This is a genomic window from Ruegeria sp. BHSB172 (assembly GCF_059613165.1).
In genome coordinates this window covers 1-57073 of sequence record NZ_JBXWRZ010000002.1, presented here as the reverse complement: position 1 = coordinate 57073, position 57073 = coordinate 1, and the positions used below count along the sequence as shown (strand labels likewise).

The 57073-nt window shown below is 61.0% G+C and carries 50 protein-coding genes and 1 tRNA gene (1 of these 51 cut by a window edge); 27 read left to right on the top strand and 24 right to left on the bottom strand.

Annotation, left to right across the window (positions count from 1 at the left end; translation table 11 throughout):
* Both AC2FM3_RS01285 and AC2FM3_RS01280 read right to left on the bottom strand, forming a co-directional pair.
* On the bottom strand, window positions 1–677 hold the 5' portion of the coding sequence (locus AC2FM3_RS01285; protein ID WP_496678441.1) for a M24 family metallopeptidase. 469 nt of this gene lie to the left of the window's left edge; only the first 677 of its 1146 coding nucleotides appear in the window; the start codon lies at window positions 675–677; its stop codon lies beyond the left edge, outside the window.
* Window positions 674–1717, bottom strand: a complete 1044-nt coding sequence (locus AC2FM3_RS01280; protein ID WP_496678439.1) for a pyridoxal-phosphate dependent enzyme — start codon at window positions 1715–1717, stop codon at window positions 674–676. Before AC2FM3_RS01280 ends, AC2FM3_RS01285 begins: the two co-directional genes overlap by 4 nt.
* A 241-nt stretch (window positions 1718–1958) precedes the next feature.
* Between AC2FM3_RS01280 and AC2FM3_RS01275 the strand changes: the two genes are divergently transcribed.
* Window positions 1959–2044: transfer RNA gene (locus tag AC2FM3_RS01275), tRNA-Leu, on the top strand.
* A gap of 301 nt (window positions 2045–2345) precedes the next feature.
* On the opposite strand, the gene AC2FM3_RS01270 is transcribed toward AC2FM3_RS01275, so the two are convergent.
* Window positions 2346–2735, bottom strand: coding sequence for a helix-turn-helix domain-containing protein (locus AC2FM3_RS01270; protein WP_496678437.1), 390 nt, complete (start codon window positions 2733–2735; stop codon window positions 2346–2348).
* A 622-nt stretch (window positions 2736–3357) separates the two neighbouring features.
* On the opposite strand from AC2FM3_RS01270, the gene AC2FM3_RS01265 reads away from it, so the two are divergent.
* The 3 genes from AC2FM3_RS01265 to AC2FM3_RS01255 all read left to right on the top strand — a co-directional run bounded on the left by AC2FM3_RS01265 (window position 3358) and on the right by AC2FM3_RS01255 (window position 6270).
* On the top strand, window positions 3358–3744 hold the full coding sequence (locus tag AC2FM3_RS01265) for a terminase small subunit (protein ID WP_496678436.1): 387 nt from the start codon (window positions 3358–3360) through the stop codon (window positions 3742–3744).
* Window positions 3745–4189: 445 nt separating this feature from the next.
* Complete coding sequence (locus AC2FM3_RS01260) at window positions 4190–5128, top strand: heparin lyase I family protein (protein WP_496678666.1); 939 nt, start codon at window positions 4190–4192, stop codon at window positions 5126–5128.
* A complete protein-coding gene (locus AC2FM3_RS01255; protein WP_496678664.1) occupies window positions 5125–6270 on the top strand; it encodes an adenylate/guanylate cyclase domain-containing protein in 1146 nt (381 codons plus the stop codon). Before AC2FM3_RS01260 ends, AC2FM3_RS01255 begins: the two co-directional genes overlap by 4 nt.
* Before the next feature lie 343 nt (window positions 6271–6613).
* Here the strand turns inward: AC2FM3_RS01255 and AC2FM3_RS01250 are convergent, their stop codons facing one another.
* The gene (locus AC2FM3_RS01250) at window positions 6614–7516 is read right to left on the bottom strand and encodes a LysR family transcriptional regulator (protein WP_496678435.1); all 903 of its coding nucleotides are present in this window, start codon (window positions 7514–7516) and stop codon (window positions 6614–6616) included.
* Between the two features lie 120 nt (window positions 7517–7636).
* On the opposite strand from AC2FM3_RS01250, the gene AC2FM3_RS01245 reads away from it, so the two are divergent.
* Both AC2FM3_RS01245 and AC2FM3_RS01240 read left to right on the top strand, forming a co-directional pair.
* Window positions 7637–8617, top strand: coding sequence for a sterol desaturase family protein (locus AC2FM3_RS01245; RefSeq protein ID WP_496678433.1), 981 nt, complete (start codon window positions 7637–7639; stop codon window positions 8615–8617).
* A 107-nt stretch (window positions 8618–8724) separates the two neighbouring features.
* Window positions 8725–9408, top strand: coding sequence for a 3-methyl-2-oxobutanoate hydroxymethyltransferase (locus tag AC2FM3_RS01240; protein WP_496678431.1), 684 nt, complete (start codon window positions 8725–8727; stop codon window positions 9406–9408).
* A gap of 172 nt (window positions 9409–9580) precedes the next feature.
* On the opposite strand, the gene AC2FM3_RS01235 is transcribed toward AC2FM3_RS01240, so the two are convergent.
* Window positions 9581–10930, bottom strand: coding sequence for an arylsulfatase (locus tag AC2FM3_RS01235; RefSeq protein ID WP_496678429.1), 1350 nt, complete (start codon window positions 10928–10930; stop codon window positions 9581–9583).
* Between the two features lie 268 nt (window positions 10931–11198).
* On the opposite strand from AC2FM3_RS01235, the gene AC2FM3_RS01230 reads away from it, so the two are divergent.
* Entirely contained in the window at window positions 11199–11900 is a 702-nt protein-coding gene (locus tag AC2FM3_RS01230; RefSeq protein ID WP_496678427.1) for a TetR/AcrR family transcriptional regulator, read from the top strand.
* A gap of 173 nt (window positions 11901–12073) precedes the next feature.
* On the top strand, window positions 12074–12487 hold the full coding sequence (locus tag AC2FM3_RS01225) for a universal stress protein (protein WP_496678425.1): 414 nt from the start codon (window positions 12074–12076) through the stop codon (window positions 12485–12487).
* A gap of 75 nt (window positions 12488–12562) precedes the next feature.
* On the opposite strand, the gene AC2FM3_RS01220 is transcribed toward AC2FM3_RS01225, so the two are convergent.
* A complete protein-coding gene (locus AC2FM3_RS01220) occupies window positions 12563–14170 on the bottom strand; it encodes a BCCT family transporter (protein ID WP_170770029.1) in 1608 nt (535 codons plus the stop codon).
* 596 nt (window positions 14171–14766) lie between these two features.
* Here AC2FM3_RS01220 and AC2FM3_RS01215 point away from each other — a divergent pair.
* Window positions 14767–15399, top strand: a complete 633-nt coding sequence (locus AC2FM3_RS01215; RefSeq protein WP_496678424.1) for a tyrosine-type recombinase/integrase — start codon at window positions 14767–14769, stop codon at window positions 15397–15399.
* Window positions 15400–15532: 133 nt separating this feature from the next.
* Here AC2FM3_RS01215 and AC2FM3_RS01210 read toward each other — a convergent pair whose 3' ends face one another.
* The 4 genes from AC2FM3_RS01210 to AC2FM3_RS01195 all read right to left on the bottom strand — a co-directional run bounded on the left by AC2FM3_RS01210 (window position 15533) and on the right by AC2FM3_RS01195 (window position 19590).
* Window positions 15533–16606, bottom strand: a complete 1074-nt coding sequence (locus tag AC2FM3_RS01210; protein WP_496678422.1) for a protein kinase family protein — start codon at window positions 16604–16606, stop codon at window positions 15533–15535.
* Window positions 16607–16983: 377 nt separating this feature from the next.
* Window positions 16984–18204, bottom strand: a complete 1221-nt coding sequence (locus tag AC2FM3_RS01205; protein WP_496678420.1) for a tyrosine-type recombinase/integrase — start codon at window positions 18202–18204, stop codon at window positions 16984–16986.
* Between the two features lie 182 nt (window positions 18205–18386).
* Window positions 18387–18884 (bottom strand): hypothetical protein, encoded by a 498-nt coding sequence (locus AC2FM3_RS01200; protein WP_496678418.1) that lies wholly within the window; start codon window positions 18882–18884, stop codon window positions 18387–18389.
* Complete coding sequence (locus AC2FM3_RS01195) at window positions 18877–19590, bottom strand: response regulator transcription factor (RefSeq protein WP_496678417.1); 714 nt, start codon at window positions 19588–19590, stop codon at window positions 18877–18879. Before AC2FM3_RS01195 ends, AC2FM3_RS01200 begins: the two co-directional genes overlap by 8 nt.
* Before the next feature lie 644 nt (window positions 19591–20234).
* Here AC2FM3_RS01195 and AC2FM3_RS01190 point away from each other — a divergent pair.
* The 5 genes from AC2FM3_RS01190 to AC2FM3_RS01170 all read left to right on the top strand — a co-directional run bounded on the left by AC2FM3_RS01190 (window position 20235) and on the right by AC2FM3_RS01170 (window position 28565).
* Complete coding sequence (locus tag AC2FM3_RS01190) at window positions 20235–22526, top strand: hypothetical protein (RefSeq protein ID WP_496678415.1); 2292 nt, start codon at window positions 20235–20237, stop codon at window positions 22524–22526.
* 132 nt (window positions 22527–22658) lie between these two features.
* A complete protein-coding gene (locus AC2FM3_RS01185; protein ID WP_496678413.1) occupies window positions 22659–24620 on the top strand; it encodes a type I secretion protein in 1962 nt (653 codons plus the stop codon).
* Window positions 24621–25102: 482 nt separating this feature from the next.
* Window positions 25103–26941 (top strand): type I secretion system permease/ATPase, encoded by a 1839-nt coding sequence (locus AC2FM3_RS01180; RefSeq protein WP_496678412.1) that lies wholly within the window; start codon window positions 25103–25105, stop codon window positions 26939–26941.
* A gap of 13 nt (window positions 26942–26954) precedes the next feature.
* Window positions 26955–28295: an HlyD family type I secretion periplasmic adaptor subunit gene (locus tag AC2FM3_RS01175; protein WP_496678410.1), complete on the top strand. Its 1341-nt coding sequence runs from the start codon at window positions 26955–26957 to the stop codon at window positions 28293–28295.
* Between the two features lie 93 nt (window positions 28296–28388).
* Window positions 28389–28565 carry a hypothetical protein gene (locus AC2FM3_RS01170; protein WP_496678409.1) on the top strand — a complete coding sequence of 59 codons (177 nt, stop codon included), beginning with the start codon at window positions 28389–28391 and terminating at the stop codon, window positions 28563–28565.
* 12 nt (window positions 28566–28577) lie between these two features.
* Here AC2FM3_RS01170 and AC2FM3_RS01165 read toward each other — a convergent pair whose 3' ends face one another.
* Window positions 28578–29336 (bottom strand): alpha/beta fold hydrolase, encoded by a 759-nt coding sequence (locus tag AC2FM3_RS01165; protein ID WP_496678408.1) that lies wholly within the window; start codon window positions 29334–29336, stop codon window positions 28578–28580.
* An 89-nt stretch (window positions 29337–29425) separates the two neighbouring features.
* Here AC2FM3_RS01165 and AC2FM3_RS01160 point away from each other — a divergent pair, with 89 nt between their 5' ends.
* Entirely contained in the window at window positions 29426–29800 is a 375-nt protein-coding gene (locus tag AC2FM3_RS01160) for a hypothetical protein (RefSeq protein ID WP_496678406.1), read from the top strand.
* Between the two features lie 66 nt (window positions 29801–29866).
* On the opposite strand, the gene glyA is transcribed toward AC2FM3_RS01160, so the two are convergent.
* Window positions 29867–31162 (bottom strand): serine hydroxymethyltransferase, encoded by a 1296-nt coding sequence (gene glyA, locus AC2FM3_RS01155; protein WP_496678404.1) that lies wholly within the window; start codon window positions 31160–31162, stop codon window positions 29867–29869.
* Window positions 31163–31331: 169 nt separating this feature from the next.
* On the opposite strand from glyA, the gene AC2FM3_RS01150 reads away from it, so the two are divergent.
* Window positions 31332–32093, top strand: a complete 762-nt coding sequence (locus AC2FM3_RS01150) for an NAD kinase (protein ID WP_496678402.1) — start codon at window positions 31332–31334, stop codon at window positions 32091–32093.
* 255 nt (window positions 32094–32348) lie between these two features.
* Here AC2FM3_RS01150 and AC2FM3_RS01145 read toward each other — a convergent pair whose 3' ends face one another.
* The 4 genes from AC2FM3_RS01145 to AC2FM3_RS01130 form a co-directional block, all read right to left on the bottom strand.
* Entirely contained in the window at window positions 32349–33797 is a 1449-nt protein-coding gene (locus tag AC2FM3_RS01145; RefSeq protein WP_496678400.1) for an amidase family protein, read from the bottom strand.
* A 90-nt stretch (window positions 33798–33887) separates the two neighbouring features.
* Window positions 33888–35777, bottom strand: a complete 1890-nt coding sequence (prpE, locus tag AC2FM3_RS01140; protein WP_496678398.1) for a propionate-CoA ligase PrpE — start codon at window positions 35775–35777, stop codon at window positions 33888–33890.
* 227 nt (window positions 35778–36004) lie between these two features.
* A complete protein-coding gene (locus tag AC2FM3_RS01135) occupies window positions 36005–36394 on the bottom strand; it encodes a GFA family protein (RefSeq protein ID WP_496678397.1) in 390 nt (129 codons plus the stop codon).
* Between the two features lie 46 nt (window positions 36395–36440).
* Window positions 36441–38714: an NADP-dependent malic enzyme gene (locus AC2FM3_RS01130; RefSeq protein WP_496678395.1), complete on the bottom strand. Its 2274-nt coding sequence runs from the start codon at window positions 38712–38714 to the stop codon at window positions 36441–36443.
* Between the two features lie 144 nt (window positions 38715–38858).
* Here AC2FM3_RS01130 and AC2FM3_RS01125 point away from each other — a divergent pair, with 144 nt between their 5' ends.
* The 6 genes from AC2FM3_RS01125 (at window position 38859) to upp (ending at window position 44573) form a co-directional block, all read left to right on the top strand.
* Window positions 38859–39944, top strand: a complete 1086-nt coding sequence (locus AC2FM3_RS01125) for a cupin domain-containing protein (RefSeq protein WP_496678394.1) — start codon at window positions 38859–38861, stop codon at window positions 39942–39944.
* Between the two features lie 106 nt (window positions 39945–40050).
* Window positions 40051–40434 carry a cytidine deaminase gene (locus AC2FM3_RS01120; protein ID WP_496678392.1) on the top strand — a complete coding sequence of 128 codons (384 nt, stop codon included), beginning with the start codon at window positions 40051–40053 and terminating at the stop codon, window positions 40432–40434.
* A gap of 11 nt (window positions 40435–40445) precedes the next feature.
* Window positions 40446–41753 carry a thymidine phosphorylase gene (locus tag AC2FM3_RS01115; protein WP_496678390.1) on the top strand — a complete coding sequence of 436 codons (1308 nt, stop codon included), beginning with the start codon at window positions 40446–40448 and terminating at the stop codon, window positions 41751–41753.
* Window positions 41750–42961 carry a phosphopentomutase gene (locus AC2FM3_RS01110; protein WP_496678388.1) on the top strand — a complete coding sequence of 404 codons (1212 nt, stop codon included), beginning with the start codon at window positions 41750–41752 and terminating at the stop codon, window positions 42959–42961. Before AC2FM3_RS01115 ends, AC2FM3_RS01110 begins: the two co-directional genes overlap by 4 nt.
* Window positions 42958–43944 carry an adenosine deaminase gene (locus tag AC2FM3_RS01105; RefSeq protein WP_496678386.1) on the top strand — a complete coding sequence of 329 codons (987 nt, stop codon included), beginning with the start codon at window positions 42958–42960 and terminating at the stop codon, window positions 43942–43944. The genes AC2FM3_RS01110 and AC2FM3_RS01105 overlap by 4 nt, the downstream gene beginning before the upstream one ends.
* Window positions 43941–44573 carry a uracil phosphoribosyltransferase gene (gene upp, locus AC2FM3_RS01100; RefSeq protein WP_490361960.1) on the top strand — a complete coding sequence of 211 codons (633 nt, stop codon included), beginning with the start codon at window positions 43941–43943 and terminating at the stop codon, window positions 44571–44573. The genes AC2FM3_RS01105 and upp overlap by 4 nt, the downstream gene beginning before the upstream one ends.
* 4 nt (window positions 44574–44577) lie before the next feature.
* Here the strand turns inward: upp and AC2FM3_RS01095 are convergent, their stop codons facing one another.
* A complete protein-coding gene (locus tag AC2FM3_RS01095; protein ID WP_496678385.1) occupies window positions 44578–45594 on the bottom strand; it encodes a hypothetical protein in 1017 nt (338 codons plus the stop codon).
* A 131-nt stretch (window positions 45595–45725) separates the two neighbouring features.
* On the opposite strand from AC2FM3_RS01095, the gene AC2FM3_RS01090 reads away from it, so the two are divergent.
* A complete protein-coding gene (locus AC2FM3_RS01090) occupies window positions 45726–46373 on the top strand; it encodes a sulfotransferase family 2 domain-containing protein (RefSeq protein WP_496678384.1) in 648 nt (215 codons plus the stop codon).
* Window positions 46374–46562: 189 nt separating this feature from the next.
* Entirely contained in the window at window positions 46563–47327 is a 765-nt protein-coding gene (locus AC2FM3_RS01085) for a Hint domain-containing protein (RefSeq protein WP_496678382.1), read from the top strand.
* Between the two features lie 55 nt (window positions 47328–47382).
* Here the strand turns inward: AC2FM3_RS01085 and AC2FM3_RS01080 are convergent, their stop codons facing one another.
* The 7 genes from AC2FM3_RS01080 to AC2FM3_RS01050 form a co-directional block, all read right to left on the bottom strand.
* Window positions 47383–49584, bottom strand: coding sequence for a 3-hydroxyacyl-CoA dehydrogenase NAD-binding domain-containing protein (locus tag AC2FM3_RS01080; RefSeq protein ID WP_496678380.1), 2202 nt, complete (start codon window positions 49582–49584; stop codon window positions 47383–47385).
* Between the two features lie 23 nt (window positions 49585–49607).
* Window positions 49608–50819: an acetyl-CoA C-acetyltransferase gene (locus AC2FM3_RS01075; RefSeq protein ID WP_496678378.1), complete on the bottom strand. Its 1212-nt coding sequence runs from the start codon at window positions 50817–50819 to the stop codon at window positions 49608–49610.
* Window positions 50820–50829: 10 nt separating this feature from the next.
* Window positions 50830–51468, bottom strand: coding sequence for a glutathione S-transferase family protein (locus tag AC2FM3_RS01070; RefSeq protein ID WP_496678376.1), 639 nt, complete (start codon window positions 51466–51468; stop codon window positions 50830–50832).
* A 136-nt stretch (window positions 51469–51604) separates the two neighbouring features.
* Window positions 51605–51817 (bottom strand): hypothetical protein, encoded by a 213-nt coding sequence (locus AC2FM3_RS01065; RefSeq protein ID WP_005981899.1) that lies wholly within the window; start codon window positions 51815–51817, stop codon window positions 51605–51607.
* A gap of 56 nt (window positions 51818–51873) precedes the next feature.
* On the bottom strand, window positions 51874–53655 hold the full coding sequence (locus tag AC2FM3_RS01060) for an acyl-CoA dehydrogenase C-terminal domain-containing protein (RefSeq protein ID WP_496678374.1): 1782 nt from the start codon (window positions 53653–53655) through the stop codon (window positions 51874–51876).
* Between the two features lie 49 nt (window positions 53656–53704).
* Window positions 53705–54106 (bottom strand): MerR family transcriptional regulator, encoded by a 402-nt coding sequence (locus AC2FM3_RS01055; protein WP_005981908.1) that lies wholly within the window; start codon window positions 54104–54106, stop codon window positions 53705–53707.
* 251 nt (window positions 54107–54357) lie between these two features.
* The gene (locus AC2FM3_RS01050; RefSeq protein WP_496678371.1) at window positions 54358–54726 is read right to left on the bottom strand and encodes a MerR family transcriptional regulator; all 369 of its coding nucleotides are present in this window, start codon (window positions 54724–54726) and stop codon (window positions 54358–54360) included.
* A 115-nt stretch (window positions 54727–54841) separates the two neighbouring features.
* Between AC2FM3_RS01050 and AC2FM3_RS01045 the strand changes: the two genes are divergently transcribed.
* The 3 genes from AC2FM3_RS01045 to AC2FM3_RS01035 form a co-directional block, all read left to right on the top strand.
* The gene (locus AC2FM3_RS01045; protein WP_170358398.1) at window positions 54842–55261 is read left to right on the top strand and encodes a PaaI family thioesterase; all 420 of its coding nucleotides are present in this window, start codon (window positions 54842–54844) and stop codon (window positions 55259–55261) included.
* 1 nt (window position 55262) lies between these two features.
* A complete protein-coding gene (locus AC2FM3_RS01040; RefSeq protein ID WP_496678369.1) occupies window positions 55263–55781 on the top strand; it encodes a PaaI family thioesterase in 519 nt (172 codons plus the stop codon).
* A 5-nt stretch (window positions 55782–55786) separates the two neighbouring features.
* The coding region (locus AC2FM3_RS01035; RefSeq protein ID WP_496678367.1) for an MATE family efflux transporter at window positions 55787–57073 on the top strand (1287 nt) is incomplete at its 3' end.

Here is a 57073-nt window from a genome sequence, read left to right as displayed (position 1 = left end):
GGCGAGATCACGTCGCCATAGCCGCCATGGCCAGCCCCACCGGCAAGGTACGGCACCCAATCGGCCCCCTCCTCGAGGCACAGCATCTGGAAGGCGCGGAAAACCTGCGCCAGCGGCACACCTGCGGATGCAATTTCGGGCACCCGGTCGAAGGCGCGTCCGGCTATAGCGCAGGCGGTCTGGATCTTGGCGATTTCGGTGGCGGATTTAACCATCCGCAGGTCGCGCAGAATACCGTGATCGCCGGTGATCCGACGTTGGCCGATTTGGTCCTGCAACCGACGGAAATCGGACAGAGGCATGCGCAGATGGGTTTCGTGCCCGTCGGGGCAGCCGATCCGGCCCTTGTCGGCCACGACTTCGCGCAGCAAGTCGGCCAACAGCGATACGCCGTCGTCGGACAGGTCGGGTGCGCTCCAGGTGCGGATGTCTTTGATCCAGGTTCGCCCCATCAGCGCGGCCCCGATCGACGGGATCACGGCGACAGGGTCGCCCTGGGCGGGGATGACCAGAAACCATGGACGCGTGGGGCTTTCCCAGAACCGGGTAATAAACCCCGAGAAATACCGGACTTCGGGCTCCGTGGTCAGAAGCAGAGCATCGACCTCGAGTTCTGCCATCCGACGTTGTGCGCGCTGGGTGCGGGCCTGGTATTCTGTTCGGTCGAACCCCCTCATGCGGGTCGCTCGGTCAGGATGCATAGTACGCGGTCATCGGTGCCGATTTCCAGGGCCGAGCGCATTGTGTCGTCCATGACCGCAGCAAGCCCCGCGCCGCCCGAAGCCGTGGTTGCAAGCCCGGCCCGCGCCATCGCTGGAAGCTGCGCGACGACGTCCTCGTCCGTCACAGTCAGGAACACATCAGCATCCCGCGCGAGACCGTTCAGTGCGATCAACGAAGGTTCCTTGCAGTCCAGCCGCCCCATGATGCTGTCCGGGCCGTCGGCAAACACGCATTGCCCGGCGGCGATACTTGCCTGAAGGGCAGGCGCGGCGTCAGGTTCCACCACGACGATCCTGGGGACATCACCCCAAACCTTGCGGAAATAGGCCGCCGCCGCGGCAGCCATGCCGCCGACCCCGGCCTGCAACAGGATCACCGTCGGCACCTCGGGGCATTGCCCGACCGTTTCGACCGCCATCTGCAGATAGCCCTCCATCAGCAGATGAGGCAGGTCGGTGTATCCCTCCCAGGAACTGTCCGACAGCAGGGTCCAGCCATTCCGCGACGCGGCAGCGCTGGCGGCGGACATGCTGGCGGCATAGTCATTCCCCGCCCGGACGACACTGGCCCCTTGATCACGCAGGCGCTCGGCAAAGCTTTCGGGTACCGTGTCCGCGATGAAGACGACGGCCCGGGCGCCGAAGACGCGCGCACCGGCCGCCATGCTGAGCCCGTGATTGCCGGCGCTGGCGGTGACATAGGTACGCCCATTCAGGGTGGTGCCGTCGGGTTGCCCGGACACAGCATTCGCGTGACTTGCGATCACGTAGGCTGCGCCCAAGGCCTTGAACGACCCAAGATTCATCCGCGCACGCTCGTCCTTGATCCAAAGGCTGGCCACGGGCGCCAGCGCGCTGCCGTCCACCAGAGGAGTGCGGGACGCGACCGGACACCGGGCGATCAGATCCGACACCTTTTCAGGATCGGTCGATGGGTATGGGGCCGATGGTATCAGCTTGGATCCGCCCCTATGTTCGTTCTTGGCGACTTGCATCTCGGTTTTCCAGCGTGTTCCGGATGACGAGATGCGACGCAGTTCGTTCTGTCAAGGCGACTTCAGCCTGCATATGCGGAAATCCTCGATCTGGCTGGGTTCGGGTGGGGGCCAAGGTTGATGCACCCACTACGCCGAGAACCCGCCGACGGCGCCCCTTCCCTCACGGGCTTTGCAATCCCGCAAGTTAGCTGTAAGTGTTCCGCAGTTCGGCCCTGGTGCTTCGCGCCTCTGGCCGTCTGCGGGCGTGATGGAATGGTAGACATATCGGACTTAAAATCCGAAGGCCTTTGTGCCGTGTGGGTTCGAGTCCCACCGCCCGCACCACGAAAATCAGCCAAATACCTGTAAAACAAAGACAAAAAAGAGGGGCCGCTTTCGCAGCCCCCCCATTGGCCCCCCCATCTTGAAGTATTAGGCCGCTCTTCCTTCGATCAGGTTTTCCAGATCCTCGACCTTCACCAGACTGGCCCTAGAGTCCTTCAGAATCTGTCGCTGACTATTGGTCGGTCGCCGCGAGCCCCGTATCGCAAAGGGGGAGTCGAGAATAGAAGGGGTGTTTCCATGGCAGCAGCGAGTTTTGGCTTGGTTAGCAGGGGGGCAGAGCGAGGCTTCCGGCTGCTAACCTTCACTTAGCGTCTTCCTTGGATCCTATCGCTACCCGCGCCCACTCAAGCCAAGCTTTTCTTTGTTCTGGGGACAGCGAGCGGAAGGCTTCAATAAGAAGGGCCTCGTCATCCTTGTCGGGAGCGCTGAAGTCGACAAGATCGGTTGGATCTACGCCGAGAACTTCCGCGATAGCGACCTGTTTTCGCGGTGTAAGCTGTCGAGTTCCGCTTTCCAATTGCGCGAAATACGAGCGAGACAAGCCGATCCGTTCCGCGACTTCCTCTTGCTTCAGGCCTTTCGCGAGGCGAGCTTCCTTGATGCGTAGTCTCATATTTTGCTCCGTACGTCCTTCGCCGTTAAAATTCGCCAGCGTTCGTTCGGTATTTCTTCCCTTTGCTTTCTGCAGCATTGCAGTGTGTTGGATGTGGCTCAGTGTTCATTGCGACTGATTTTTGAGGGGAAGGGTGAGTGTTCTAGGGCTGACGATACCAAGCGGGTGCGCAACGGTTCGGTCGAGCGTTTGGGTTTGTTACTACAGTGCCAAAGCGACCAATTCGGTTCGATGATCTTTTCCATTTTCTGCCTCTTGTGTTTCACTCTTGGAAAGACATGTTGCAATTTGCAACAAAAAAGATAAGGACCGCAGGTGAAAAAATCGGGCGCAAGCCGGGGTCAGGGTTGGGGTCAAGATCGGGGTCAAATAAATACCTGTTATAAAATAGTATTTTGCGCTTCCGGGGTCGCTCCGGGGTCGCTCCGGGGTCAAGATCGGGGTCAGGATCGGGGTCAAGCCGGGGTCAAGGTCGGGGTCAGATAAGTATCGGAATTTGTTAGGTAAAACGTAACTCCAGGGTCAAGCCGGGGTCAGGAACGGGGTCACGCCGGGGTCACGCCGGGGTCACTAAAGAAAGAAATAAACAAACTAGATTGATGATGATGATAGAGGCCGGGTCGCATGAAGATTGTTGCCCGATTGCGATTTGTCGCTTACTTTGACACCAATATTGAGGCGCAAGAGGCCCGCCCCTGGAATGAGCAGCACGACCGACAATCTCGCACTCGCAGACACCACATGGCTAGATCAGTTCGATCTGACCGTGCGGCAGCGTGATTTCGTGCTGGCATACCTGGCCGACCCCAACGCCATCGGAGCGGCCCGTACAGCGGGCTACAAGCAGCCCCACGTCCAAGGGCCGCGCCTGTTGGACAATGTTAGAGTTGCCGAGGCCATCACGGAGGGTCGCAGGCAGATCGAGAGCAAGGCCATGCTGGACGCGGAGGGCGTCTTGGAGCTTTGGACCCAGATAGCCACAGCGGACCCACGCGAGCTGACGCAGCACGTCTATGCGCCCTTCCGTTACTTTAGATTGGATTCGAGTAGGACCAGTGTCATTGGCGACAGCAGATTTCATTCATGAAGATATTTGTTGCCGTACTTCGAGATGCAGCTCCACTGCGGTCCGATCTCGGATAATCTAGGTCAAAGCTGGTGTCATTTATTTGTGGTGTGAAATAATGAGGCATCGCCTAGGGTCAGGACCTATAAACGAACGACCGCTTCTCTAAACAGCGGACGTTGGCCGAAAACGGGGCAAGGACCACAGTGCGGACAGAGCCGACTCCAAAGTCTACTGCCACGAGTACCCTTTTCGGCACAATCATACTAGCGCGCGGGCAAGGAAACTGATGCGTAGGAAATGTCAGAGCCATTTGCGCTTCGTGGACGACGCCACAGTGAGGCACACAAGGTTTGACAAAGGCCGCGGAGCCGTCATGCTTGACCAACAAACACCCTGAGACACTGAAAGCATGTCATACCTCCGATTTTCCACATTCTCGAGACTGATTGCATACTTGTCGCTTGTGCTTGTTTGCTTGTCATCTCAAGCGACCGCCGAAACCAACCTTCTGAAGAGCCAGAACATTAAGCAGATTCTGATTGGCCAAACGCCAGGATTTCGTTTCGGGGGGCGAAATGTCCCGAAGCAAAAGGCCCTTCGTATGGTTATGCACGAAGGTCGCCCGGCCGCCGAGATAACTATGTCAGTGTCGATGAAAGGTCATAAGGACGACTGGTACAGTAGAGGCCAAGAAGGCTACGCGCAGAGGTTTGAGTTTGGACAACACTCAAAGTCAGGGCAGCGTATTGGGCGGGAAACCTGGACGCACATGCTGTTGTGGCTGCCAAACGGAACCGTTTCCCGCGAACCTACTTGGCTTTTTGATTTCAAGGACAACAGGCGCGGACAAACATTCGGACAACTGGTCGGATTTGGTCTCAGCGATGACGGGGGCGGCACTGCTCTCAAGCTGATTCACCGTTTCGAAGACTACGATTGCATCGTTGGTTCCGAGCGAAACGGTACCAGCAACTCGTACTGCGATTGGACTGATACGAACATTTTGCTCGGTCCGGTACGTCGGTTCACCGGCCGATGGGTCCAGGTGGTCGTTCGGGCTGTTTGGGATGACGGTCAGAGGGGGGCTTTCGACTTTTGGATAGATGGGAAAAAGGTAGTGGGGTATCGCGGCGATACGTCGAAGAAAGCCAGCAACATTCCGTTCAAATTTGGCGTCTATCGGATCAAACTCAATCGATACCGCAACCCAAAGGACGTACGGGCCTATTTCTCTGCTGTCGGCACTGCTCCAACATGCAAAAAACTCGGCCTTAGTAACTGCGAAGTTTACGAGTCGACGATAGGAAAGCTGGGCTACTTCAACGCGCAACGAGTTTTCAGGCACCGTTCAAACGAGAAAAGCGACTTCATCTCTCGTGGTGGTAGGGTGCTCAAGCAATAGGACTATCCGTCGCGAGTTGCGAGCAAGAGGCAAAACTTATCAATGAAACAATCGTAGGGATTAGGGCGCTGGAAAGACGGCTTGCTGCAATTCTTGCCGCCGACATGGTTGGCTTCAGCCGCCTCATCGAACTTGATGAGGTTGGCACTCTCGGTCGCCAGAAACAACTTCGCCTCGATGTCATTGATCCCACGATTGGCCGTCACAACGGCAAGATAATCAAGTCAACTGGTGATGGGCTAATCGTCGAGTTTGGTTCGGTCGTTCAAGCCGTACAGTGCGCTGTCGAAGTTCAGCAGGAGCTTGTCGAACGTGAAAGCGAACGATCACAGGACGAACGTATTCAATACAGAATTGCGATCCATTTGGGTGATGTCGTCTCAGATGATGATGACTTGTATGGTGACGGAGTAAACATCGCAGCCCGCCTTGAAGCCTTGGCGGAGCCAGGCGGAATCGTGGTATCTGGTACTGCATATGACATGCTGAAGACACAAGTCGATGTGGGCTATCGCTCACTGGGAGAAAAGCATTTAAAAAATATGGCGAAGCCAGTTCGCGTTTATAAAGTGACCAGTGCTGACTACGGGCCGCCAAAGCTATCAAAATCAAGACGACAACTAGCCATCCTGACCACGGTGCTCTTTGCGGCGGGTATTGTTGGGGCTGCGTGGTGGTGGAACCTACAAGATCGGGCTCCAGATCACTTCGGGCCGCCACCAATGCACAAACTTATTGATATTGATAGCAGCGAACTGACTTCTGATTTTGATGGCATTTATACCGGCGCACTCCATTGCTCCAGAGCTGGCGATGGACCTCTTGCTGATTTCGAGACGCAGGAAGGAAGGCCAATGCTCGTGCATGTGAGAAATGGCGCTGCCACGTATCGCCTAGGTCGTTCTGAACCCATCGAAGCATATGATGGTGGCGAGCCGTTCTACGAGATCATGGAATTTGCGATTACTGAGGCAGGCATCGTAAGGGTCCTAGGCCAGTTTCAATGGACCGAAACCCAAATCATCGGTGAAGTCGTACCATTTCAGCCGATCGCCTTCAGAGGAAGTGTTGACGATCAGCGGATATTCGTACGAGGTACCCGCGGCCCTAGAAGGTGCAGTCTCGAACTTTCTCGTTTTTGAGCTCCGAGAGCATTTGCGCGGTTCAGTTGCTACCAATGATTTTGGTCGGTTGTAGAACGCCCGCTTTGGGCTCTTCTGAGACATCTGACCGCTTCTGTCAGATGTCCGCAAAGCAGCGCTAGGTAGCCATTCGACGCGACGGGACCGCGCGGCGACGTCCGCTTTAGGGCCTGAACGACTGCTCCTACCAGCAGCGGCCCTTCGCCACCGCTGCCTCCGACGTCTCATAAGCGGACGGAGCGGGCTTTTGGCGTCGTCGCTTACTTGACCGCTTTGTGCGCATCGCGGCTGAGCATCTGCCCCTGCAATAGTCGCTTCCACCTTTGGAGGGCACCAAAGCGACCTACGAGGTGATAATGTGGCGATGCCCTGCGCCCTCGCCGAAATAGGACAAGCACCGGGTCACAAAGTGCCGGACCATCCGGCGAGGGTTTGCCTTGTCATAGCCGAGTGCCAATGTCAGAGGCGGCAACATATCCCGGATCGGCATCGCGACGAGGCGGTCGCCCGCATAGCTGACATCCGTCGTGGGCAGCATATTCAGAACCGCGCAGCCGTGACCTGCGCCAACCAAGCTGCGCACCATTTCGGTGGAATTCGCATAGGCAATCCTGGCAGAATCATGCCCCGCCGCGCGGAACATCTGCTGGTAGTAATCAACCGCGATGGGACGGTTCAGCACGATCATCGTTTCTTCTGCGAGGTCTTTCAGGTGCACGGAAGCCTGCCTTGCCAGCGGATGATCCGGCGCGGTCAGGCAATAGGCAGGGGCCTCGATCAACACGTCAAAGGTGATCTGGGGCAGGGCCGCGTCAGAGACAAAAAGGATGGCGTCGAAATCGCCGGCCAGGAACCCCTCTTGCGCGCGGTCATTGTCGCATTCCTCAAGGTGCAGTGTCACTTGTCCGTCCGCGCCAGCAAGATCTGTCAGAATGTCGGGTAGGAAGGCCGGGGCAACCGGGGCATAGTAGCCGATCCGCAATTCGCCTGTCAGGGCTCCTTGAAGATCTGAGCCTGCTGTCATTACCGCTTCAAACTCTTCGATGAGATGGGTGAATTTGCGTTCAAGCACCCGACCGCTGGTCGTGGCGGTTATCCCCCGCGACCGGAACCGGTTGACCAATGTGAGCTGGAAGTGCGCCTCAATCCGGTCGATTGCCGCCGATACGGCCGACGCGGCAACGTTCAGTTCCTCCGCGGCCCCTGAAATGCTGCCATGGGCCAATGCAGTGGTGAAGTAACGCATGGATTGGATCGAAACGGTCACGATTCCTCGACAAATCAGATGAAAATCATCATTTAGTTCTATTTTTCATGGGAATGGCCTTGTGTCAAACTGCGTGACAAATTGCGAGCGAGGGAATGCATGTCCGATACTCAACTGAAGGGCTGGAACCATGTGCCCGATGTTCCGCTGAAGGTTTCGCCGGTGTTCCGCTGGCCACCACAACCGGTCGAGGTCGCGCGATGGTTCTGGAACTCGTGGTTCCTGATCACGGAAAAGCTGATCATCGTCGGGATCGCCTTCGCCAGTTTCTACTGGTTCCAACCGCCGCTGGAAGAGTCCAGGACCTTCGCATTCAGCTGGGTCGCACAGATGTATGCGCGCAACCTGCTGCTGGCCCTGATCATCGGAGGCGCACTTCACCTGTGGTTCTACACCTTCTCGGCACAAGGGTTGAAACTGAAGTACGATCCGCGCCCGCTGATGGTGAATGGCCGGCAGTTCACCCTTGGCGGCCAGGTGCGCGACAACATGTTCTGGACACTAGGTACCGGGGTCCTGATCTGGACCGGCTACGAGGTGGTGCTGATCTGGGCCTTGTCCAATGGATACATGCCGCTGATCACATGGGCCGCACATCCTGTCTGGTTTGTCGCGATCTTCTTCCTGATCCCGATCTGGGAGAGCTTCTATTTCTACGTCATCCACCGGGCGATCCACATTCCGTTTCTCTACAAACACGTCCACTACCTGCATCACCGCAACATCAATGTCGGCCCGTGGTCTGGCATGTCCCAGCACCCGATCGAGCAGATGATTTTTCTCGGATCGGTCTTCGTGCACCTGCTGATCGGCGCGCACCCGGTGCATATCCTGTTCCACCTTCAGTATTACTTCCTGACCGCGATGACGACGCATACGGGGTTTCAGGGGTTGCTGATCAAGGACAAGAATCGCCTGGCCTTGGGGACGTTCCACCACCAGATGCATCACCGCTATTTCGAGTGTAATTACGGCAGCCTGGAAATCCCCTTGGACAAGTGGTTCGGCACGTTCCACGACGGCACGGTCGAGGCCAATGAAAAGATGCAGGAGCGGCGCAAAAGGATCATGGGGAAATGAGCAAGGCACTGACTGTCATGGATCTGCGCGCCCTCAAGGGGGTTCGCCAGATTGCCTTTGTTCAGGTGGCCCGCGAGGAAGAGGCCATCGCCGCCTCGGAGGCCGGCATGGACATGATCGGAACGGCCTTCATCCCCGAACGCGCTCAGTTCGCCCGGGCCGTGCCGCAGACGCATTTCCAGTATGGATTGCCATGGGGTAAACATGCCGATGCAACCGAGGCGTTGCGCGATGCCATGGCGGCGATGAATGCAGGTGCCCAGTCAATCTATTGCGGTATGAGCCCGGCCATAGTTGAGGTGCTGGCGCGCGAAGGCGTACCGGTGATCTGCCATGTCGGCCTCGTGCCGCCCAAGGCAACCTGGACCGGCGGCTTCAAGGCGGTGGGCAAGTCGGCCGACCAGGCCCTGCATCTCTTGCAAGAGGTCAAGGATTTCGAAAATGTCGGTGGCTTTGCCGTCGAGATGGAAGTCATCCCCGCTCGAGTGGCCGCCGAAATTTCCAAAAGGACTTCCATGCTGACGATCTCACTCGGCTCAGGAGGGGATTGCGACGCGCAATACCTGTTCTCTGCCGATCTTCTCGGCGAAAACCGCGGCCACTTCCCGCGTCACGCCAAAGCCTACCGAAATTTCGCAGGTGAACGCGATCGCCTACAGGCCGAACGCGTGGCGGCCTATCGTGAGTATATCTCCGACGTGAACGCCGGAACCTTTCCCGAAGCGTCTCATGTTGTTGAGATAGATGAAACCGCGTTGAAAGATTTTCTGAAACAGGCGGAGCGGGCCTGACCGGTTTCTTGACAGCGATGTCTGTTTTGCGTGTTTCACGAACGCTCGTGCGCGCCGCAGCATCAGTCGATTTGGGCTCGATGCAGACGTTCGCTGCGCAGTGCATCAGTGACCGCTATGCGGACAATGCAGCCAGTTGCGTGAGTACAGAAACTGACGGACGCCCTTAGGGTTAATTGGGCGGTTCGTATGGTTCTAGCACCCCAAACGGCACCGGCGGTTCCTCAATAAGGGTCTTCTCGAACTCCACGATCTTCTCGAAGATTACGGGTAGAATCCATGTGGCTTCGGACTGTATCTCGTATTCCTCTTTAGGGTCGGTGATAAGGTTGAAGACGCGAGGCACATTGAGCGGGCGCGGCTCGCTGTTCATGTTATCCAACTCGATCAGATGGAGCTTCCAATTGCGCCACTTATAACCGTATACGTCATCGTTGTTGTAGATGATGAAACCTTCCCGGTTCGAGGTATCCTGCTCCCCCAAAAAGAAATCGAGCTGGTCTACACCGTCGATGATCCGATCGTCCGGAACGTCGTAGCCAGCGACACGGCCCAGAGTTGGCAGCATGTCCACTAGATGCACGATTTCGTTGCTGGTAGAACCCGCTTCGATGCGACCTGGCCAGCGCATCAGGAATGGAACGCGCAGCGATCCTTCCCAAGCGGTGAAATAGTTGCCGCGCCATGGTCCGGCAGTACCATGCCAAGGATGGAAGTACTCAGGCCCGTTGTCGCTCAGCCAGATGACGATGGTATTGTCTTCAACGCCAAGGTCGCTGATCGCGTCGAGGATTTGCCCAGAGCGGAAGTCAATCTCTGCCAGCACGTCGGCATAATGGCCATTGCCCGTGATCCCGTCGAAGTCGGGATGTGGCAGCGTGGGCAGGTGCGGCTGCGTAAAGGGCACAAACGCGAAGAATGGCTCATCTCTGGCGACGGATCGCTCCATGAAATCGATGGCGCGGGTCGTCAGTTCGCTGTCGATTTCACGTCTCGTTTCAATCGTGTAGGGTTTGACGTCTTTAGGCGATTCTCCGCGTGTCGCCTCCTGAATCATTGGCTGACCACCAACCGATGCATCGAACTGGAACTGCGACGAATACTCGGATTCATCCGTTGTGTTCGCGACACCATACCACTCGTCAAACCCCTGATCGGTGGGGAAACGGCCTGGCATGTCGCCGAGATGCCACTTGCCGAACATGCCGGTCGCGTAGCCAGCATCCGAGAACAACTCGGCCATTGTCACTTCCCATCCCACCATGCCGTAAGGCACGCCCCAAACCACTCTCGTGGTGGCAGAGCGGATCGGCCGGCGACCTGTCATCAAGGCCGAACGGCTCGGAGTGCATTGCGGCTCGACATTGAAGTTCAAAAGTCTCATCCCCTCTTCCGCAAGCGCATCAAGACGAGGGGTCGCAGCGCCTCGTAATTCTCCACCGCCGTAGACGCCCAACTCGCCCCAGCCGAGGTTGTCGACCATCATCAATACGACATTGGGTTGCTGTGTGGTCTGAGCCAAGGATGAGCCGCTCCATAGGACACAAGCTGCAACCGACATCAGGATTGGCTTGAGTGGATTTCTCATTTGGGCGCCCCCGTGTTGGTCCGAGTATTCGTGATGCAACCGATCCGGTAGGCCATCGACTCACGCACACGATATTAGGACTATCGTCCTAATCTTGGCGAGCAGAGCGATCTGTGTCAACGTTGCGTTACGACCACTGTCAGAATTGGAACTTGCCTATAGTGATGTTCCTCACCCTTTAGATGAGAAGCAAACTGGATCGATGGACAAGAAGATCGAAAGCTACGTTCCCGAAAGAGTGACGCTCCTGCTGCAGGATTTGGTCGTCCAGCGCCCGGTAGCAAAAGAAACCTACGGACTTTCCAGCGGTGACAGCACCAAGCGGCGGATACTTGATGCGGCCTTTTCGCTTTTCATCGGCACCCGAGCGGAAGACTACACGATGCGCAATCTGGCGAACGCCTTGGACATGCGCGTCGGCAATCTGACGTATCACTACAAGACCAAGTCAGAACTCCTCGACAGCCTCGTTCGGGATCAACTTGCGAACTACGCGGACGACATCCTGACGTGTCTGCAAATGAGTGAAGCCACACCGCAGGCTGCGCTCGAAAGGGTGGTGACGCTCCTTGTTCAAGACTTGCGCCGACCGGAGATTGCGTTCTTTCCGCAACTCTGGGCGCGTTCATTGCATGACGACGCTGCGGCAGAACTGATGGACAAAATCCACGAGCTTGAGCGGCAGGTGATTGCGGGGTTGATCGGAGCCAGCCGTCCAGACTGGCCACCAGAAGACTGCGAGTCACTAGCTCTTCACGTCACTGCAGCAATTGAAGGACTTACTTTGTTCATCGGGCGAAACAAGAAATCACATGGCATCTATGCAGCGCCCGAACAGGAGATTGCCCGCGTACTGAGAGTTGTGCTGGGAACAAAAGGCCGTGCGAGCCAGCGCGAAATTTGAGAGCTAACTTGAGTGGTCAGTTTGGGTTCGATGCGGCCATTCACGGATTTCACCTGAATGCCTGCTATGCGGAAAATGCAGCTGCTGTTTATGGAACGCGGTCGCTCTTGACTGTCCGCTTTGCAAAGTCATTCAATGCTTATTTGCCAAATGCGTGAAACGGGACGGTGAAAATGCCACGTGATACGAAATTAATCCTATGCCCGATAAACCTTCGCCACGTCAGGTTGGACTACAGCGCCTACGAAGAAGCAATCGCAATGGCCAGGCGCAGAGAGGCGCGACTTCTCGTAGTGACAGTTGCGCCAGAAATGGAGCGAAACTTGAATATTCGCGACTCTGTTGGCTATTGGAGCGAGCAATTGGAGAAGTTTGTGAAAGATCACCCAGCGGAAGGCGTCGAACTAGAAACTGTTGTTCGAACCGGTGCAGTGCATCGCCAAATCGTAAAGCTCGCCGATGAACGCAACGTGGATATGATCGTGATGGAGGCGGCCAACCCAAAGATTCAGGATTACCTGCTGGGAACGACCGCCAGCCACGTAGTGACACATGCCAGTTGCTCGGTTTTTGTTGTTCGGCACTAGTCGATTCAAAAACCTCGGCAACCCGATGTGATGGCTTCCTTATTTTAGGAAGCCATCATTGATTTTGTCCGCTTGCTACAGCTTTTTGTACTCGGATCGCAGAGCCAGCCACAGACAGTAGCACATAATGAGGATCACCAGTGTAAATGGAATCCCCATTGACACGGCAGCACCTTGGAGGGCGTTCAATCCACCGCCTAGAAGAAGCGCAATGGCAACCAAACCTTCCAAAGTGCACCACCAAACACGCTGAACAACGGGCGCATCCAGTTTACCACCTGCGGTGATAGTATCGATAACCAACGACCCTGAATCAGATGACGTGACAAAGAAGATCACAATCAAAATCAGCGAGATCGGGGCGACGATATTGTACAGAGGCAACTCCTTGAGGAAGCCAAACAGGGCGCCCTCTGGCGCATAACTGTCGATGACGGTTGCTTTGACGCCTTCAGCGCTACCTGCATTCAGCATGTCAATCGCGGCCCCTCCAAAAGTGGACATCCACAATGCGCAGACCGCCGTAGGAGCAATAAGGGCGCAAAGAACAAACTCACGCACCGTTCGACCCCGAGAGATCCGGGCAATGAACATTCCCACGAAAGGAGACCATGCAATCCACCATGCCCAGTAGAAGGTAGTCCACCCATGGAAAAAGCTGGTATCCTCTCTGCCAAAGGGATTGGAGAGCGCAGGTAGCAGCGTGACATAGTCAACCATGACTGAAACGTAACGAGCAATTGCGGCCGCCACCCCGGTCATTGCGATCACAAAAATAAACAGCCCCACAGCCATGATCATGTTGATCTCAGATAGCCGTTTCACACCGGCATCCATTCCCAACAAAACAGAACCAAGCGCAATAAGCGTGATCGCGACAATGATGATGACGGTCAATGTGGGCGAAGGCGTGATGCCAAACACTTCATTCAAACCTGCGGCAACCTGTTGTGCACCAAGACCCAATGAAGTGGTCAGTCCGAAGAGGGTCGCAAACACGGCCAGCGTGTCGATGACATGCCCCCAGAAGCCCCAGACGCGTTCACCAAGCAGCGGAAAGAACGCCGACCTAAGCGTCAGCGGCAGGTTTAAGTTGTATGCAAAAATAGCCAGTGCCAGACCCACTGCAGCGTACACAGCCCAACCTTCGAGACCCCAGTGATGGATCGTACCAACAACACCGATATACTCATTGCCGGGCTCGGTGATGTCGATGTTTAAGGGGCGTGCATTCCCATCTTCCGAGAAGTTGTAGTACACAGGCTCCAAGACACCGAAGAACAGCAGACCGATCCCGATTCCTGCGGCAAACATCATTGCGATCCAACCCGCATACGAGTAGTCGGGTTTAGCATCTTTCCCGCCAATTCTGACCTTTCCGACCGGCAAGACAATGAGCGCCAGGCAGAACAAGGTGATCGCATTCACCGACAACACAAGAAACCAATCAAAGGTGCTAGTCAGCCACGGCCGAAGCCAGCCAAAAAATGCAGCGGCCGCTTCCTGATTGGCCAATGCCACGATCACAAAGCCCAGGATCAGCAAACCAGAAACGATGAAGACAGGGTTATGGATATCCAATCCGAGGGGTCTGATATTGTCCTGTCCGAGTTCATATTCAGTCTCGAAATCCCAGACGCGAGGGTCTGGGTCGAGCATCTTTTTTTGACTTGTATCTGACATTTTACCTCCCTAAGCGCTGTGTCACGCACCTTAGCGTTGCACAACCTGCGGCAATCTGTCCAACATTCAGTCGAACGCATCTGCCACAATAGACGGCGTTCCAAATACCAGCGCAGCAAAGATTATGAACGGAACCAGCCAAATCGGCTTTCAAAAGCGAAAAATTTCAACAGGATCAAATTGCCGCGTACCAACCCAGACATTCGCGTGAAAACGCCGAGACCTGAAAGACTATGTGACACTGTTTTCTGTGGCCTGTGTAGCCAGCTCAACTGCAACGCAGACCCCCCACTTAGGTTAAGGCCACTCCTGGCTGAAATCCCCAACATCTTCGCGGCTGGCTCGTTTGCCTCGGGCAGCCCAACTGTCGGTTGGGCAGATTGGGCGAATTAAAATAGCTTGCTTTTGGCGTTGCCACGACAACTCCAATTCTGCTTCCCTAAGATGTCTGCTTTGGGCTCTGAGCCGCCTTGCGGCGGCGTGGCATCGGATGCCCATAGCCCGACCCTGAGACCGGTCGTTGACGCTTGGCCTTACAATCAATAGTCAACGCGGTGTTGATGTGTGGGCCGGGAGGGACGGATGGAGGCTCAGTTATGCCCAGAATCCAACTTCCCGCCGTCAAACCAAAACGCAAGGCTTGGAACAAAGGCCGCCTGATCGGCCAGAAACGCCCGCTCTTGCCGAAGCAGGTTTGGGCCATACGCGCGAGGCTTGAGCTCGCTGGCAATTCCCGTGACCTGGCGCTCTTCAATCTCGCCATCGACAGCAAGCTTCGTGGATGCGACCTCGTCAGGCTCAGGGTCGACGACCTCGTCGTCGGTGACCGCGTCCACGAGCGGGTCACGATTGTTCAGAGCAAAACTAATCGGCCCGTCCAGTTCGAAGTGTCTGAGAACACCCGCGAAACCGTCGCTGCCTGGCTCGACCAACCCGAGATGCTGGGATGCCGGTATTTGTTCCCCAGCCGATTTCATGCGTCACCACACATCTCGACCCGGCAATATGCGAGACTTGTTCGAGAATGGGTGTCAGCCATTGGTCTCGAACCGAGCGGGTATGGTACGCACTCGCTTCGCCGGACGAAGGCCTCGGAGATCTACCGCAAGACAGGCAATCTCCGGGCGGTCCAGCTTCTGCTTGGTCACACAAAGGTCGACAGCACGGTCCGATACCTGGGCGTCGAGCTTGAAGACGCGCTGAGTATTGCCGAGCGAATCGACATCTGAACCAACGCGGCGGACGGTGCCTGCCGTTCGCCGCCCAAGACCGGATCTTCGCCGATGCCTCGGCCAAAGGTGAGATTGAGCTCAAAACAGACGTTAAGGCACGGCAAATGCGTTGGGCGTTACATTTCGGTCGTTAGGTGCCAGACAATAAGTCCGCGTAGCGTGTCATGTCCTGTGGTCCTATCTGATCTAAGACTTCAAGCACCGCCTTGCCTTGCTGACTGTCCGGATCGACTGTCGCCAGTATCCCCGCCATGCCGACGAAACGTCTGATCACGCCACGCCAGTAGTCGAGGAAGCATTCATCGAGAGAGTAATCCTGTATGCCTCCGTCCCTGAGGCACGCATAGTAAAGCCGAACCAGGCCTTCTTCTTTGACTTGCCTATCCGGGAGTGTCGCCAAGAATGATCCAAGGCTTGTAGGGCCCCGGCCCACCCGCAAAAACTGGAAGTCGATGAAGATCGTTTCCACACCCTCTGCGGTATCGGTAAAGAACAGATTTTCTGCGCGCACGTCCGTAAGTAGCAAGGTCTGAGGGTCAGCGCCCAGCAGGTCATGATTGCACAAAAAGCACTCGGCGATTTCTGCACCTAACCGTTTGTCATCGAACCCCTCTGGGACAAGCTGCTTCGATATTTTCGACCAAGCCCGAAGGAAGTTCTCGTGATAAGTTTTCGTATCGGTCTGCACGTTGCGCAGCCAATCGAAAGTACTAAGTGACGCCTTTCGCCAACAGGCTGCGCTTGCTGCAGCAAGGCCGCGCACAGTTGCTTCAATCTCCGCGGCAGAAAGAGCAGAGCCCACAACCTGCCTGAAACACGATAGGTCTTCCAGAAGCAGGATGAACGCGTCGCCGGTCTCATTTATCAGAGAGACGTAACAAACCGGGGTCCGGAGACCGGCTTCAGATGCAATCAAGCGGTAAAATTGCGTTTCCTGTCGATAGCCGCCGATCCTCTGCATTATTGCCACGGATTCCTGGTTCGGCGATGGCCCTTTCGCAATCATCGTTGATGGCAATCGGCCTCGGTCTCCATCGTACGAGAGATGCAGGCGATAAAGTGCGCCAAAAACTGCCTTTGCGTCTTGCAAGGGCTCAAGTCTAAGACTGGCAACAGCGCCGTTTACGGAAAGATGGCCTGCGTCACGCAAAGCTGCAGTTAACCACTCGGGCGTAATCTCGCTGCCATTGGATGGAATGTTCATCCGGACCTCAATCGAATTTCCAGAAAAGGGTCATGCGTGAAGAGCCATCGTTCCGTTGATGACAGTGACATCCCTCACTTAAGCAATCAAGCATGGGTGCTGCAGACAGTGTTCCCCGCACCCGCGGGGATGACCCGGACAGGCTTTCCCGGGATCAAGCCTGCGAAATGTGTTCCCCGCACCCGCGGGGATGAACCGTTATTCGGAGTGGGGAACGTTCGGCCTGCGGCGTGTTCCCCGCACCCGCGGGGATGAACCGCGGACACAGTTCGCCGGCCGATGGGGCGCAAAGTGTTTCCCGCACCCGCGGGGATGAACCAGAGTACCGAGATAATGCAGATTTTCTTATCTGTACTACCATCACACTTTGAGGTTTCTCACGCGAACGTTTTGTCCGTTGGCTTGCATCCCCGGAGCCGCACCACATTGCTTTCCGCCTGGGTGACGAAGTCCGCCCATTTCTGCATGAGGATGCGCCGCTTTTCGAGTAGGTCTGACCGAGCATAAGCGCGCTCGACCTTGTTCCCGACGATGTGGGCGAGGGCGGTTTCCGCAACCTCGTAGCTGGCCGCCTCGTTGTCTTGAATCCACATGCGGAAGGACGACCGGAACCCGTGTATTCGGCCCTCTTCGCCCAGATGTTTCAGAACCTTTGCCATGGCCACGTCGCTGACGCCCTTGTTGGCGCGCGGGCTGGGGAACAGGAAGTCATTGCGGCGCAGGGACCGGCACAGATCCACGACGCGCATGGCCTCGTCCGAGAGCGGGATGCGGAAGTCCTGCACCTTGCCGCGCTGCCCCTTCATGCGTTCTTTCGGCACCGTCCAAACATCGCCGTCGATTTCATCGAACCGGGCGCCGCGCACTGGCATCCCGCGCGCCGCGGTCAAGATCGTGAAGCGCAGGGCGAGATATGAAGGGTGCAGATGTTCGGACAGGCGCGCGTACAGGTCAGGTATTGCCGGCCAAGGGGTTGCGGCAATGGGCTTTTGGTCCCGATCAACATAGCCGAGCATGTGGCGGGCCGCATCGCAGATGAACGGTTCAGCCTCGAATCCCATCAACTTCGCCTGCCGCAGCACCATGCGCGTCCGGTACATGGCCTTGTCGGCAGTCTCGTGCTTTGTGCGCCAGATCGGCTTGAGCGCGTCGTGAATGTCCCGCTGGGTCAAGGTGCTGATCCGCCTGTTGCCGATTTTGGGGATGATGTGCAGTCGAAGCGGCGAGAACCAGCGCCCCCTATATCCATCGCCGCGCAACCGTTCCTTGCGCCCCTCGAACACGACCTGCGCCATTTCCGAGAACGTCGGATCTTCTTGACCGGCCTCGGCCTCACGCCGCAGGCGGTCGCGCTCTAAGATCGGGTCGATTCCCTGTTGCTTGACGCCTTCCCATTTCAGCCGTTCTTTCCGGGCCTCGGCCAAGGAGATTGCCGGGAACGAGCCAAGGCCCATTTCCCTGCGCTTGCCCTGGAACCGATAGCGGTAGATCCATTTCCCGCCCGAGTCCGATTTGATGAAGAATAGCCCGTCGCCATCCAAGAGCTTGTCACCCGGTTTGGCGTTTTTGATTTTGACTGCTGATAGACCGCCTGCCATTCAGCCCCCCCTCTAGCCCCCCCACTTGGGGTGCGTTGATAGCGACACTCTGCAACACCGTGCTACAGTCGGCGGTCGCGTTTTGCAACCTGCATTGGGTGGTTCGGACAATTTGCGACATGTTGCAACAGCGACATGGTGCCCACCGCCCGCACCACCAACCGGTTTCTCTGTCTTATCCCCTAGACAGGAAACCCTAGCCTGGAAATCAGGCTCCAGATGTCCCTGTTGGCGGCAGACAGTTGGGCCAGAACATCTTCGATGTCGGCCAACGCCTGATCGTCGACGGTGTCTTCCCGACCCAGCTTGATGTCGGTCTTGCGGTCGGCGATGCGCATCAGAATTGTTTTGGGGTTCCCGCTTTCCTGATCGAAAGAATAGATGCAGTGGTTGAACCGGTTGCGTATCGCCGACAACCGACCGAGGCGTCGGGTATGCAAAAGGATGGGGTCGCGCACGTCGGCCGGACGGCCGTCCATCTTGGCCAGACGTTCGACCAGGTCGATGCGCGCGCGGGTCGTGTTCAGAGTCAGAAAGATGATGACAGCCACATCCTTCGAAGTGCCCGACAGCCCCGCGATCAGGTGTATCAGCAGGCTTTCGGTGTTCGTCCACATGTAGTTCAACCGCCCGACCAGCAGGATCAGGCGATCGAATTTTTCTTCGAACCTGTCAGTCACGGCTGGCCTTTCCGTTCGCTTGTGGCGCGGCCTCGAAATAGAAATGCGCGGCGGCGGTCCGGTTGCTGACTCCGATCTTGCCCGAAACGTTGTGGACATGCAGTTTCACCGTGTGTTCGGTGATGCCGAGTTGCGCCGCGATTGCCTTGTTGCTCTTGCCTTGCGAGACGAGCTCCAAGACCTGCAATTCCCGAGGAGTCAGGGTGGAAAGCAGGTCACCGGGCGCATGTCCGGTCGAGCGCGCCGAGACCTGAGGCTTCTGCTTGTCGTCGGGATCGGAGCGGGCGGCAGGTTGGCTCATGCAGGTCGCGACAAAGCCGGGAAGGTACAGTTCCTCGTGCATCAGCAGCCTCAGGATTGCCCGCCAGGCATCTGGAGCGATGTTCATGGGAAGATAGCCGATCGGGCCATGTGTGTCGCGTAGCCAGTTGTTGAACAGGGTCAGAGCCATCTCCTCTTTGCGGTAGGCGAAAGCCAGGCACCCGGACCGCGCTGCTTCGGCATAGGCTTCGGGGCGGGTCAGCAGGTCATCAATAAGGATCTGGTCGACCACAAGAATCTTGCCGGACCCAGAGGTCGCCTTTTCTGCTTCCGACAGGTAAGCGTCCAGGGTTTCGAAGCGATGGGCCGCGACGCCGAATTCGTTCTGGACGTTTCTGAGCGTTTGGTTGGAAAAAAACAGTTCTTTTCCAAGAAAGACAATCATGAAGTCTTCATTTTCAGAAATTGTGTCTGAAATCAGATTCCCGGAAGGCATTCGAAATTACCTCCTCAAACCAAGTGACCAGGCGGTTTCACAATATTTTGCGATCGGGCGCGTACGTAATTCGATTAGTCAAATTCAATGAATATCTTATACCAGAAGGTAGTGGTTTTTTCAACATTTTATGTCTGGTCAATTTAGGGTTTATAGAACTTTTGCATAGGATCTTTGGTAGGGCTTGTGGCATAAGTCGCGGGAAATAATGGGATAACTATTTACGCCTCGTTTCGGTCCTTCGTTCGTCTCGGGATCACGAGAAAACCGGGTCTGTCTTGAAAAACATCATGAAAACAGAAGCTTGATCGAAACTGTGCTTTCGGCCAGCTAGTCAGGCGCGCTCTTGGATGTAGGCTATTCGACGCCTCAATTACCGAGGCTCTGATACAGACGTGACTGCGCTGCGCAGTATTTCGCGCATCAAGGCAGTCCCGGATTCGGCTTGGCCGAGAAAGGGGGGCACGACATCCAAACACCACAGACGCGTATCCGCGCAGATTTGGCGGGACTACGCGAATATTTGACTCAATCGCGCCGAATGCCGTTTTGTAGATGAATTGCGGTCTGGCGCTCCGAAAAAGGATATTGAAATGCGACGCAATGTTAACAATACCAACGTCACGACCGTCGACGAAATAAATGTTGAAAATCTGGACGCTCCGATCAACGCGGAAATTCCCGTCGAGGAAGCTTTCATCGAGGCCGACCTGACCGCGCAGCAACAGCAGCAGGGTCAGGATGTCTCGAATGCCGCGAACAATGCGGACAATCAGGACCAGTCTCAGACCTCTGACAATGACAATTCGCAGGGTCAGGACCAGGGTCAGGGCCAGGATCAGGGCCAGGATCAGGCCCAGCAGCAACAGAACACCAACGGCGGTGACGACAGCAACTCGAACTCCAACAACAATGCGATCAACATCGACTTCGGCGGTGGCGAATGGATCCCGCGCGATGATGACCAGGTTGATCTGGATGTCGGGGACTCGGCCTCGATCGGTGATGTGATCACCGGCGGCCGCGATGTGAACTATGATCCAGGCGACGATCTGAACCTGGACATCTCGCTGAACGGTCCGGGCAATGACATGTCGTCGATCAACAACCAGCTTGCCAACCTCAGCGACGACGACACGCTGGATTCGGTTTCGCTGTCCAATGACGGCGAGTTCTATCAGAACGGCAGCGCGACCGGCGGCAACGCCCATGCCGAAGAGGGCATCGGCTCGTCCGTGGCCGGTGGCGATTCCGGCGCAGGCGGCACCAACAACGGTGGCTCGGCGGATGGCGATACCAGCGGCAGCCACGCGTTTTCGATGGGTGGTCATACCGGCAGTGCCGACAGTGATGCGGCTGGCGGAACCGGTGGCGCAACCGGTGATGCAAGCAACGGCAGCATGGGTCTTGGAATGTCCGGTGCGCATGCCGACGGTGACAGTGCCGGTGGCGATGGCGGTGCTGCCGACAGTGCATCCAGCTCGGACAACGCAGGCACATCCAGCACCGATGGCGACTCGACCGGCGGTGACGGTGGAAGCGCCGATTCGACCTCGCACGCGGCAGGCATGGGCATGTCGGGCGCGAGCGCGTCGGGCGATGCCGATGGCGGTGACAGCGATTCGGATTCGACAGGAACCGGCGATGGCAATGCCGACAACTCGACCGATGCTTCCGGCGCCGATGGCGGTGACGGCGATGCCGCCGCCGACGGTTCGGCGTCGAACAGCAGTGATGCTGACACCGAAGCCAACGACGCGACCGCCGGCAGCAATGCCGCGGAAGGCGCGGCTGACAGCAGTTCCGACAGCTCGGCCGACGGCGATGGCGGTGATGGCACCGGCGGCGACGGCGATGGTGGAGATGGCACCGGCGGCGACGGCGACGGTGGAGATGGCACCGGCGGCGATGGTGAAGGTGGCTTCTCGGCCTTGGTCGAAGCCGCGATCATGGCGCTGCAGGAAGAGATCCTGGGTGTTGATGCCGAAGCTGGCGAAGGTGGCGACGGAACCGGCGGTGACGGCACCGGTGGTGACGGCGACGGCGGTGACGGAACCGGCGGCGCGGGCTCGGGTGGTCCGGGTACCGGCGGCAGTTCCGCGGCGGATGCCGACTCCCAAGGTGTTGGCGATCAGAGTGCCAGCGGGCCGGATATCGACCAGAGCCCGGGCGACGTGAATGGCGCGGCCAGCAACTCGCAAAACGCCAATGCCAATGGTGGTGCCGGTGGTACGAACGACGCTGACGGGTCCTCGACCGGAACCGGTACCGGGACTTCGGCTGCGGATGGCGACGGCGGAGCCGGTGGCACGACGACGCCCACGGCAAGCTCGTCCGGCAGCGGCGCAGGATCGGCGGATGCTGCGAACACCGCAGGAGCAGGCGGGGCGTCGGACGTCTTCGGCGACTCGGATGTGAACGGCGCGGCCGACAGCTTGGCCGAAGCCATCGCGGGTTACGGTGGCGCAGCCGACTCGGACAACGACGCCGACTCGGCCGGTTCCGGCAGCGCCGATGGCGCGGCCGGCTCGGGCGCGGGCGGGGCCGGTGGCGCATCGGCCGCCAATGGCGGCACCAGCGGCTATGCCATGGGCCAGTCCACGGCGGGCGACACCATGGGCGGCACCGTCAACGGTGGCAGCGCAGCCGGCGCCTATTCGGGTGATGGCGGCGCGGCTGGCAACGGCGGCACCTGGGGTTCCAACAACGGCGGCGATGGCATCGTCACCGGTGAATCCTACGCATCGGCGGCTGCGGTGGTCGATACCTCGGCCTTCAACCAGTCGATCGTCATGGGTGCCAACGTGCTTGGCAACTCGGTGGACACGACGATGGTCGGCGGCTCGATGACCTCGAGCTACGCCAGCGACGACACCGAGGCATAAAGCCAACTTTGCCGAGGGCCGCTTTACCGGCCCTTGGGTTTTGACGACATTGCCGGGGCCGTTCAGGCGGCCCCGGCCCAGCACAGCCGAAACCGGAAATTTCCGCCGGTGAACGCGACAGGGAACATTCAGATGTCACTAGACAGCATTACTGAAACAATTGCCCATTTCATCGGAACCTTTGAACTGACCATTGAACAGGCCCGCCTGCGCGACCAATACGACGAATTTACCGCGCTGCGGCGGAAGGTGGACCTTGATGAACTGGAAGACCCGACGCGGATCCAGATCAAGGCCGAACTCGAACTGGCGCCCAGGGATTACGATGCGCTGCCGTTCCGCTTTCCCGCTCCTCCGGCCGACCCGCAGCTGCCGCCGGCGCCGGATGGCCCCTCGATCAAGACCGAGATCACCATCGGTACCCCGCCCGCGCCCGGTCGCATTCTGCCAGATTCGGAACTGGCAGGCAGTGGCCCCGAATACATCGTGCTGCGGCCCGAGCTGACAAGCGAAGTGATTGGCTCGGCGGTGACCTACACGTTCCAAACCATCGTCCTGAGCGACAACGACACCGTTGGTGTCGGTGATTTTCGCGATGTGGGGCTGATGACTGCTCAGGCCAAGGCCGCGCTCGACACCGCGCTGTCGCTGCATGCGATGGCCGCGCCGTCTTTTGCGATTTCCGACTATGCGTCGGCTGAATATGTTCAGGACATGGCCGCCCAGATGCAAGCGCCGCCCGGCACACATGTCGAAGGCGCCACGGTTCATCAGTTCCACGGAGACGACGCGCTGGGCGTCATCGTAAATGGGCAACACGTGGCCGAGGCACCCGTCTGGAGCGATCTTTTGCCGGCCTATCACCAGCCCGACGAGACGTCAGATGAATTGCCGCTCTCTGTGGCCGTTCCCGCCGAGTGGGACCAGTCGAAAGATCCCGAGTTCGACGACGGCCACACTGTCGTCGCCGGTGGAAACCTGGCCATCAACGAGGTCGCATTGACCGTGGGATGGGTGGATGCGCCCTTCATCGCAGTCGGAGGTCAGGCGGTCAGCCTGACGGCAATCAGCCAGGTCGCGCTTGTGTCCGACATGGATGTCGGCACGCCGGGCGGGGGCTCGGGCACGATGGTTGTCCAGTCGTCACAGATCGACACGCAGTCCAACCCGGCGCCCTGGCTGGCCGGAACCACCTCGGCCGCGGGCACCGGTAGCCAGCCGGCACAGATGACGGTCGACTGGATTCACGGCGACCTGGTGGTTGCGAACTTCTTTAAACAGGTCATCGACGCCACCGACATCGACCACATCCAGGCCGACATTTCAGCGTCTTCGACGATGTACGCCCTGGGGGCCAACCAGATGGTCAACGTGGCCGATGTGGTGCAACTGGGCAGCTTCTATGACCTGATCATGATCGGTGGCGACATGGTCTCGGTCGACATGCTGTTCCAGACGCTGGCGCTGGTGGATGACGACATCGTCTCGGGCGGGCTGGCGGAAGGCGCGTCCGCAGGCGCGGATGGTAACCTGTTGATGAACCAGGCCTCGGTCACGGGGCAGGGGCAGGACACCCAGCAGGCGCTGGACGCGGGCCTGGCCAATGCGCTGGCCATGGACAAGATGGACATGACCGCGCTCGAGGACGCATTGCTGAACGATCCGATGTTCGCCGGCATGGAACAGATGCGCGTGCTGAAGATCGACGGCGACCTGATGCAATTGAATATCGTCCAGCAGGTCACGATGCTGGCCGATCAAGACGATGTTTTCCTGTCCGGGCCGCATGCGGCCAGCACCGAAGTCATTGCCGGGTCGAATGCCATGCTGAACGCGGCCAATATCAACAAGCTGGGCGTCGACTCGACCGTCATGGCCGCTGGCGGCGCCTATTCCGATCTGTTGCTGCATCAGGCCAGCCTGATCGACACGCCCGACGACCAGATCAGCCCGGCCTTGGCCAACGAGGCGATCGCCATTCTGATGGATGACGCGATGACGGCGGCAGCGGGCGCTGGTGCCGTGACCGGGCCGGACCTGACGCCGACGGAGGTACTGAATTCTCATGATGGCCTGCAGACGATGCTGGCCTGATTTGCCTTTTTTGTAGCGAGTGACCGGAAGTTCAGTTCATGTCGATTGTATTTTCATCGTGCCGTCCCCGATATGCCAGCCCGCTCGACAGGTCAGGAGGTGGTCGGCCCCTGACCCTCAAACCGGCTGACAGAGTGCCCGACAAAAGCCGCAAGGAACCCGCTCCGATGTCCTGTCTGAGATTGGGAAAAGAAATGCGTGTCACAGGCGACCTGGCACCTGGGAGCGGCGGCGTCTCCGAAGGTGACGCGGCCGCGAAAAAAGAGCCCCGAGCGGCCAGCAAGTCCGGTGGGGAAACCACCCGGAAAACCGATCAGGCGACCCGGACCGATGCCGGCAGGGTTGCGCAAGACAAACACCGCGCCGGTTCTTCCCCTCGGCGCAACCTGTCGTCTCCTGCGGCTGAAACCGCCGGAGATGACGCTGGGGTGGCCGATGCCGACGGCCCCGATCCGCACCGTGTCCAGGCACCGACTGCGCGAATGACCCCCTCGACCCAGTCTGGTGAAACGGAGCGCATGGGCACCACGATCGAAGGCGAAGCCAACAAGCCGCTGCTGCGCACCGGAACCGGCGGCGGCGACGGCAAAGGGCCACCCCAGACCTTCCACAAACGGACACCGCCGCAGGATTTTCAGCGCACGCTGCAGACGTCGATGCGCGCCATCTGGCGCAACCTTGCCTTCGTGTTGGTCCTGACCTGCGCGACAAACATCCTGATCCTGGCGATCCCGATCTATCTGTTCCAGATCAGCGACCGGGTCCTGACCAGCCGGTCGCTGGACACGTTGATCATGCTGACGGCGATCGTTGCCGGCGCGGTCATCTTCCAATCGGCCTTCGACGCCGTGCGCCGGTTCATGCTGATGCGCACGGGGGTCGAGGTCGCGGCCCGTCTGGGGGCACCGATTCTGAGTGCGGCGGCTCATGCTTCGCTGCACGGGACCGGGCGCGAATACCAGACCCTTGGTGATCTTCAGCAGTTGCGGGGCTTTCTGGTATCGGGAACCTTGATCTCGTTTCTGGACGTGCCGTTCGCGCCGCTGTTCATTCTGATGATCTTTCTTGTCCACCCCGAACTGGGAATGATCGTGGTGGTCACGGCGCTGATCCTGATGACGATCGCGCTGATTAACCAGAGAATGACGGCAAAACCCTTCGCCGAAGCCAATAAGGCGCAGTCCATGGCAAACCAGCACCTGGACTCGATGGCCCGGAACAGCCAGATCATCAACGCCTTGGCCATGATCCCCGAAGCGGTGCGCATCTGGGGCCGCGACACGGCGTCGTCGCTGACATGGCAGGTGCGCGCGCAGGATCGTAACGTGATCTTTGCCGCCATTTCGCGCACCGTACGCCTGTTGACCCAGATCGGCATACTGGGCTGGGGTGCCTTTCTGGCGCTGCAGGGCGAAATCACCGGGGGCATGGTCATCGCGGCCTCGATCATCGCGGGGCGGGCATTTGCCCCGATCGAAGGCTCAATCGAGGGCTGGAACACCTTCCTGTTGACCCGAGGCGCCTATGGCCGGATCCGAAACCTGTTGGCCAATTCGGCACTGCAGTTCGAAAAACTGCGCCTGCCGCGCCCCGAGGGCCGCCTGGATGTGGAAAGGCTTTTGTATGTGCCCGGCGGAACCAAGCGGGTGGTACTGAACGGGATCAACTTTTCGCTCAACCCCGGCGAGACGCTGGCGATCATCGGCAATTCGGGCGCGGGCAAGACGACGCTGGGCAAGACGCTGGTGGGGTCGATTCTTCCGACCTCGGGCAGCGTGCGCCTGGACCTGATGGACATCCGAAACTGGGATCCGCGCCAGTTCGGCGAAAGCATCGGGTACCTGCCTCAGGACGTTCAGCTGTTTCCGGGAACGATCAAGGACAATATCGGCCGCATGCGTGCGGATGCCACCGATGAACAGATCCACGACGCCGCGGTTCTGGCCGATGTGCACAACATGATCGCAACGCTGCCGCAGGGCTATGAGACTGTGGTCGCGGCCGATGGCTCGCCGCTGTCGGGCGGGCAGAAACAACGCATCGCCCTGGCGCGTGCGTTCTTCGGCAACCCCAGGCTGGTGGTTCTGGACGAGCCGAACTCGAACCTGGACGTGGCGGGCGACAAGGCGCTGGCGCGGGCCATCGAACAGGCTCGGTCCAACAAGATCACCGTTGTCGTGATCACGCAAAAACCTGCGCTGTTGAACGTGGTGGACAAGATCATGCTGCTGACCGACGGGCGCGTGGCGCTGTTCGGGCAGCGCGAACAGGTGTTGCAGCAATTGGCCGGGTCGCGAAAGCAGCCCGAGTTGAAAGGCTGACAGGGGGGCAACGATGAACGAAATCGCGAAGATCGATGATCCGACACTTTGGTATGCCGAGGTTCCCAGATCCATCAGCCGACTGATCGTATTGGGAATGATCCTTCTGGTCACCTGTTTCGGCGGATTTGGCGTCTGGGCGTTCAGTGCGCCACTGGCGGCGGCGGTCATCGCCCAGGGCAGTTTTGTGGCGACCGGGCGCAACAAGATCGTTCAGCACCTGGAAGGAGGAATTATCGAGGACATACTTGTGTCCGAAGGTCAGACAGTGAAGGCCGGTCAGGTGTTGATGACCCTTGACCAGACCTCGGCCGAGGCAAATCAGCGCGAGCTCTATGTGCGCAAGATGCGCCTGCAGGCGATGGTCGACCGTCTGCTGGCCGAATATGGAGAGCGCGAGAAGCTGGTATTCTCGCACGAGCTGATCGAAGCGTCGGACGATGTCGAGGTGATGACGATCCTGGACAACCAGCGCCTCAGCTTCGAGGTGTCGCGCAAGACCTTACTGAACGACATCGCACTGCTTGAACGCAACATCGAGGCGCTGAAGATCCGGGTCAGCGGGTTCCGTGCGCAACTTGAAAGCATGGAACGCCGCCGCGACATCCTGCAGGAAGAATACGAGACCAAGAAGTCGTTGTATGAAAAGGGCCTGGTCCGAAAAGGTGAACTGAACACGATCCGGCGCGTTCAAGCCGAGGCGGACGGCCAGTTGGCCCGGCTGCAGTCCGAGGCGTCGGAAATCGACCAGATGCTGCTGAAATACACCGAACAGATCGCCCGGACCCGGTCGGCCTATCGCGAGGCTGCCCTGGACGAGCTCAGCGTTGTCGAGGCCGACCTTGAAAGCGTGCGCGAAAAATCCCGGCAGGCCAGCAGCGTCCTTGCGCGCGCGGTTGTACGGGCGCCGGTGGACGGTACGGTCGTGCGTCTGCACTATCACACGCCGGGCGGCGTGATCGAAACCGGTGAGCCGATCGCCGAAATCCTGCCCGCGGATGCGCCCCTGATCATCGAGGCCCAGATTCCCCGCACCGACATCGACAGCGTTTCGACGGGCCAAACCGCGACCGTGCGGCTTGTCGCGTTGAACCAGCGCACCACGCCTGTTCTGACCGGCGAGGTCTTCTATGTTTCGGCGGATGCGGTTCTGGAAGAGGCCGGCGGCATTCCCAAGGAAGTCTATCTGGCGCGGGTCTCGTTGCCGCCCGAGGAGTTGGATCGGATCCGTGGGTTTGTCCCGACACCGGGCATGCCGGCCGAGATCATGATCCAGACCGAGGAACGCACCTTTGCCTCCTACATTGCCAAGCCGGTGGTCGACAGCATGTCACGCGCCTTCCGCGAACAATGATGGGCCGCGCTTGTGGGATCTTGTTCCAGATCACGGTTTCCGTTTTCTGAATGTGTCATGATCGGCCTGATCGTTCACAAAGGGTGGTGACACATGTTGAGGCTTGCGTTCCTGCTGTATTCGCTGATTGCCACCGCGCTGGCGGGGTTGGCTGTCATTGCGGTTCTGGTGGCCGGTTTCGTCTCGGTTCAGACGATTTTTGCCGGTGCCGCCATCGGCGCGGTGGCGGCTGCGCCTGCGTCGTGGCTCGTGGCCTGGAAACTGTATTGACCTACGCGGTTGTCAGGCGTTGAGAAACGTCCTGACGGCGGCTTGGAACTCTCTGGGTTTCTCGGCGTGCAACCAGTGTCCCGCACCGGGGATCTTGGCGAAACGGGTGTTGGGGAACAGCGACCTGATCGTGTTGCGGTGTTCCGGCCGGACATAGTCCGACTCGGCGCCCGACAGGAACAGCGCCGGGCCATCCCAAACTGCGTCAATATCCGGAAAGCCCATGATTCTGGGCATTTCTTTTGCCAGCACGTCCAAGTTCAGCCGCCAGCGTTTCCCGGCTACGTCCAGTGACTGCGTGAAAAAACTTTGCAGGGCCTTTTCGACGCCCTGTTCGGCCAACAGCCGTTCGGCATCGGCCCGCCGATGAACCTGCGCCATGTCCACGGCGCGCATCGCTTCGATATAGGGCATCTGGCTGTGGCCGTAGGTCACCGGCGCGATGTCGGCCACCACCAGCTTGTTGACCCGTGCGCCATGGGTCAGGGCCAAGGTCATGGCCGCCTTGCCCCCCATCGAGTGCCCCAGCACGTCTGCCCGCCCGCCCAGGTTGTCGATGACCTCGGCCAGATCGTCGGCCAGGGCCTGATAGTCGTGCCGGTCATCCCATTTGCTGTAGGCGTGGTTGCGCATGTCCACGGCCACGACCTGCCGTTCGTCGGCCAGTCTTCGGGCAATAACCCCCCAGTTCCGGGCCGATCCGTACAGGCCGTGGGCAATCAGCAGGGGCGGGAGCGATGTCGGGTCGCCATGTATGATCGTGTTCAACATGGCGTACTGATACCGCCAGCCAAACCCGACAGCCAGCCCCATTGTCGCGCCGCATCGGCAAGGCTAGATTGTCGGCTCAGGAGGCGCGGATGTCGCAGGAAACCGAAATTCAAACCCTGATCGCCCAGACCATCGCCCTGCTGCGGAAAAAGCTGGGCACCCGGGGCAAGACGCTGGCCGAGTCGGTGCGGCGCGCAAAACGGCGACTGCCGCGTCGCGTCTACAAACAGGCGATGGAACTGGCCCGCGCCGAACCGATGGCCGCGCACCCCCGGTTGCGCCTGATCCTGGACACGCCTCGGCTGGAAAAAGCCGCGCACGAAGTCCAGGCACATCTGCGCTCGATCAGCCTGGCCGATCGCCGCTGGGGCTGGTTTCTGGACACCCTTGGGGCGTTGTCGTTCAACCTTTTGGCACTTGCCGTTCTGGTGCTGGTCTTTCTGCTGTGGCGCGGCCTGATCTAACGCGGACATCGCCACGAAAAATGGCGCCCAGCGGGGCGCCATTTCAGGTCAGGGTCGCTGACGAACTCAGAGGTTGGGATAGATCGGGAACCGGGCGCACAGCTCGGCCACCTGGGCCTTGACCCTCGCTTCGACCGCATCGTTGCCATCCTCGCCGTTGGCGGCTAGCCCGTCGACCACCTCGATGATCCAGTCGGCGATCTGACGAAACTCCGGCTCGCCAAAACCGCGTGTTGTGCCGGCAGGTGAACCCAGTCGGATCCCGCTGGTCACGGTCGGTTTTTCGGGGTCGAACGGCACGCCGTTCTTGTTGCAGGTGATGTGCGCGCGGCCCAATGCCTTTTCGGTCGCGTTGCCCTTGACGCCCTTGGGGCGCAGGTCGACCAGCACCACATGGGTGTCGGTGCCGTGGGTCACCGTGTCCAGACCGCCCTTGATCAGCTGATCCGACAGCGCCTGCGCGTTGGTGATCACCTGCTTGATGTAGTCTTTGAATTCCGGACGCAGCGCTTCGCCAAAGGCGACGGCCTTGGCCGCGATCACATGCATCAACGGGCCGCCCTGAATGCCGGGGAAGATGGCCGAGTTCACCTTCTTGGCGATCGTTTCGTCATTGGTCAGGATCATGCCGCCGCGGGGGCCGCGCAGGGTTTTGTGCGTGGTGGTCGTGGCCACATGCGCGTGCGGGAAGGGCGACGGGTGTTCGCCTGCTGCCACCAAGCCCGCGAAATGCGCCATATCCACATGCAGGTAGGCGCCGACCATGTCGGCAATCTGACGCATGCGGGCAAAGTCGATCTGGCGCGGAATGGCCGAGCCGCCGGCGATGATCAGCTTGGGCTGGTGTTCTTTCGCAAGCGCCTCGACCTGGTCATAGTCCAGCATGTTGTCCTGCTTGCGCACGCCGTATTGCACCGCGTTGAACCACTTGCCTGACTGGTTGGGCTTGGCACCATGGGTCAGGTGGCCGCCGGCATCCAGGCTCATGCCCAGGATGGTGTCGCCAGGTTGCAGCAGCGCCTGGAAGACGCCCTGATTGGCCTGCGACCCCGAATTCGGTTGAACATTGGCGAATTCGCAGCCGAACAATTGCTTGGCCCGGTCGATGGCCAAGTTCTCGGCGATGTCGACGAACTGGCAGCCGCCATAGTAGCGACGGCCGGGATAGCCTTCGGCATATTTGTTGGTCATCACCGAGCCCTGCGCCTCCATCACGGCGGCCGAGACGATGTTTTCCGAGGCGATCAGTTCGATCTCGTCGCGCTGACGGCCCAATTCAGACCGGATCGCGCCGTACAGTTCGGGGTCGCGCTCGGCGAGAGGCTGGGTGAAGAAACCGTTATCACGAAGGTTAGCGTTCATGGGCGCTCCGCATGGCTGAGGTTGGTTTGGCGGATTTCCTATAGGAAACCGCGCAAATGAAAAAGACTTTAAAGCGACGAATTGGCCTTCTGCGGCGTCAAGTCTGGCCTAAGGGGGAAAGGTATGTTTGTTTCGGAACCAAATGCGCAGCACCGGAAACCAACAGAACATGACAAAGAGAATCGCTTTTCTCGCCAGCGACGCGGATGTCGCACAAACTGCGCGCAGCACGCTGGTGGACCGTTACGGCAACGCCGCGCCACGGGACGCGGATGTCATCGTGGCGCTGGGCGGGGACGGGTTCATGCTGCGCACGCTGCACAACACGCAGCATCTGGACGTGCCGGTCTATGGCATGAACCGCGGAACCATCGGTTTCTTGATGAATGAATATGACGACGCCAATCTGCTGGACCGTCTTGCCGCCGCCGAGGAAGAGGTGATCAATCCTCTGGCCATGCGCGCGATGGACCAGTCCGGTAAGCTGCACGAGGCCCTTGCGATCAACGAAGTGTCACTGCTGCGGGCCGGACCGCAGGCCGCACGCCTGCGGATCAGCGTCGATGGGCGTCTGCGCCTGGCCGAACTGGTGTGCGATGGAGCGCTGCTGTCTACGCCCGCCGGGTCCACCGCCTACAACTATTCGGCGCATGGGCCGATCCTGCCGATCGGTTCGGACGTTCTGGCCCTGACAGCGATCGCAGCCTTCCGGCCGCGCCGGTGGCGGGGGGCGCTGCTGCCGAAAACGGCGCATGTCCGGTTCGACGTGCTCGAGGCCGACAAGCGCCCGGTCATGGCCGATGCCGATTCGATCTCGTTCCCGGATATCGACTGGGTCGAGATCCGCTCCGAGCCCAAGGTGCGGCATCGCATTCTGTTCGATCCGGGCCACGGGCTGGAGGAACGCCTGATTTCCGAGCAATTCACCTGAAGGCATGGGAAAACAGAGATTTGGCCCGCTTGTGTGATGCAGTTCACAGGACGCGGAAGATCAATGTGATACTCTCAATTTGCCCGGAGAACGCGCCAAGGTGGAAGTGAGTGGCCGCCTGAAAATGGTGTTTTCGAATGAATGCGCAGATTATGCGCTGGCGAGAGTGGGTGGTGCTACGCTCGTCACCAAAAATCCGGGCTTATTTAAGTAGGCGGGCCCCGGGCACAATACCCCGGGGTCTATTTTTTGGTGTCAGCCGGCCTGTTCGGCCGGGTCCATGCGGCCCCATAGCGTTTCGCACATCCGGCCCACGCGTGCCTCGATCGCGGCGGCGGCGTCAACGGCCAGATCCTCGCGCCAGCGGCGGGCTGCGATTTGAACATTGATGGGTTGCGGGCCGCTCGGCAATTCGGCCAGCCGTGCCGGCACGCTGGCGGCCGGAAGGCCCAGAAAGTTCATCGCATAGGAATAGACCGCGCAGCCCAGCACTTCGTGCACGCCTTCCGAGCCTTCCGTATCACGGTCGGGTCTGAAAAAGGGTTGCGGTAGGAAGGGCGACAGCACCAGCGGATAGTCCTCCATGAACAGCGCCCATTCCCGCGCATGGTGGCTGCGCTGCGCCAGTGCCCGGATCAGGTCCGGGCCCGTGATCGGGGGAAATTCCTGGAAGTAGGTGGCAAAGATGCGTTGGATGGTCTCGGATCCGGCCGCCTCGACATCGGCTTTCATCAGGGTCAGAACCTCGCCCATCAAGGCGCGATACCCGAGCCGTCCGCATTCGAAAACGTTCGGAGGGTCGATCTCATCAACGGTGTACCCAGCATCAACCAGTGCATCGCGGGCCGTGTTCAGCGCCTTGTCGACCTCGGGGTGGAGATCGTAACCAAAAGTGTTCTTGGTGAAAGCCACCCTCGGCTGCTGGTCAGGCTCGGCTATGCGCCATGGCAGCGGAACGTGAAACGGATCGCGCGGATCCGAAGCGATCAGGCTGGGCATTGCCAGGTGCAGGTCAGCTGTGCTGCGGGTGATCAGTCCTTGCACCGACATCAGTTGCGCCAGCAGACCGCGTTCGGCGGTTTGGCTTGGGTTCCATGCTGGGACGCGGCCAAGGCCCGGCTTGACCGTCACCGCGCCAACGGCCGAGGCCGGGAACCGCAGGCTGCCGCCGATATCGTTGCCATGCGCCAGGGCACCCATGCCGGTCATCACAGCCACGCCGGCCCCGCCCGAGGAGCCGCCGGCCGAGATATGTCGGCCCCAGGGGTTGTGCGTGCGCCCATACAGCGGGTTGTCGGTATCGGCGCGGAATGAAAACTCGGGCGTGTTGGTCCGGCCGATCACCACCGCGCCGGCCTTCAGCAGGTTCGACACGACGGGCGCATCGTCGGGGGCAATCACATCTTTCAGAGCGGCCACACCATTGGTCGTGGCATGGCCTTTTTGGTCGATATTGACTTTGATCGTGACGGGAACGCCGTGCAGAGGGCCGATCGGTTCGCCGCGCGCCCGCGCGGCGTCCAGCGTCCGGGCGCGCTCCTGCGCTTCGGCGCTAAGGTCTTCGACGACGGCATTCAACGCCGGGTTCAGCGCGTGCATCCGGTCGATCGCACTTTGTACGGCCTCAGTTGCGCTCAGGTCCCCGGAACGGGTGCGGTCTGCCAGTTCGGTGGCGCTCAGGCGCCAGATGTCGTCATTTGCCATATGCCCTCCGTCAAGGGCACAGTAGGCGGTCTGCCAAAGGTTGCAAGCCCGCAGGGCAGGGCGGGCGGCCCAAGGCCGCCCGATGCCCGGTTACTGGGCGTAACCGATTGATTTCAGTGCTTCGGTGATTTCGTCCAGAATGGCCGGGTCGTCGATTGTGGCAGGCATTTTGTAGTCCTTGCCATCGGCGATCGCCACCATCGTTCCGCGTAGGATCTTGCCCGAGCGGGTCTTGGGCAGGCGGTCCACCACAACGGCTTTCTTGAAGGCGGCGACGGGGCCGATTTTGTCGCGCACCATCTGCACGACCTCATTCGCGATCTCGGCATTGTCACGCTTGCATCCGGCGTTCAGGCACAGGAAGCCGACCGGGGCCTGCCCCTTCAAATCATCCGATACGCCGATGACCGCGCATTCAGCCACGTCGGGATGGGCGGCCAGAACCTCCTCCATCGCGCCGGTGGACAGGCGGTGGCCTGCCACGTTGATCACGTCATCGGTACGTGCCATGATATAAAGGTACCCGTCCTCGTCGATCATCCCGGCATCGCCGGTTTCGTAGTAACCCGGGAAGTGCTCAAGATAGGATCTCCTGAACCGCTCCTCGGCATTCCACAGGGTTGGCAGCGTCCCCGGGGGCAGCGGCAGCTTGACCGCGATCGCGCCCAGCTCGCCCGGTTTCATCGGATGGCCGCCTTCGTCGAGGATCTGCACGTCATAGCCGGGCATCGGCTTGGCGGGCGAGCCCAGCTTGATCGGCAGTTCCTCGATCCCCAGCGGGTTGCCGGCGATGGTCCAGCCGGTTTCGGTCTGCCACCAATGGTCGACGACCGGAACCTTCAAGGCGTCCTGCGCCCAGGTGATCGTATCGGGGTCGGCGCGTTCACCGGCCAGGAACAGGGCCTTGAGGCAGGACAGGTCGTATTTCGCCAGCATTTCGCCGTTGGGGTCCTCGCGCTTGACCGCGCGGATCGCCGTTGGGGCGGTGAAAAAGCTTTTGACCTTGTGCTCGGAAATCACCCGCCAGAAGGTGCCCGCATCGGGGGTGCCGACGGGCTTGCCCTCGAACACGATGGTGGTGTTGCCGTGGATCAGCGGGCCATAGCAGATGTAGGAATGCCCCACGACCCAGCCTACGTCCGAGGCCGCCCAGAACACATCGCCGGGATCGACGTTGTAGATGTTCTTCATCGTCCAGTTCAGCGCCACAAGGTGCCCGGCCGTGGGTCGTACGACGCCCTTGGGCGCGCCGGTGGTGCCCGAGGTGTATAGGATGTAGGCCGGATCATTGCCTTCAACCGGGACACATTCGGCCGGCTCAACGCCGTACTGGAAGCCGTGCCAGTTGAAGTCGCGCCCCTCGACCAGCTTGGCCACTTCCTGTTCGCGCTGAAAGATCACGCAGAACTCCGGCTTGTGGCTGGCCATCTCAATGGCGCCGTCCAGCAGCGGCTTGTATTGCACCACGCGACCGGGTTCCAACCCGCACGACGCCGCGATGATCGCCTTGGGTTTGGCGTCGTCGATCCGCACCGCTAGTTCGTTGCTGGCAAACCCGCCAAAGACCACCGAATGCACCGCTCCCAGCCGCGCACAGGCCAGCATCGCCTCGAGCGCCTCGGGGATCATCGGCATGTAGATGATGACGCGGTCGCCCTTTTCGACACCCTTGGCGCGCAGCGCGCCGGCGAGGGTCGCCACGCGATTGCGCAGCTCCATGTAGGAGATCTCGCGCTTGGTGTGGGTGATCGGGCTGTCATAGATGATGGCAGTCTGCTCGCCCCGACCGTTTTCCACGTGGCGGTCCACGGCGTTCCAGCAGGTATTCACCTTGGCATCGCAGAACCATTCATACAGCGGCGCGTTGTCGTCAAACAGGGCCTTGCTGGGTTTCTCGATCCAGTCGATGCCTTCGGCCGCCTGCATCCAGAAGGCTTCGGGATCTTTTTTCCAGCTCTCGTATAAGTCCTGATACGCCATTTGTCCTCCTCCAGACAGTCTTGGGGAATGTGTTAGGCTCCTGTGTCCAGCCGAGCAAGCGGCGCGCATGACGGCGCGTCAGTTTATCGCGAAATCTTTGCAGAAGCGTGCCAAAAGGTCTGCAAATTTTTGCAAATATGAAGAATTTTAACCCCTTGAGTGGGGCTTTTTCTGTTGTTGCAAATCAGCAAACCCCTGTGTGCAAACGCGAGTCCGTCAGATTCGGATCAGGTCGCTGTTCCGGCATATCGGGGCAGGCTGTCCTCGATGTTCAGCCAGTGCAGACGCTCGGCGTGAAAAACGTGAAAGCGGGGTGCGGCATCTTCGGGGTTTTCCAAGGTGGCGGTATAGAGGTGAATGTTCACCCGGTCTCGGGCATTGCGATATGCCATCGGTGTGCCGCAGGTGCCGCAGAACAGGCGTTCGACATCCTCGGACGATCTGTACACGCACGGCGCATCCCCCGACCACGTCACAGAACCATGGGGCAACCCGATGAACGCCGTAACCGGGGCAGCGCAGTTACGGCGACAATCCGCGCAATGACAGTAGCAGCCCCACGCGATCTCGGCATCGCTGGCCCATCGCACGGCGCCACAGTGGCAGTGACCTTTCATGATGACCTCCCTCGGCGGGGCGGCCAGACCGGTCGGGCCGCCGTGTTCAACCGTAATGCGCGACGGGTGTTCCGGCAATTGCCGCCATGTTCAGCAGTCCGCGTGCGGTGATCGAGGGTGTTACGATATGCGCCTTGTTGCCCATGCCCATCAGGATGGGGCCGACCTCGATGCCGTCGGCCTTCATCTTCAGAATATTGCGCACACCGCTGGCCGCGTCCGCATGGGCAAAGATCAGAACGTTGGCAGCCCCCTCCAGGCGCGAGTTGGGGAAAATACGCTCGCGCAACTCGGGGTCCAGGGCCACGTCCAGGTTCATTTCGCCTTCATAGATGAAATCCCGGGGCTTGCTGTCCAATATCGCGATCGCTTCGCGCAGGCGTTTTCCCGAACCCTCGGCCTGATTGCCGAATTGCGATTGCGAGCAGAAGGCGATCTTGGGTTCAACCCCAAAGCGCCGCGCATGCCGCGCCGCGCCGATCGAGATCTCGGCCAATTCCGCCGGGGAAGGCAGTTGATGCACATGGGTATCGGCGATGAATAGAGGCCCGTCTTCGAGGATCATCAGCGACAGCGCGCCATGCGGGCGCAGATCGCCATCGCCCAGAACCTGTCCGACATAGTTCAGGTGCCAGCGATACTCGCCGAAGGTGCCGCAGATCAGGCTGTCTGCCTCGCCGCGATGCACCATGATGGCGCCGATGGCGGTGGTGTTGGTGCGCATGATGGCCTTGGCCAGGTCGGGCGTCACGCCGCGGCGCTGCATGATCTGGTGATAAGAGTTCCAGTAGTCATAGTACCGCGGGTCGTTTTCCGGGTTCACGATCTGGCAATCCTGACCGGGGCGTATGGACAGCCCCAGCTTTTCGCAGCGGGCCTCGATCACCTCGGGGCGACCGATCAGAATGGGCGTTTCGGTGGTTTCCTCCAGAATGGCCTGGGCGGCGCGCAGCACGCGCTCGTCCTCGCCCTCGGCAAAGACGATGCGGCGCGAGGCGGCCTTGGCGGCCTCGAACACCGGCCGCATCAGCAGGGCCGATTTGAACACGGTCTGGTTCAGGCGCTCCTTGTAGGCTTCGAGGTCTGCGATCGGGCGCCTGGCCACGCCGCTTTCCATCGCGGCGCGGGCCACAGCCGAGGACACCACGCCCACCAGCCGCGGATCGAATGGCTTGGGGATCAAGTAGTCGGGGCCAAAGGTCAACTGCTCGCCCTTGTAGGCGGCTGCGGCCTCGGCGCTGGTGGTGGCGCGTGCCATTTCGGCGATGCCTTCGACGCAGGCAATCTGCATGGCATCGTTGATCTCGGTCGCGCCCACGTCCAGCGCGCCGCGGAAGATGAACGGGAAACACAGGACGTTGTTCACCTGGTTCGGGAAATCGCTGCGCCCGGTGGCGATGATGGCGTCGGGGGCTACTTCGCGCGCGGCATCGGGCAAGATCTCCGGGGTCGGGTTCGCCAGCGCAAAGATGATCGGCTGTTTGGCCATGCGCGCGACCATCTGTGGCTTCAGCACGTTCGGCCCGCTGAGGCCCAGAAACAGGTCGGCGCCGTCGATCACCTGATCCAGCGTGCGCAGGTCGGTCTTTTGGGCGAATTGGTCCTTGTGCGGGTTCATGTCCTCGTCCCGGCCTTCATAGACCAGCCCGTGAATGTCGCACAACCAGATGTTCTCGCGCTTGACCCCCAGCTTGACCAGCATGTTCAGGCAAGCGATCCCCGCCGCGCCGCCGCCGGTGGAAACCACCTTGATATCCTCGAACCGCTTGCCGGCTACGTGCAGCGCGTTGCGCGCAGCGGCCCCCACCACGATGGCGGTGCCGTGCTGGTCGTCGTGGAAGACAGGAATGTTCATCCGCTCGCGGCACAGTTTCTCGACGATAAAGCAGTCGGGCGCCTTGATGTCTTCGAGGTTGATAGCGCCGAAGGTAGGCTCCAGCGCGCAGACGATATCGGCCAGTTTCTCGGGATCGGGTTCGTTCAACTCGATGTCGAAACAGTCGATGCCGGCGAATTTCTTGAACAGGACGGCCTTGCCCTCCATCACCGGCTTGGAGGCCAGCGCGCCGATATTGCCCAGCCCCAGCACCGCAGTGCCGTTCGAGACGACGGCCACAAGATTGCCGCGCGCGGTGTACATCTCGGCTGTCGTCGGGTCGTTTTTGATCTCCAGGCTGGCCTCGGCCACGCCGGGTGAGTAGGCGCGCGCGAGGTCGCGGCCGTTGGCCATGGGTTTGGTCGCCTTGACCTCCAGTTTCCCAGGCTTCGGATGCGCGTGGTAATCAAGTGCGGCCTGGCGCAGGCTGGGTTTGTCGGACATGTCAAAACTTCCCGTTTTGGAATTTAGTTTAGTGTTAAACTATTTCTTACGCAGGGGAAACCACGAATTCGCGTGTCGGCCGGTTCGGCCCTGGCTTGCAAATTTCCGAAACGCCCCCCACTGTCCCGCGCAGAGGAGACCAGCATGACCGACACCATAGCCGAATTCCGCATTCCGACCCAAGAGTTGCGAGACGACATTCCGTTCTACACCAAGGTTTTGGGCATGCGGATGGACATGATCTATCCGGCGGATGACCCTCGGGTTGCGGTGTTTTCCGGGCATGGACTGCGCCTGCGTGTGGAGAAGGACGCGCCCGAGGCGCCGGGCACCTTGCGGATCCTCACCGAAGACCCGGACGGGTTCGCCGGCGGTCAGCGCAGCCTGGTCGCCCCCAACGGCACCCGCATCGAGATCGAGGAGCGCAACCCGCCCCTGGTGATGCCCGAGACGGTTCATTCCTTCGTCGTCCGCAGGCTCAAGGATCAGGCGCCCTGGATCATCGGGCGCGCGGGCATGCATTACCGCGATCTGGTGCCCGACCGGCTGGGCGGGTCGATCATTGCCAGCCACATCCGCATTCCCGACGGCGGCCCGGTCCCGGACATGGTCCATTTCCACAAGGTCGGGTTCCAGCTCATCTTCTGCATCCACGGCTGGGTCGATGTCGTCTACGAAGATCAGGGCGACAAGATGCGCCTGACCGCCGGTGATTGTTTCATCCAGCCGCCCGAGATCCGGCACCGCGTACTCGAAGCGTCGGACAACGTGCAGGTGATCGAAATCGGCGTTCCGGCCGAGCATGTCACCGAGATCGACCACGAAATGCAACTGCCCACGCCGCATTACCACCCCGAGCGGGAATGGCAGGGGCAGCGGTTCGTCTACAACCGGGCCGAAGGGGCAGAGTGGCAGCCATTCCGCCTGCCGGGCTATCAATGCCGCGACACGACGATTGCCGAAAACACCAACGGCGTGGCAGGCGTTCAGGTGGTGCGCCGGGGGCAGGGCGACCCGGTCTGGGCTAGCCATGATGCCGATATCCACTTTACCTTCGTGATGAATGGGGCCGTCACCTTGGAAGGTGAAGGCCGCGAACCCTATCGCCTGGAGCAGGGCGACGCCTTTGTCATCCCACCCGGAATGCGCACGCAGCTGGCCGATCCGAGCGACGATGTCGAACTGCTTGAAGTGACGCTGCCCGGGTATTTCAAGACCGATCTGGGCTGACGCGCGGGCGCGCCGACATTCCGTGCAGATGGGGCTTCAATTCCCCGGCGGATTTCCAGTAGGGTATGGCATTCTGACCAGTTGATCAAAAAATCGGGGAATCGCCATGTCGTTGAAAGAAGCAGCCCTCAAGGTGCGTGAAAACGCCTATGCGCCCTACTCTAATTTCAAAGTGGGCGCCGCGGTCCGCACCCCGTCGGGCGCGGTGTTCGCGGGCTGCAACGTGGAAAACGTGGCCTATCCTGAAGGCACCTGCGCCGAGGCCGGGGCGATCGCCGCGATGGTCGCCGCCGGAGAAAACAAGCTGGCCGAGGTCTATGTCGTGGCCTCGAGCCCGCAACCGGTGCCGCCTTGCGGCGGGTGCCGGCAGAAACTGGCCGAGTTCGGGGACAAGGACGTGGTGGTCACCATGGCGACGGTGGACGGGGTTGAGACCCGCACGACCATCGGCGAGCTGCTGCCCGGCGCTTTCGACCCTTCGTTCATGTAAGGGCCGCGCCCATGGACGCCCGTTCGATCATCGCGAAACTACGCCGCCGCGAGGTGCCGGATGCCGGCGAGCTGGCGTGGTTTGCCCAAGGTCTGGCCGATGGAAGCGTCAGCGACGCCCAGGCCGGAGCCTTTGCTATGGCCGTCTGCATGGGCGGGCTGGGTCCCGAGGGCCGCGCCGCGCTGACGCTGGCCATGCGGGACAGCGGTGAAGTTCTGACCTGGGATCTGGACGGTCCGGTGATCGACAAGCATTCGACCGGCGGTGTGGGGGATTGCGTCAGCCTCGTGCTGGCCCCGGCGCTGGCGGAATGCGGAGCCTATGTGCCGATGATCTCGGGCCGCGGTCTGGGCCATACCGGCGGGACGCTCGACAAGCTCGAGGCGATCCCCGGCGTGTCGACCCAGATCGGCCAGGACCGGTTGGCCCAGATTTTGGCCGAGACCGGGGCCGCCATCGTCGGCGCGACGGCGCAGATCGCCCCGGCGGACAAGCGGCTCTATGCCATCCGCGACGTTACCGCCACGGTCGAAAGCCTCGATCTGATCACGGCCTCGATCCTGTCCAAGAAACTAGCGGCCAGCCCCGATGCGCTGGTGCTGGACGTCAAGGTTGGCAGCGGGGCCTTCATGAAAACGCTGGACGAGGCGCGCATGCTGGCGCAGGCCCTGACCGAAACGGCCAATGCGGCCGGGTGCCGGACCTCGGCCCTGATCACCGACATGAATCAGCCGCTGGCGCCCGCGCTGGGCAACGCCCTGGAAATCGCCGAAGTGATGAAGGTGCTGACCGGTGGGGAGCCCTCGCCTCTGGCCGAGATTTCGGCCGAGCTGGGCGGTGTTCTGCTATCTGACGCTGGTATGGTCGCCGACGCGCAGGCCGGGCGGGACATGATTGCCGAGGTGATCCGCGATGGCCGCGCAGCCGAGCGGTTCGGCCGGATGATGGCCGCGGTGGGCGGACCGCTAGGCCTGGTCGAGGACTGGACGCGCTATCTGCCCGAGGCCAGCGTGATCCTCGAGGTGACGGCGCAGGACGAAGGCTATGTCACCGCGATGGATGGCGAGGCGCTGGGCCTTGCGGTCGTGGCGTTGGGCGGTGGCCGGCAGGTGGAAAGCGACGTGATCGACCCGGCGGTGGGTCTGTTGGCGCTGGTGCGGCTGGGCGACAAGGTCTCGGCCGGAATGCCGCTGGCCGTGGTCCATGCCGCGCGCGAGGATGCCGCACAGCGGGCCGCGCAAACCGTGCGCGCCGCAATCACCATCGGCCCGGCGGCCGTTCCGGTGCCGGAGCTCGTACAGGAAAGGATCCTTGCATGAGGCGCGCGTTCCTTGTGGTGATGGATTCGGTGGGCATCGGCGGCGCGCCGGATGCCGACCGGTTCTTCAATGGCGACGTGCCGGACACGGGCGCCAATACGGTGGCCCATATCGCGCAGGCCTGCGCCGAAGGGCGGGCCGAGGATGGCCGGTCCGGGCCGTTGCGCCTGCCCAACCTCGATGCGCTGGGGCTTGGGGCGGCGGTGCGACTGGCTTCGGGCGTGGATGCGCCGGGGTTGGAGGCCGACCCGACCGGCCTGTGGGGCTGCGCGCGCGAGCATTCGCCGGGCAAGGACACACCTTCGGGCCATTGGGAGCTGGCCGGGCTGCCGGTGCCGTGGGACTGGCACTATTTCCCCGACGCGGTTCCCGCGTTCCCTAAGGATCTGACCCGCGCCGCCGCGCAGGCCGCCGGAACCGAGGGCATTCTGGGCAATTGCCATGCCTCGGGCACCACGATCATCGCCGAACTGGGCGCGGAACACATGCGCACCGGCTGGCCGATCTGCTATACCTCGGCCGACAGTGTGTTCCAGATTGCTGCGCATGAGGAGACTTTCGGGTTGGAGCGCCTGTACCAGATGTGCCGGACCCTCGCCCCCATTCTGCACAAGATGAAGGTGGGCCGGGTGATCGCCCGCCCCTTCGTGGGATCGCCCGAACAGGGGTTTGTCCGCACCACCAACCGCAAGGATTTTGCCATCACGCCGCCCGCACCGGTGCTGACCAACTGGGCGCAGGACGCAGGCCGCCGCGTGCATGGCGTGGGCAAGATCGGCGACATCTTCTCGATGCAGGGGATCGACACGTTGGACAAGGGCTCGGACGCCGATCTGATGGGTCACCTGTCGCGCCTCGTGGACAGCGCCGGGGACGGCAGCCTGACATTCGCAAATTTCGTCGAGTTTGACAGCCAGTACGGCCACCGGCGCGACATCTCGGGCTATGCCCGCGCGCTGGAATGGTTCGACGCCGAGATCGGGCGTATCCTGCCCCGGCTGCGCCCGGGCGACCTGTTTCTGCTGACCGCCGATCACGGCAACGACCCCAGCTGGGTCGGCACCGACCACACCCGCGAGCAGGTGCCGGTGCTGATCGCCGGCCTGGGGGCCGGACAGATCGGGCAGGTCAATTTCGCCGACGTGGCCGCCAGCATCGCACATCACCTGAGCATTCCGGCGCAAGGGCCGGGAAGGACCTTTCTATGACCGTCGCAGACCTGCCCAAGATCGAACTGCACCTGCATCACGAAGGTGCGGCCCCGCCCGCCTTCATCCGCCAGCTGGCGCATGAAAAGAAGGTTGACCTGAGCGGCATCTTCAAGCCCGACGGCAGCTATGACTTTCGCGATTTCGCGCATTTCCTCAGCGTCTACGAGGCCGCTTGCGAGGTGTTGAAAACGCCCGAGGATTTCCGGCGCCTGACGCTGGCGATCCTGGAAGAAAGCGCTGCGAACGGGGTGGTCTATTCCGAAACCTTCCTCAGCCCCGATTTCTGCGGCGGGGGCGATCTGCACGCCTGGCGCGACTATCTGGCCGCCATTCAGGACGCCGCCGACGAGGCCGAGCGCAAGTTCGACATCACCTTGCGCGGTGTGGTGACCTGCGTGCGCCATTTCGGGCCCGACAAGGCCAAGCGCAGCGCGCTGTGCGCCGCCGAAACCGCGGGCGACTGGATCACCGGGTTCGGCATGGGCGGGAACGAGGCCATGGGCCAGCAGGCCGATTTCAAATGGGCCTTCGACTGCGCGCGCGAGGCCGGATTGCGCCTGACCACCCATGCCGGCGAATTCGGCGGCCCCGAAAGCGTGCGCGATGCCGTACGCGCGCTGGGGGTCGAACGTGTGGGCCACGGCGTGCGAGCTATCGAAGACCCCGATCTGGTGCATGAACTGGCCGACCGGGGCGTCACGCTCGAGGTCTGCCCGGGCTCGAACGTGGTGCTGGGCCTGTACCCGGATTTTGCGACCCATCCGATCGCGCGGCTGCGTGCGGCGGGCGTGAAGGTCACGGTTTCCACCGATGACCCGCCGTTTTTTCATACCACAATGCGCCGCGAATATGAGATGCTGGCCCAGGCCTTCGGCTGGGACGCCGAGGATTTCGCCGCGCTGAACGACACCGCCCTGAACGCCGCATTCTGCGATGAAGAGACCCGCGCAAGGGTCAGAAAAAGACTGGAGAACACATGAGCGAACATCTGACCGTCGTCGACCACCCACTGGTTCAGCACAAACTGACGCTCATGCGGGACAAGGGCACCTCGACCGCCTCGTTCCGGCAACTGCTGCGCGAGATCACGCTGCTGCTGGCCTATGAGGTGACCCGCGATCTGCCGCTGACCACGCGCAACATCGAGACCCCGATGGAGGAGATGGACGCGCCAATCCTGGCGGGCAAGAAGCTGGCGCTGGTGTCGATCCTGCGTGCGGGCAACGGGATGCTGGACGGCGTTCTGGAATTGGTGCCCTCGGCCCGGGTCGGTTTTGTGGGCCTTTATCGCGACGAAGAAACGCTGCAACCGGTGCAGTACTATTTCAAGGTTCCCGAGGGGCTGAAAGACCGGCTGGTGATCGCGGTTGACCCGATGCTGGCCACGGGTAACAGCTCGGCCGCGGCGGTTGACCTGCTGAAGCAGGCCGGCGCCACCGACATCCGGTTCCTGTGCCTGTTGGCCGCCCCCGAAGGTGTGGCGCGCATGAAAGAGGCGCATCCCGATGTCAAAATCGTGACCGCCGCGCTGGACCGCGAGCTGAATTCCAAGGGCTACATCATGCCCGGCCTCGGCGATGCCGGCGACCGGATGTTCGGCACCAAATAGGCGCCTAGTCGCTGCAGATGTTCTGCAGCCGCACCCAGTCGCGGTCGGGCAGGACCTGGTCCAGAGGCTCAGCTGCCATCGGGTCGGCCTCGATCAGGGGCAGAACCGTTTCGCCAGTGATGTCGCGCGCATAGGCATAAGGCGTCGAAGGCAGTCGGGCCTGGGCAAAGCTCTGCAGCAGGGTCTCATCCGCGATTTCCGGGCGCGGGTCCGACAGGACCTGCTCGGTATAGGCATCGATCTGCCCGGTCGTCAGCCCGCCTGTGGTCAACAGGTGAAACGCGGCGGCGCTGCCCGTCCGGTCCAGCAGCTCGTCCAGAGGGTCCTGCTGTCCGGCACGGGCGCGCTCGGCGATTATGTATCCCGCGGCGACGGCCGGGTCCTCGTAATCTTCGACAAGCGCCCGGTTCAGCAGAACGATGCCACCGGGCAGGCCTAGGCTGTCTTGCACGCCTGCGGGCAAGATCACGACCCGGCGCACCCCGGTCCGCTGCGCAAGCGCCCGCAGCGACGCCTGCGCGTCGCGTGCGTTGCAGGCCCGGCCCGAAACGCGTTCGATCCGGCGCAGGACCATCTCGCCGATTTCCTGGCGCTTGATCTGCGGCAGAACGCTCACGACATGGGATTGCAGCGCGCCCGGTAACCAGAAAACAAGCAGCGCCACCACCGCGGCCGCGACGCCGCCGACGCTGGCCCAGCGCAGGCGTCCGGGGTGGGGACGGGCACGTTCGATGGCACGCTGCAGCTTGTCGATGGCCTCGATCATGGTCGTTTCCGACTGGTCGAGCTCCAGCGTCTCGCCCGGGTCGCCGTCGGGGTTGTAGATGGCTGGAAAGACTTCGGGGTTCTGGCGCTCCAATGCGGCCAGAGACCAATGGGTCAGCGGTCGGTCGTTGAAGTCGGAAATCGTCAGTGTCGCTTCGCCGATCGACACCACGACCTCGCGCCGTTGTTCGTCCGGCGACGGGCGCCACAGACCGGTGGCTTCGATCCGTTGGTATTGTTTGAATGCCGTCTTCACGGTGGGCTGCTCGTTATGATTTGGCCAAATCCTATCACGTTCGGACCGAACGGCGCAAACCTGTTGCACAACCGGTGCCGGGCATGTTCCACTGAACCACTTGAAAGTACCAGAATACCAAAGGGGCTAGGGTGATCCTATCGACGGGGCGGTCTTTCATCTTCATTCATATCCCGAAAACCGGGGGAACGTCGCTGGCGCTTGCGCTCGAGGCGCGTGCGATGAAGGACGACATTCTGGTGGGAGACACGCCCAAGGCGCAACGGCGACGGCGGCGTCAGCAGTCGCTTGTGACCGCGGGCCGCCTGTGGAAACACGCGCGTCTGTCCGATATCGAGGGGCTTGTACCGCCCGACCTAATGCCCGCCATGTTCATCTTTACTCTGGTGCGCAACCCCTGGGATCGGATGGTCAGCTACTATCACTGGCTGCGCACACAGACGTTTTCGCACCCGGCGGTCGGCTTGGCCCGGACGCTGGATTTCGCTGGTTTCGTACAGCACCCGGACATCCGCCGATCGTTCCGGCAGAACCCGGCGCGTAGCTACGTCACCACCGCCAAGGGGCAGGATCTGTGCAAGGCTTATGTTCGGCTCGAGCATTTCCACGAAGATGCCTGCCCCTTGTTCGATCATCTTGGGTTTGAATTCTGTCTGCCGCATGCAAACCCGTCGAACCGATCGGCAGACTATCGGGACTATTATTGCGCCCAGACCCGCGATGCCGTGGCCGAGGCCTGTTCAGAAGATATCGAGAGATTCGGGTATCACTTCGAATAAGGTAACTGTTTCCCATTTACGTTCAACGGCGGGGCTATTGGTGGAACTGTTCCTGAAACTTGGCCTGATGCTCGGTGTGATGGCGTAAAGCCGGCGGAAAAAAGGCAGAAATGAGGCGTCGCTTGGCCTGCCGTGCTACACCTGTTTCAGTTGACAGGTGCCAGAAGGGGGCGGCGCATGTTTGAAGTAGTGAGTGTTTCAGCGGACGAGATGTCCTTTGAAAAAGGGGTTGCAACAACGACGCGCAAGGCTGTTTCGGTGCGGCGCGGAGGGTTGGTGCATGGAACGCGGGTTCTGACCTATGGCGGGTGGGTGCCCGTCGAGGCGCTGACACCCGGAGATCCGGTACGCACGGCGGACAACGGGTTCCAGCCCGTGCGGCGGGTGTCACAAGACCTGATTTCGGTGCCGGCTGATGAAACCCGTCCGGACTTCCTGCCGGTCCGGGTGCCGGCCGGCGCGGCTTACAACAAGCGGCCGGTCTGGCTCATGCCCGAGCAGGGGATTGCCGTCGCCGCGTCCTGGCTGGATGCGCCGCCGACGGACAGCGCCATCGTCGCCGCGCGGTTGCTCAGCGGGTCTTTTGCCTTTGGTTCGGCGATGCCGGCCACCCGTTTCCCGGTGACTACATTGTTTTTCGATCAGGACGAGATCATTTGCATCGAAGGCGGTCTGAGGGCCTATTTCCCGGCCTGCCGTATCGGGGGCAGAGGGCGTGTAGCGGGGCAAAGCGGTTACCCGGTTCTGGATGCAGAGAGTGGCGCGGCACTGGTGGCGTCCGTCGCGGCGGCGCGCGATTTGTCGGCGCTGGCCTGCCCGGTATCGTCTTCGGCCGTTGCGGTTCCCGGGGCGCCGGTGGTTCCGGTCAGACCCCTCCGGGGCGAGCGGCGCCCCGGACGCCCGGGGCGGCCCAGACAGCCGGTCCTGCTGTTGCGCGCCGACTGGCAGAGCTGACCCGGTCGAGCCAGCGGGCGGCTGGCGCGTGCAACCATGCGCCAGCACCTGTACGTCAGGCCGCTTTGGCCTCGGGGGCGAAGCGGCCATAGAAGGTCTGACCCTTCTCGGCCATCTCGTGCAGCAGCGGCGGGCAAGCGAAGCGGTCGCCATATTTCGCGGTCAACTGGTCGCAACGCTCGGCGGCGTAGGGCGCGCCGATCATGTCGAGCCAGCTGAACGGACCACCCGACCACGGCGCAAAGCCCCAGGCCAGGATGGCGCCAACATCGCCTTCGCGGATGTCTTCCAGAACGCCTTCCTCCAACGCGCGCACGGCTTCCAGAACCTGTGCGAACATCAGGCGGTCCTGCACTTCCTGCAGCGAGGGCTGCTGTTCGGCCAGCCGATATTTCTCGTGCAGACCGTGCCAGTAGCCGATGCGCTTGCCGTTCTCGTCATAGTCGAAGAACCCGGCCTTGGCCTTGCGACCCAGACGGCCTTGCTCCTCCATCCAGAAGATCAGCTCGTCGGCGGGGCTTTCGGGATAGGCGTCGCCCATCGCGGCCTTGGTCGCCCGCGCGATCTTGGCACCCAGGTCGATCGAGGTTTCGTCGGTCAGCTGGATCGGACCAACCGGAAAGCCCAGCTGACGCGCCGCGTTGTCGATCAGCACCGGCTTGACGCCCTCGGTGATCATCCGCGCGCCTTCGTTGATGTAGGGGATGATGCAGCGGTTGCAGTAGAAGAACCGCGCGTCATTGACCACGATTGGCGTCTTGCGGATCTGGCGGACATAGTCCAGCGCCTTGGCCACGGCGCGGTCACCGGTTTCCTTGCCCTTGATGATTTCCACCAGGAACATCTTCTCGACCGGCGAGAAGAAGTGGATTCCGATGAACTGATCGGGCCGCTTGCTGGCCTTGGCCAGTTCGGTGATCGGCAGGGTCGAGGTATTCGAGGCAAAGATGCAGTCCTCGGGGATGATCGCCTCGACCTTCTGGGTCATCTCGGCCTTGACCTTGGGGTCCTCGAACACGGCTTCGATGATCAGATCGCAGCCCGCCAGCTTTTCAAGATCAGGCGTGGCGGTGATACGGCTCAGCATGGCCTCTTTCTTCTCGGCCGTGACCTTGCCACGCTTCATGCCCTTGTCCAGATAGGCTTCGGTATAGGCCTTGCCCTTGTCTGCGGCGGCTTGATCGCGGTCGATCAGCACGACCTCCATCCCGGCCTGCGCCGAGACCAGCGCGATGCCCGCGCCCATCATGCCGGCACCCAGAACGCCGATCTTCTTGACCGACTGGTCCGGAATGCCCTTCGGACGAACGGCGCCTTTTTCCAGCGCTTCCTTGTTCAGGAACAGCGAACGGATCATCGCGCCCGAGGACGGGTTCATCAACACCGAGGTGAACCAGCGCGCCTCGATCTTCAGCGCGGTGTCGAAATCGACCAGTGCGCCCTCATAGACCGCGCTCAGCAAGGCTTTGGCCGCCGGGAAGGCGCCCTGGGTCTTGCCGTTCACCATCGCCGAGGCACCCACGAAGTTCATGAACCCCGCCGGGTGATAGGGCGCGCCGCCGGGCATCTTGTAGCCCTTGGCGTCCCACGGCTTGACCAGATCGGCATCCTTGGCGTTCAGCACCCATTCCTTGGCCGCGGCCAGCGGATCGGCTGCGATCTCGTCGATGTAACCTGCGCCCTTGGCCTTTTTCACGTCCAGCATCTTGCCTTCCAGCAGCAGCGGAGCCGCCGCGATGGCGCCCACCTTGCGGACCATACGCGTGGTGCCGCCCGCGCCGGGGAAGATGCCGACCATGATTTCCGGCAGGCCGTATTTGGCCTTGGGGTTCTCGGCGGCAAAGATGCGATGGGTCGCCAGCGGCAGCTCCATGCCGATGCCGGCGGCAGTGCCGGGCAGGGCGGCCGCGATCGGTTTGCCACCTTTCTTGGTCTTGGGGTCCATGCCGGCCAGTTCGATCTTGCGCAGCAGAGCGTGCATCTTCATCGTGCCTTCGAACAGGCCCTTGGCCGGGTCGTCACCCGCCTGTTCCTTCATCACCGCCAGCAGATTCAGGTCCATGCCGCCGGCAAACGATCCTTCCTTGCCGCTGGTAATCACGATGCCTTTGATCTCGTCATCGGCCAGGGCCTGATCGATGCAGTCGTTCAGTTCGGACAGGCCGTCAAACGACATCACGTTCATGGTCTTGCCGGGGACGTCCCAGGTGATGATGCCAACGCCGTCGGCGTCTTTGGTCAGTGTAAAATCAGCCATTTTTCTTCTCCTGATCCCCGCCGTTACACACGTTCGATTATGGTTGCCGCGCCCATGCCGGATGCGATGCACAAGGTGGCCAGACCGGTTTCCTTGTCCTGACGCTCCAGCTCGTCCAGCAGGGTGCCGATGATGATCGCGCCGGTGGCGCCCAGCGGGTGGCCCATGGCGATCGAGCCGCCATTGACGTTGACCAGCGCCGGATCGACGTCAAATGCCTGCTGGAACCGCAGCACGACCGAGGCAAAGGCCTCGTTGACCTCGAACAGGTCCAGATCGCTGATCGTCATGCCGGTTTCGGCTAGGATCTTTTCGGTCACCGGAACCGGGCCGGTCAGCATGATGGTCGGGTCGGTGCCGATCTTGGCGGTGGCCTTGATGCGGGCGCGCGGCTTCAGGCCGTATTTCTCGCCGAATTCCTTGTTGCCGATCAGAACGGCCGCTGCGCCATCCACGATGCCCGAGCTGTTGCCGGCGTGGTGGATGTGGTTGATCTTTTCCAGATGCGGGTATTTCAGCATCGCCACCTTGTCGAAACCGGGCATCTGCTCGCCCATCATCTGGAACGAGGGGTTCAGCGCGCCGAGGCTCTGCATGTCGGTGCCGGGACGCATGTATTCGTCGCGGTCCAGAATGGTCAGGCCGTTGCGGTCCTTCACCGAGATCACCGACTTGGCAAAGCGGTTCTCTTCCCACGCCTTGGCCGCGCGTTTCTGCGATTCAACGGCCAGCGCGTCGGCTTGATCGCGGGTAAAGCCGTATTCGGTGGCGATGATGTCGGCCGAGATGCCCTGCGGTACGAAATAGGTCTCCATCGCCAGCGACGGATCGACCGCGATGGCGGCGCCGTCGCTGCCCATGGGCACGCGGCCCATCATCTCGACGCCACCGGCGATATAGGCCTCGCCCGCGCCGCCTTTGACCTGGTTGGCGGCCAGGTTCACGGCCTCCATGCCGGAGGCGCAGAACCGGTTGATGGCCAGACCGGGGATCGATTCATCCAAGTCCGAGGCCAGAACCGCGGACCGCGCCAGACAGCCGCCCTGTTCCATCACCTGGGTGACGTTGCCCCAGATCACGTCCTCGACGGCGTGGCCTTCCAGGTTGTTGCGTTCTTTGATGGCGTTCAGGGCCACGGCCGACAGGCGCACCGAGGTCACCTCGTGCAGGCTGCCGTCCTTGCGGCCCTTGCCGCGCGGGGTGCGCAGGGCATCATAAATGTAAGCTTCGGTCATACTTCTCTCCTCAAGCTCGATCCGACGGATTGCCGGGCATCAGGTCATAGGGGTGTTTCCAGCCGGGCTGCTCGGACAGGCGGGTCAGCCAAGCGTCGATATGGGGCCATTCGGAGCGGTCAAAGCCGAACGGTTCGGGGTAATACAGGTAACCGCAGCAGCTGAGATCGGCGTTGGTCGCGCTGTCACCGACGATCCAGTCGCGGCCCTCCAGATGGGCGTTCAGCACCTGATAAGCGGCCTTCAGGCGGCCTTGGTTGAAGGCGATCACATCCGGGTTACGGTGCTGTTCGGGCAGGAAGTTCATCAAGAACCGGGTCAGGCCCGCCATCGAGCTGAGCTTGTGGTTGTCCCACAGCACCCAGCGTAGGATGTCATAGTTCTCCTCCCGTGTCTTTGCGCCGAACTTGCCCGACTTTTCGGTGACATAGGCCTGAATCGCGCCCGACTGGCTGATCCGGAAATCTCCGTCGATCAGCACCGGCGCTTCGCCCATTTCGTTCACTTCGGCGCGGTATTCGGGGGTTCGGGTCTGGCCGTTGAAGAAATCGACAAAGACCGGCGCCCACTCCAGCCCTGACATCTCAAGCGCAAGGGCGGCCTTGTACGAGTTTCCGCTTTCTCCGAAGCAATGCAGTTTTATCGTCATGCACTCACCCCTCCCAAGGCGGTTTGTACGGTTTCGTCACGCACGTGTCTTAAGAAAGACCTGACCGCCGGCCGCAGCCGCGTTCGGACTTGTCTTGCTGAAAACACGACGGGCCTGGGCCAGGCATCGGGGTCGTCTAGCGTTTGCGCGCCTCAAGCTCGGAATTGAAGATGCGCAGCCGGTGGGTCAGGTTCTCCTCGTCGATCACGCTGTTGAAATTCTCGAACAGGAATGACAGCGCCTCTCCTTCGTCCAGCCCAGCCTCGCGGGCAAACCCCTTGAGTTTTCGATAACCGTCCTCGGTCATGGCGACGGGAAAGCGGCGGGTCAGGCGAAAGCGTTTGGGCATGTCAACTCCTCGGTGAGCGCTGGTTCCGGGCGGGGTCGCCCGGAACCAGACTGGGATCAGAAGTTCGCCGCGTCCAGTGCCATCATTGTGTCGGCGCCGGTCTGGATCCGCGCCAGGTGCATGCCCGTGGCCGGTAGACGGCGTGCCATGTAGTAGCGGCCGGTGGCGATTTTTGTCTCGTAGAAGTCCTTGTCGGTCGCGCCGGCATCCAGCGCCTCTTGCGCGGCCTTTGCCATCTGCGCCCACATCAGGCCCAAGCAGACATGGCCGAACATGTGCATGAAGTCATAGGAACCCGACAGGGCGTTGTTCGGGTTGGTCATGCCGTTCTGCATGAAATACATGCCGGCGGCCTGCAGGTCCTTCGAGGCGGCCTTCAGCGGTTCGATGAACGCCTTGTCATAGGCTTCGTCTTTGCCGCTGTTTTCCTTACAGAAGGTTTTGACCATGTCGAAGAAGGCCATGACATGCTTGCCGCCGTCCTGCGCCAGCTTGCGGCCGACGAGATCTAGCGCCTGAACGCCGTTGGCGCCTTCGTAGATCATGGCGATGCGGGCGTCGCGGGTGTATTGCGACATGCCCCATTCCTCGATGTAGCCATGGCCGCCATAGACCTGCTGGGCCCGAACGGTCATGTCGTAACCTTCATCGGTCAGGAAGCCCTTGATGACCGGGGTCATCAGCGAGATCAGCCCGTCGGCGTCCTTGTCACCTGCGCGGTGCGCCTTGTCGATCAGAGTCGCACCCCACAGAATGAAAGCCCGCGCGCCTTCCACAAAGCTTTTCTGGTCCATCAGGCTGCGGCGGATGTCGGGATGCACGATCAGCGGATCGGCCGGGCCATCGGGGTTCTTGGCGCCGGTCACGTCACGGCCCTGCAGGCGGTCCTTGGCGTATTCCAGCGCGTTCTGATAGGCGGCCTCGGCCTGGGCCAGACCTTGCATGCCCACACCCAGACGCGCTTCGTTCATCATGGTGAACATGGCGCGCATACCCTTGTGTTCCTGCCCCAGCAGCCAGCCGGTCGCGCCGTCATAGTTCATCACGCAGGTCGAGTTGCCGTGGATACCCATCTTTTCTTCGATCTTGCCGACCGAAACGCCGTTGCGCTCACCAAGGCTGCCGTCTTCGTTCACCAGGAACTTGGGGACGATGAACAGCGACACGCCCTTGATGCCCTCGGGGCCGCCGGGGATCTTGGCCAGCACCAGGTGGATGATGTTGTCGGCCATGTCGTGATCGCCGGACGAGATAAAGATCTTCTGGCCGGTAATCTTGTAGCTGCCATCGCCCTGCGGTTCGGCCTTGGTGCGCATCAGGCCCAGATCGGTGCCGCAATGCGGCTCGGTCAGGTTCATGGTGCCGGTCCACTCGCAACTGACCATCTTGGGCAGATAGGTGCTTTTCTGCTCGTCGGTGCCGTGCGCCAGGATGGCCGAGGCAGCGCCGTGGGTCAGGCCCTGATACATCGTGAAGGCCTGGTTCGCGGCCGAGAACATCTCGCCCACGGCCGTGCCAAGAACATAAGGCATGTTCTGGCCGCCATATTCCTCGGGCATGTCCAGGCCGGTCCAGCCGCCTTCCTTGACCTGCTCGAACGCGTCCTTGAACCCGGTCGGGGTATAGACCACGCCGTTTTCGAACCGGCAGCCTTCCTTGTCGCCAACCACGTTCAGCGGGTGCAGCAGGTTGACGGCGACCTTGCCTGCCTCTTCCAGCACGGCGCCGGTGAAATCGGGCTCGAGCTCGGCATAGCCCGGAATGTCGGATTGCGAGACCTTGAGAAACTCTTGCAGAACGAATTGCGTGTCTTTGGTAGGCGCGTTGTAGACGGGCATTTGAAGCTCCCTTAAATTCAGATGTCCGGGTGGCTGGCGGCCGGGTGGCTTACTCGGCAGCCTTCTTTTCCTGTTTCATCGAGGCGATGACCTTTTCGCCCCAGCGCAACTGTTCCTTCAGATCGTCGATCGCCTGGGTCAGTTCCTCACGGCGGGCTTCCATGTCGGCCAGACGCTCGCACGCGATTTCATAGGTGCGGGTCATCTGGGTCAGTTGCTGGTCGCCGACATGGTACAGATCCAGAAGCTGGCGAATCTCTTCCAGGCTGAAGCCAAAGCGCTTGCCGCGCAGGATCAGCTTGAGCCGCGCCCGGTCACGTTTGGTGAACAACCGTTTCTGACCTTCCCGGATCGGAAACAGAAGCTCCTTGGCCTCGTAGAACCGCAGGGTCCGCGGCGTGACGTCATACGCCTCGCACATTTCGCGGATCGTCATCAGGTCTTCGGTCATGGGTCATCCCCCTCGTCACTGGCGTCATGCAGTATGAGTTGCGCAGTCGATGGCCGCTTTACAACATGAGAGTGACGTTGACGTAATTCAAACGCTGCGTCACTTTCAAATTGACGTAACATCCGCTCGCGTAAAGCGCGGGCCCGGCAATTTCCTTGCCCCGGTTCAGGCGAAATCGAGGGTGGCAGCGACAAAAAAGAAAGCCGCGCAAGGCAACGCGCGGCTGTCTGTCAAGATGATCAGGCCGGGGGTCAGTTCAGCATTTTTGCGGTTTGATCGCGCAGGCGCTGCAATTCGTCCATGGCTTCGTCCAGTTGCTGGCGCTGCTGGCGCAACTCTTCCATCTGCCGGTCGGCCATCTCGACGAAGGTCGCCATCTGGGCCTCGTTGCCCTGATCCTCGTAGATCAGCAGCCATTGCCGGATCTCTTCCAGCGGAAAGCCAAACTTGCGGCCGCGCATGATTAGCTTCATCCGCGCCCGTTCGCGCGGGCCATAGAACCGCGACCGGCCTTCGCGGTCGGGTTGCAGAAGCTCGATATATTCATAGTAGCGCAGGGTGCGCGGAGTCACGTCGAACTCGGCGCACATCTCTTTGAATGACAAACGATCGTCGGACATTCCTGTTCTCCTCGGCTGCAACCTAGGGCGTTGCGCGGACAAGCGCAACAGGCGGGCTTGCCCTTTGCGTCAACACCAGACCATAAAGAAGGCAACGAAAAAGGACAGAGCACCAATGGTCGACAAGACAGTACTCGCCCGCCAGTTCATCGAAGCGATCCCCCATGCGCGGGCCTTGGGCCTGACCCTGACGCATATCGGCGAGGGCGAGGCCGAGATCACCATGCCCTACAACGAGGATCTGATCGGCGATCCCCGCACGGGCGTGATTCACGGAGGAGCGGTGTCGGCCAGCCTTGATACCTGCTGCGGGGCCGCGGTCATGAGCCACCCGGCAGCCCCCGGCGGTACCGCCACCATCGACCTGCGCATCGACTACATGCGCGCCGCAACGCCCGGCCAAACGATCACCACCCGGGCAACTTGCTATCACATCACGCGCAACGTAGCCTTCGTGCGCGCCACCGCCATGGACGACGATCAAGATCGCCCTGTGGCCACCGCCTCGGGCGCCTTCACGGTCGAGGGGAAGTGAGATGACAAGACCCCGTCCCGAACCGATGCAGGTGGTGAAGCAGCGGCGCGACGCGGCCCTCAAGGCGCTGGTCGAGGGGGTTCCGTATATCCGGTTCCTCAACATCAGCTTCGACCGACGCGGAGACGAACTGACCAGCGTTCTGAATTTCGACGAGAAGCTGATCGGCAACCCGTTCCTGCCGGCGATTCATGGCGGCGTCACGGCGGCCTTTCTCGAGGTGACGGCGGTGATCACGCTCAGCTGGGAGCACCTGTTCCCGCGCATCGAAAGCGGTGACATCGACGCCGATGACATTATCTCTGATCACAGTATCCGCTTTCCCAAGACCATCGACTTCACGGTGGATTATCTGCGCTCGGGCCTGCCGCGCGATGCCTATGCGCGCGCTTTCATCAGCCGGGCGGGACGGCGGTATGCCTCGGTTCGCGTCGAGGCCTGGCAGGACAACCACGCCAAGCTGTTCGCGCAGGCCAGCGGGCATTTCCTGATGCCGCAAGAGCCTTCGGCCAAGGGCTGAGCAAAATGCGGGACGCCTCGGCACCCATCACGCACAGGCGGGTGCTGAAGATCGCGGTGCCGATTGTGCTGTCCAACGCGACGGTGCCGATTTTGGGCGCGGTGGATACCGGCGTGGTCGGCCAGATGGGGCAGGCCGCCCCGATCGGAGCGGTTGGCATCGGCGCGGTTATTCTGGCCACGATCTATTGGGTGTTCGGCTTTCTGCGCATGGGCACGACCGGATTGGCGGCGCAGGCCCGAGGCGCAGGGGACACGGCTGAAACCGGAGCTCTGCTCATGCGCGGTCTGCTCTTGGGCGGCGCTGCGGGACTTTTCTTTATCGTAGCGCAGGTGGCGGTATTTGCAGGGGCCTTCGCCCTGTCGCCCGCCAGCCCCGAGGTCGAGGCGCTGACGCGCGATTACCTCGAGATTCGTATCTGGGGCGCACCGGCGACCATTGCGCTTTATGCGGTGACGGGCTGGCTGATCGCGGTCGAGCGCACGCGCGGCGTGTTCGTCCTGCAGGTTTGGATGAACGGGCTGAACATCCTTCTGGACCTGTGGTTCGTGCTGGGTCTGGGCTGGGGCGTCGAAGGTGTGGCGGTAGCCACGCTGATCGCCGAATGGACCGGTCTAGCGCTGGGCCTGTGGCTGTGCCGCGATGCGTTCGGTGGCAATCAATGGCGCGATTGGGCGCGGATCTTCGACCCCGCCCGCCTGCGCCGGATGATGCAGGTCAATGGCGACATCATGATCCGGTCGGTCCTGCTGACCGGGTCCTTCACCACCTTTCTGTTCGTAGGCGCCGATCTGGGCGATGTGACGCTGGCTGCCAACCAGGTGCTGCTGCAGTTCCTGGAAATCACCGCTTTTGCATTGGACGGGTTCGCCTTTTCCGCCGAGGCGCTGGTGGGCAGCGCCGTCGGGGCCAAGGACCGATACCAAGTCCGGCGCGCCTCGGTCATGGCGTCGCAATGGGGCGTCGGTGGGGCTCTGGTGCTGGGGGGCACGTTCTTCGTGGCGGGGCCCGCGTTGATCGACCTGATGGCCACAGCGCCCGAGGTGCGGATCGCGGCGCGCGAATACCTGATCTGGGCTGCGCTGGCCCCGGTGATCGGCGTCGCCAGCTGGATGTTCGACGGCATCTATATCGGCGCCACCTGGACCCGCGCCATGCGCACCGCCATGGTCCAGTCGGTGGCGATCTATGTGGTGGCGCTGTTCCTGCTGGTGCCGAGCTTTGGCAATCACGGGCTGTGGGCCGCGCTGATGGTGCTGAACACCGCCCGCGCGGTGACGCTGGGCCTGCGC

What these genes read in the sequence shown, in the direction of transcription:
- AC2FM3_RS01175 (WP_496678410.1), top strand. Translation starts at nt 26,955, where the DNA reads ATGAACGAAATCGCGAAGATCGATGATCCGACACTTTGGTATGCCGAG.
- AC2FM3_RS01190 (WP_496678415.1), top strand. Translation starts at nt 20,235, where the DNA reads ATGCGACGCAATGTTAACAATACCAACGTCACGACCGTCGACGAAATA.
- AC2FM3_RS01135 (WP_496678397.1), bottom strand. Translation starts at nt 36,394, where the DNA reads ATGAAAGGTCACTGCCACTGTGGCGCCGTGCGATGGGCCAGCGATGCC.
- AC2FM3_RS01110 (WP_496678388.1), top strand. Translation starts at nt 41,750, where the DNA reads ATGAGGCGCGCGTTCCTTGTGGTGATGGATTCGGTGGGCATCGGCGGC.
- AC2FM3_RS01245 (WP_496678433.1), top strand. Translation starts at nt 7,637, where the DNA reads ATGTCCGATACTCAACTGAAGGGCTGGAACCATGTGCCCGATGTTCCG.
- AC2FM3_RS01055 (WP_005981908.1), bottom strand. Translation starts at nt 54,106, where the DNA reads ATGACCGAAGACCTGATGACGATCCGCGAAATGTGCGAGGCGTATGAC.
- AC2FM3_RS01080 (WP_496678380.1), bottom strand. Translation starts at nt 49,584, where the DNA reads ATGGCTGATTTTACACTGACCAAAGACGCCGACGGCGTTGGCATCATC.
- AC2FM3_RS01115 (WP_496678390.1), top strand. Translation starts at nt 40,446, where the DNA reads ATGGACGCCCGTTCGATCATCGCGAAACTACGCCGCCGCGAGGTGCCG.
- AC2FM3_RS01040 (WP_496678369.1), top strand. Translation starts at nt 55,263, where the DNA reads ATGACAAGACCCCGTCCCGAACCGATGCAGGTGGTGAAGCAGCGGCGC.
- AC2FM3_RS01185 (WP_496678413.1), top strand. Translation starts at nt 22,659, where the DNA reads ATGTCACTAGACAGCATTACTGAAACAATTGCCCATTTCATCGGAACC.
- AC2FM3_RS01180 (WP_496678412.1), top strand. Translation starts at nt 25,103, where the DNA reads ATGACCCCCTCGACCCAGTCTGGTGAAACGGAGCGCATGGGCACCACG.
- AC2FM3_RS01105 (WP_496678386.1), top strand. Translation starts at nt 42,958, where the DNA reads ATGACCGTCGCAGACCTGCCCAAGATCGAACTGCACCTGCATCACGAA.
- AC2FM3_RS01130 (WP_496678395.1), bottom strand. Translation starts at nt 38,714, where the DNA reads ATGTCCGACAAACCCAGCCTGCGCCAGGCCGCACTTGATTACCACGCG.
- AC2FM3_RS01230 (WP_496678427.1), top strand. Translation starts at nt 11,199, where the DNA reads ATGGACAAGAAGATCGAAAGCTACGTTCCCGAAAGAGTGACGCTCCTG.
- AC2FM3_RS01075 (WP_496678378.1), bottom strand. Translation starts at nt 50,819, where the DNA reads ATGACCGAAGCTTACATTTATGATGCCCTGCGCACCCCGCGCGGCAAG.
- AC2FM3_RS01145 (WP_496678400.1), bottom strand. Translation starts at nt 33,797, where the DNA reads ATGGCAAATGACGACATCTGGCGCCTGAGCGCCACCGAACTGGCAGAC.
- AC2FM3_RS01270 (WP_496678437.1), bottom strand. Translation starts at nt 2,735, where the DNA reads ATGCTGCAGAAAGCAAAGGGAAGAAATACCGAACGAACGCTGGCGAAT.
- AC2FM3_RS01165 (WP_496678408.1), bottom strand. Translation starts at nt 29,336, where the DNA reads ATGTTGAACACGATCATACATGGCGACCCGACATCGCTCCCGCCCCTG.
- upp (WP_490361960.1), top strand. Translation starts at nt 43,941, where the DNA reads ATGAGCGAACATCTGACCGTCGTCGACCACCCACTGGTTCAGCACAAA.
- prpE (WP_496678398.1), bottom strand. Translation starts at nt 35,777, where the DNA reads ATGGCGTATCAGGACTTATACGAGAGCTGGAAAAAAGATCCCGAAGCC.
- AC2FM3_RS01150 (WP_496678402.1), top strand. Translation starts at nt 31,332, where the DNA reads ATGACAAAGAGAATCGCTTTTCTCGCCAGCGACGCGGATGTCGCACAA.
- AC2FM3_RS01070 (WP_496678376.1), bottom strand. Translation starts at nt 51,468, where the DNA reads ATGACGATAAAACTGCATTGCTTCGGAGAAAGCGGAAACTCGTACAAG.
- AC2FM3_RS01045 (WP_170358398.1), top strand. Translation starts at nt 54,842, where the DNA reads ATGGTCGACAAGACAGTACTCGCCCGCCAGTTCATCGAAGCGATCCCC.
- AC2FM3_RS01225 (WP_496678425.1), top strand. Translation starts at nt 12,074, where the DNA reads ATGCCACGTGATACGAAATTAATCCTATGCCCGATAAACCTTCGCCAC.
- AC2FM3_RS01210 (WP_496678422.1), bottom strand. Translation starts at nt 16,606, where the DNA reads ATGAACATTCCATCCAATGGCAGCGAGATTACGCCCGAGTGGTTAACT.
- AC2FM3_RS01280 (WP_496678439.1), bottom strand. Translation starts at nt 1,717, where the DNA reads ATGCAAGTCGCCAAGAACGAACATAGGGGCGGATCCAAGCTGATACCA.
- AC2FM3_RS01240 (WP_496678431.1), top strand. Translation starts at nt 8,725, where the DNA reads ATGGACATGATCGGAACGGCCTTCATCCCCGAACGCGCTCAGTTCGCC.
- AC2FM3_RS01195 (WP_496678417.1), bottom strand. Translation starts at nt 19,590, where the DNA reads ATGATTGTCTTTCTTGGAAAAGAACTGTTTTTTTCCAACCAAACGCTC.
- AC2FM3_RS01220 (WP_170770029.1), bottom strand. Translation starts at nt 14,170, where the DNA reads ATGTCAGATACAAGTCAAAAAAAGATGCTCGACCCAGACCCTCGCGTC.
- glyA (WP_496678404.1), bottom strand. Translation starts at nt 31,162, where the DNA reads ATGAACGCTAACCTTCGTGATAACGGTTTCTTCACCCAGCCTCTCGCC.
- AC2FM3_RS01170 (WP_496678409.1), top strand. Translation starts at nt 28,389, where the DNA reads ATGTTGAGGCTTGCGTTCCTGCTGTATTCGCTGATTGCCACCGCGCTG.
- AC2FM3_RS01125 (WP_496678394.1), top strand. Translation starts at nt 38,859, where the DNA reads ATGACCGACACCATAGCCGAATTCCGCATTCCGACCCAAGAGTTGCGA.
- AC2FM3_RS01250 (WP_496678435.1), bottom strand. Translation starts at nt 7,516, where the DNA reads ATGCGTTACTTCACCACTGCATTGGCCCATGGCAGCATTTCAGGGGCC.
- AC2FM3_RS01215 (WP_496678424.1), top strand. Translation starts at nt 14,767, where the DNA reads ATGCCCAGAATCCAACTTCCCGCCGTCAAACCAAAACGCAAGGCTTGG.
- AC2FM3_RS01065 (WP_005981899.1), bottom strand. Translation starts at nt 51,817, where the DNA reads ATGCCCAAACGCTTTCGCCTGACCCGCCGCTTTCCCGTCGCCATGACC.
- AC2FM3_RS01205 (WP_496678420.1), bottom strand. Translation starts at nt 18,204, where the DNA reads ATGGCAGGCGGTCTATCAGCAGTCAAAATCAAAAACGCCAAACCGGGT.
- AC2FM3_RS01060 (WP_496678374.1), bottom strand. Translation starts at nt 53,655, where the DNA reads ATGCCCGTCTACAACGCGCCTACCAAAGACACGCAATTCGTTCTGCAA.
- AC2FM3_RS01120 (WP_496678392.1), top strand. Translation starts at nt 40,051, where the DNA reads ATGTCGTTGAAAGAAGCAGCCCTCAAGGTGCGTGAAAACGCCTATGCG.
- AC2FM3_RS01265 (WP_496678436.1), top strand. Translation starts at nt 3,358, where the DNA reads ATGAGCAGCACGACCGACAATCTCGCACTCGCAGACACCACATGGCTA.
- AC2FM3_RS01160 (WP_496678406.1), top strand. Translation starts at nt 29,426, where the DNA reads ATGTCGCAGGAAACCGAAATTCAAACCCTGATCGCCCAGACCATCGCC.
- AC2FM3_RS01050 (WP_496678371.1), bottom strand. Translation starts at nt 54,726, where the DNA reads ATGTCCGACGATCGTTTGTCATTCAAAGAGATGTGCGCCGAGTTCGAC.